General features: G+C 45.1%; 50 protein-coding genes (2 of these 50 running past the window's edge). 31 read left to right on the forward strand and 19 right to left on the reverse strand.

Annotated elements, in window-relative coordinates:
* The 9 genes from JO154_RS04805 to JO154_RS04845 form a co-directional block, all read left to right on the forward strand.
* On the forward strand, positions 1-710 hold the 3' portion of the coding sequence (locus JO154_RS04805) for a FecR family protein (RefSeq protein ID WP_291942432.1). It extends 445 nt beyond the left edge of the window; 710 of the gene's 1,155 nt are visible here — the last part of the coding sequence; its start codon lies beyond the left edge, outside the window; it ends in the stop codon at positions 708-710.
* Positions 711-935: 225 nt separating this feature from the next.
* On the forward strand, positions 936-4,298 hold the full coding sequence (locus JO154_RS04810) for a SusC/RagA family TonB-linked outer membrane protein (protein WP_291942434.1): 3,363 nt from the start codon (positions 936-938) through the stop codon (positions 4,296-4,298).
* Positions 4,299-4,309: 11 nt separating this feature from the next.
* Positions 4,310-5,806, forward strand: coding sequence for a RagB/SusD family nutrient uptake outer membrane protein (locus tag JO154_RS04815; protein WP_291942437.1), 1,497 nt, complete (start codon positions 4,310-4,312; stop codon positions 5,804-5,806).
* 73 nt (positions 5,807-5,879) lie between these two features.
* Positions 5,880-6,563: a hypothetical protein gene (locus tag JO154_RS04820; protein ID WP_291942439.1), complete on the forward strand. Its 684-nt coding sequence runs from the start codon at positions 5,880-5,882 to the stop codon at positions 6,561-6,563.
* Between the two features lie 21 nt (positions 6,564-6,584).
* The gene (locus JO154_RS04825; RefSeq protein WP_291942440.1) at positions 6,585-7,511 is read left to right on the forward strand and encodes an ABC transporter ATP-binding protein; all 927 of its coding nucleotides are present in this window, start codon (positions 6,585-6,587) and stop codon (positions 7,509-7,511) included.
* Between the two features lie 9 nt (positions 7,512-7,520).
* A complete protein-coding gene (locus tag JO154_RS04830; protein WP_291942442.1) occupies positions 7,521-9,848 on the forward strand; it encodes a Gldg family protein in 2,328 nt (775 codons plus the stop codon).
* A 2-nt stretch (positions 9,849-9,850) separates the two neighbouring features.
* Complete coding sequence (locus JO154_RS04835; protein ID WP_291942444.1) at positions 9,851-11,158, forward strand: DNA mismatch repair protein; 1,308 nt, start codon at positions 9,851-9,853, stop codon at positions 11,156-11,158.
* 10 nt (positions 11,159-11,168) lie between these two features.
* Positions 11,169-12,485: a DNA mismatch repair protein gene (locus tag JO154_RS04840; protein ID WP_291942446.1), complete on the forward strand. Its 1,317-nt coding sequence runs from the start codon at positions 11,169-11,171 to the stop codon at positions 12,483-12,485.
* Between the two features lie 30 nt (positions 12,486-12,515).
* Positions 12,516-13,997 (forward strand): S41 family peptidase, encoded by a 1,482-nt coding sequence (locus tag JO154_RS04845; RefSeq protein ID WP_291942447.1) that lies wholly within the window; start codon positions 12,516-12,518, stop codon positions 13,995-13,997.
* An 86-nt stretch (positions 13,998-14,083) separates the two neighbouring features.
* Here JO154_RS04845 and JO154_RS04850 read toward each other — a convergent pair whose 3' ends face one another.
* Positions 14,084-14,467, reverse strand: a complete 384-nt coding sequence (locus JO154_RS04850) for a hypothetical protein (RefSeq protein ID WP_291942448.1) — start codon at positions 14,465-14,467, stop codon at positions 14,084-14,086.
* 170 nt (positions 14,468-14,637) lie between these two features.
* On the opposite strand from JO154_RS04850, the gene JO154_RS04855 reads away from it, so the two are divergent.
* Entirely contained in the window at positions 14,638-14,976 is a 339-nt protein-coding gene (locus JO154_RS04855; RefSeq protein WP_291942449.1) for a hypothetical protein, read from the forward strand.
* 35 nt (positions 14,977-15,011) lie between these two features.
* On the opposite strand, the gene JO154_RS04860 is transcribed toward JO154_RS04855, so the two are convergent.
* From JO154_RS04860 to JO154_RS04870, 3 genes are read right to left on the reverse strand one after another with little or no spacing between them, the layout of a single operon-like run.
* Positions 15,012-15,887, reverse strand: coding sequence for an alpha/beta hydrolase (locus JO154_RS04860; protein WP_291942450.1), 876 nt, complete (start codon positions 15,885-15,887; stop codon positions 15,012-15,014).
* A gap of 10 nt (positions 15,888-15,897) precedes the next feature.
* On the reverse strand, positions 15,898-16,377 hold the full coding sequence (locus tag JO154_RS04865) for an SRPBCC domain-containing protein (protein ID WP_291942451.1): 480 nt from the start codon (positions 16,375-16,377) through the stop codon (positions 15,898-15,900).
* Positions 16,378-16,381: 4 nt separating this feature from the next.
* The gene (locus tag JO154_RS04870; RefSeq protein ID WP_291942452.1) at positions 16,382-16,747 is read right to left on the reverse strand and encodes a metalloregulator ArsR/SmtB family transcription factor; all 366 of its coding nucleotides are present in this window, start codon (positions 16,745-16,747) and stop codon (positions 16,382-16,384) included.
* 189 nt (positions 16,748-16,936) lie between these two features.
* On the opposite strand from JO154_RS04870, the gene JO154_RS04875 reads away from it, so the two are divergent.
* The 7 genes from JO154_RS04875 (at position 16,937) to JO154_RS04905 (ending at position 22,243) form a co-directional block, all read left to right on the forward strand.
* Positions 16,937-18,223, forward strand: a complete 1,287-nt coding sequence (locus tag JO154_RS04875; RefSeq protein ID WP_291942453.1) for a M24 family metallopeptidase — start codon at positions 16,937-16,939, stop codon at positions 18,221-18,223.
* A 12-nt stretch (positions 18,224-18,235) separates the two neighbouring features.
* Positions 18,236-18,799: a hypothetical protein gene (locus tag JO154_RS04880; protein WP_291942454.1), complete on the forward strand. Its 564-nt coding sequence runs from the start codon at positions 18,236-18,238 to the stop codon at positions 18,797-18,799.
* A 129-nt stretch (positions 18,800-18,928) separates the two neighbouring features.
* The gene (locus tag JO154_RS04885; RefSeq protein ID WP_291942455.1) at positions 18,929-19,099 is read left to right on the forward strand and encodes a class I lanthipeptide; all 171 of its coding nucleotides are present in this window, start codon (positions 18,929-18,931) and stop codon (positions 19,097-19,099) included.
* A 260-nt stretch (positions 19,100-19,359) separates the two neighbouring features.
* Positions 19,360-19,773 (forward strand): cupin domain-containing protein, encoded by a 414-nt coding sequence (locus JO154_RS04890; RefSeq protein WP_291942456.1) that lies wholly within the window; start codon positions 19,360-19,362, stop codon positions 19,771-19,773.
* A 118-nt stretch (positions 19,774-19,891) separates the two neighbouring features.
* Positions 19,892-20,239, forward strand: a complete 348-nt coding sequence (locus JO154_RS04895) for a hypothetical protein (RefSeq protein WP_291942457.1) — start codon at positions 19,892-19,894, stop codon at positions 20,237-20,239.
* Positions 20,240-20,321: 82 nt separating this feature from the next.
* The gene (locus JO154_RS04900) at positions 20,322-21,266 is read left to right on the forward strand and encodes an SDR family NAD(P)-dependent oxidoreductase (RefSeq protein WP_291942458.1); all 945 of its coding nucleotides are present in this window, start codon (positions 20,322-20,324) and stop codon (positions 21,264-21,266) included.
* 155 nt (positions 21,267-21,421) lie between these two features.
* Complete coding sequence (locus JO154_RS04905) at positions 21,422-22,243, forward strand: alpha/beta hydrolase (RefSeq protein WP_291942459.1); 822 nt, start codon at positions 21,422-21,424, stop codon at positions 22,241-22,243.
* Positions 22,244-22,342: 99 nt separating this feature from the next.
* On the opposite strand, the gene JO154_RS04910 is transcribed toward JO154_RS04905, so the two are convergent.
* The 7 genes from JO154_RS04910 to JO154_RS04940 all read right to left on the reverse strand — a co-directional run bounded on the left by JO154_RS04910 (position 22,343) and on the right by JO154_RS04940 (position 30,989).
* A complete protein-coding gene (locus tag JO154_RS04910; RefSeq protein WP_291942461.1) occupies positions 22,343-23,776 on the reverse strand; it encodes an RtcB family protein in 1,434 nt (477 codons plus the stop codon).
* A gap of 10 nt (positions 23,777-23,786) precedes the next feature.
* A complete protein-coding gene (locus JO154_RS04915) occupies positions 23,787-25,997 on the reverse strand; it encodes a hypothetical protein (RefSeq protein ID WP_291942463.1) in 2,211 nt (736 codons plus the stop codon).
* Positions 25,998-26,647: 650 nt separating this feature from the next.
* Positions 26,648-27,487 carry an alpha/beta hydrolase gene (locus JO154_RS04920; RefSeq protein ID WP_291942464.1) on the reverse strand — a complete coding sequence of 280 codons (840 nt, stop codon included), beginning with the start codon at positions 27,485-27,487 and terminating at the stop codon, positions 26,648-26,650.
* A 56-nt stretch (positions 27,488-27,543) separates the two neighbouring features.
* Positions 27,544-27,879 carry an MGMT family protein gene (locus tag JO154_RS04925; RefSeq protein WP_291942465.1) on the reverse strand — a complete coding sequence of 112 codons (336 nt, stop codon included), beginning with the start codon at positions 27,877-27,879 and terminating at the stop codon, positions 27,544-27,546.
* A gap of 99 nt (positions 27,880-27,978) precedes the next feature.
* Complete coding sequence (locus JO154_RS04930) at positions 27,979-29,433, reverse strand: S41 family peptidase (RefSeq protein ID WP_291942466.1); 1,455 nt, start codon at positions 29,431-29,433, stop codon at positions 27,979-27,981.
* 98 nt (positions 29,434-29,531) lie between these two features.
* Positions 29,532-30,095: a DUF417 family protein gene (locus JO154_RS04935; protein WP_291942467.1), complete on the reverse strand. Its 564-nt coding sequence runs from the start codon at positions 30,093-30,095 to the stop codon at positions 29,532-29,534.
* Positions 30,096-30,158: 63 nt separating this feature from the next.
* Complete coding sequence (locus tag JO154_RS04940; protein ID WP_291942468.1) at positions 30,159-30,989, reverse strand: AraC family transcriptional regulator; 831 nt, start codon at positions 30,987-30,989, stop codon at positions 30,159-30,161.
* 173 nt (positions 30,990-31,162) lie between these two features.
* On the opposite strand from JO154_RS04940, the gene JO154_RS04945 reads away from it, so the two are divergent.
* The gene (locus tag JO154_RS04945; RefSeq protein WP_291942469.1) at positions 31,163-31,666 is read left to right on the forward strand and encodes a hypothetical protein; all 504 of its coding nucleotides are present in this window, start codon (positions 31,163-31,165) and stop codon (positions 31,664-31,666) included.
* Between the two features lie 45 nt (positions 31,667-31,711).
* Here the strand turns inward: JO154_RS04945 and JO154_RS04950 are convergent, their stop codons facing one another.
* Both JO154_RS04950 and JO154_RS04955 read right to left on the reverse strand, forming a co-directional pair.
* Positions 31,712-32,806: a hypothetical protein gene (locus tag JO154_RS04950; protein ID WP_291942470.1), complete on the reverse strand. Its 1,095-nt coding sequence runs from the start codon at positions 32,804-32,806 to the stop codon at positions 31,712-31,714.
* 2 nt (positions 32,807-32,808) lie between these two features.
* On the reverse strand, positions 32,809-33,381 hold the full coding sequence (locus JO154_RS04955) for a suppressor of fused domain protein (RefSeq protein WP_291942471.1): 573 nt from the start codon (positions 33,379-33,381) through the stop codon (positions 32,809-32,811).
* Between the two features lie 234 nt (positions 33,382-33,615).
* On the opposite strand from JO154_RS04955, the gene JO154_RS04960 reads away from it, so the two are divergent.
* On the forward strand, positions 33,616-34,539 hold the full coding sequence (locus JO154_RS04960) for a hypothetical protein (RefSeq protein WP_291942473.1): 924 nt from the start codon (positions 33,616-33,618) through the stop codon (positions 34,537-34,539).
* Between the two features lie 32 nt (positions 34,540-34,571).
* Entirely contained in the window at positions 34,572-36,149 is a 1,578-nt protein-coding gene (locus JO154_RS04965) for a hypothetical protein (RefSeq protein WP_291942474.1), read from the forward strand.
* A 104-nt stretch (positions 36,150-36,253) separates the two neighbouring features.
* On the opposite strand, the gene JO154_RS04970 is transcribed toward JO154_RS04965, so the two are convergent.
* Positions 36,254-36,811 carry a thioredoxin family protein gene (locus JO154_RS04970; RefSeq protein ID WP_291942476.1) on the reverse strand — a complete coding sequence of 186 codons (558 nt, stop codon included), beginning with the start codon at positions 36,809-36,811 and terminating at the stop codon, positions 36,254-36,256.
* Between the two features lie 11 nt (positions 36,812-36,822).
* Entirely contained in the window at positions 36,823-37,995 is a 1,173-nt protein-coding gene (locus tag JO154_RS04975) for a DUF3427 domain-containing protein (RefSeq protein WP_291942478.1), read from the reverse strand.
* Between the two features lie 190 nt (positions 37,996-38,185).
* Between JO154_RS04975 and JO154_RS04980 the strand changes: the two genes are divergently transcribed.
* Entirely contained in the window at positions 38,186-38,599 is a 414-nt protein-coding gene (locus tag JO154_RS04980) for a carboxymuconolactone decarboxylase family protein (RefSeq protein ID WP_291942480.1), read from the forward strand.
* Here JO154_RS04980 and JO154_RS04985 read toward each other — a convergent pair.
* Together JO154_RS04985 and JO154_RS04990 are read right to left on the reverse strand one after the other, a co-directional pair.
* Positions 38,593-38,967, reverse strand: a complete 375-nt coding sequence (locus JO154_RS04985) for a VOC family protein (RefSeq protein ID WP_291942481.1) — start codon at positions 38,965-38,967, stop codon at positions 38,593-38,595. The two genes, JO154_RS04980 and JO154_RS04985, sit on opposite strands and share 7 nt — an antisense overlap.
* Positions 38,968-39,089: 122 nt before the next feature.
* On the reverse strand, positions 39,090-39,875 hold the full coding sequence (locus JO154_RS04990) for a DeoR/GlpR family DNA-binding transcription regulator (protein WP_291942482.1): 786 nt from the start codon (positions 39,873-39,875) through the stop codon (positions 39,090-39,092).
* A gap of 337 nt (positions 39,876-40,212) precedes the next feature.
* On the opposite strand from JO154_RS04990, the gene JO154_RS04995 reads away from it, so the two are divergent.
* The 8 genes from JO154_RS04995 (at position 40,213) to JO154_RS05030 (ending at position 52,057) form a co-directional block, all read left to right on the forward strand.
* Entirely contained in the window at positions 40,213-43,377 is a 3,165-nt protein-coding gene (locus JO154_RS04995; protein ID WP_291942484.1) for a SusC/RagA family TonB-linked outer membrane protein, read from the forward strand.
* Positions 43,378-43,398: 21 nt separating this feature from the next.
* On the forward strand, positions 43,399-44,958 hold the full coding sequence (locus JO154_RS05000; protein WP_291942485.1) for a SusD/RagB family nutrient-binding outer membrane lipoprotein: 1,560 nt from the start codon (positions 43,399-43,401) through the stop codon (positions 44,956-44,958).
* A 2-nt stretch (positions 44,959-44,960) separates the two neighbouring features.
* Positions 44,961-47,222: a family 20 glycosylhydrolase gene (locus tag JO154_RS05005; RefSeq protein ID WP_291942487.1), complete on the forward strand. Its 2,262-nt coding sequence runs from the start codon at positions 44,961-44,963 to the stop codon at positions 47,220-47,222.
* A gap of 11 nt (positions 47,223-47,233) precedes the next feature.
* Positions 47,234-48,535, forward strand: coding sequence for a gluconate:H+ symporter (locus tag JO154_RS05010; protein ID WP_291942488.1), 1,302 nt, complete (start codon positions 47,234-47,236; stop codon positions 48,533-48,535).
* Between the two features lie 41 nt (positions 48,536-48,576).
* Positions 48,577-49,047 (forward strand): RidA family protein, encoded by a 471-nt coding sequence (locus tag JO154_RS05015; protein WP_111594437.1) that lies wholly within the window; start codon positions 48,577-48,579, stop codon positions 49,045-49,047.
* Between the two features lie 109 nt (positions 49,048-49,156).
* A complete protein-coding gene (locus JO154_RS05020) occupies positions 49,157-50,194 on the forward strand; it encodes a sugar kinase (protein WP_291942494.1) in 1,038 nt (345 codons plus the stop codon).
* Between the two features lie 15 nt (positions 50,195-50,209).
* Complete coding sequence (locus JO154_RS05025; protein WP_291942496.1) at positions 50,210-51,280, forward strand: membrane dipeptidase; 1,071 nt, start codon at positions 50,210-50,212, stop codon at positions 51,278-51,280.
* A 228-nt stretch (positions 51,281-51,508) separates the two neighbouring features.
* Positions 51,509-52,057, forward strand: a complete 549-nt coding sequence (locus JO154_RS05030; protein WP_291942497.1) for a PepSY-like domain-containing protein — start codon at positions 51,509-51,511, stop codon at positions 52,055-52,057.
* A gap of 88 nt (positions 52,058-52,145) precedes the next feature.
* On the opposite strand, the gene JO154_RS05035 is transcribed toward JO154_RS05030, so the two are convergent.
* Entirely contained in the window at positions 52,146-52,598 is a 453-nt protein-coding gene (locus JO154_RS05035) for a hypothetical protein (RefSeq protein WP_291942498.1), read from the reverse strand.
* A 114-nt stretch (positions 52,599-52,712) separates the two neighbouring features.
* Between JO154_RS05035 and JO154_RS05040 the strand changes: the two genes are divergently transcribed.
* Both JO154_RS05040 and JO154_RS05045 read left to right on the forward strand, forming a co-directional pair.
* Positions 52,713-53,282 carry a hypothetical protein gene (locus tag JO154_RS05040; RefSeq protein WP_291942501.1) on the forward strand — a complete coding sequence of 190 codons (570 nt, stop codon included), beginning with the start codon at positions 52,713-52,715 and terminating at the stop codon, positions 53,280-53,282.
* A 159-nt stretch (positions 53,283-53,441) separates the two neighbouring features.
* A complete protein-coding gene (locus JO154_RS05045; protein WP_291942502.1) occupies positions 53,442-56,609 on the forward strand; it encodes a carboxypeptidase regulatory-like domain-containing protein in 3,168 nt (1,055 codons plus the stop codon).
* Positions 56,610-56,700: 91 nt separating this feature from the next.
* Here the strand turns inward: JO154_RS05045 and JO154_RS05050 are convergent, their stop codons facing one another.
* Positions 56,701-57,671, reverse strand: the 3' portion of a protein-coding gene (locus JO154_RS05050) for a VWA domain-containing protein (protein WP_291942504.1). Its footprint extends 160 nt past the window's final position; the window shows 971 of its 1,131 coding nt (coding positions 161-1,131); its start codon lies off the right edge, out of view; its stop codon occupies positions 56,701-56,703.

A 57,671-nucleotide genomic window follows, 5' to 3' on the forward strand; every position in this document is an offset into this window, starting at 1 on the left:
ATATTGTGCAGCATCAAGGCCTGGAAGTAGATAATAATAAAGGTGAACTGGACTATAAAGGGAAAGCAGGAAATGTAGAACTGCATACCTTATCAACACCTAAAGGCGGCCAATACAGATTGATGCTGCCAGATGGTACTGCGGTATGGCTGAACGCCGAATCCAGTATCACTTTCCCGACGGCCTTCAATGGGAAATTCAGAGAGGTGAAAATGACCGGTGAAGTTTACTTTGATGTGAAACAGGCCGCCAACCATCCATTTATGGTCACCATCAATGATAAAACCACCGTGGAAGTACTAGGTACAGCCTTTAACGTGAATGCATATACGGACGAACCAACTATTCGTACCACATTAATACAAGGGAGTGTCAGGATGATCCATGACAAAGCTTCCAACGTGCTGCAGCCCGGACAACAGGGCGTTATCAGCCATGATCAATTGAATGTGAACAGTAATGTAGATATAGAAATGGTGGTTGCCTGGAAAGAAGGTTTGTTCCGCTTTGATCGTACGCCTGTAGATATCGTACTCCGGCAGCTTTCTCGCTGGTACGACGTAGATGTGGTGTATGAAAAGAATGTACCAAGTATCCTTTTCAGTGGCGAAATTAAACGAGACCTTGACCTGAACCAAGCCCTGACAGTGCTGAGCACCATGGGGGTTCATTACAAAATCGACGGTAGGAAACTGGTTATTATGCCATAACCGTTCATGCTATAAACCAACTAAACTTGAATTTTTGGACATATGGAAAATGTCCGGTAGAAAAGCTGTGAAGCACATGGCGGAGCCATGCTAAAAAAGATCATAACAGGGGCTATACCTGCTATTCCAATCATCTGATTACAAGCGATTCGGATAAAAGCTGTGAAGCTATTGGGAAAGCTATACCCATACTGAAACCAATTATTTTAATCAACCAGAATTATTATGATTCCAACATCAAGTATTCGCAAACGGTCCACTGAACAGCGTAACCTATTCCGCAGGTTGACCGTTGTGCTGCTGATGGTAGGCTGTCTCTCTATTTCCCTGGCGACAGCGGCACAAACTATCACCTACAGCAGTAAAAAAGCTACGCTGCAACAGGTGTTTACAGAAATCAAAAAGCAGGTCAACTATGTCGTGATATTCAATCCGGATTTAATTGATGTATCTGTATCCGTTTCAGTAAATGCCAAAAACCAGCCATTAGAAGCTTTCCTGAAGACTATCTTCTCGGGAATGCCGGTGAAGTACAATATCGTGGGTACCACGATTGTGCTGTTCCGGAAATCGGATAGTCCGCAGAAGGCTATGCCCGAAGACAACGCGCCCACGCGCGAAGTCTCGGGTGTAGTATCTGACGAAAAAAATGGTACCCCATTAATTGGTGTGAATGTGGTGGTATCAGGTACTAACAAAGGAACACAAACCAATGAGAAGGGATTATTTACCCTGAAGAATGTGGAGGAAAACGATATCCTGACTTTCTCTTCCATCGGTTTCCAGAAGGTATCTGTACTTGTATCTCGATTGAGAGCACAGTTCGTTGTGAAACTCCCGCCGGCTACCAGCGAACTGGATCAGACGGTGGTACAGGCCTATGGCGTCACCAGCAAGCGTTTGGCTACCGGTAATATCACAAAGGTTACTGCCAAGGATATCGAGAGACAGCCAGTGCTCAACCCACTACTGGCGCTCCAAGGGCGGGCTCCAGGACTCCTGATTACACAAACCAGCGGTTATGCCAATGCCCCTGTAAAAGTGGAAATCAGAGGCCGTAATTCATTGGGCAAAGACTTCCTGGGCGATCCCCTCTATGTGATAGATGGCGTACCTATGACGGTGTTGGATCTTCCTGGCTCTTGGCGCAATAATGGTATTTCCTCCGGATTCGTACAAGGCGGCTTTTCTGCTACTGGCGGCCAAAGCCCACTGTTTAGTATGAACCCTCGCGATATTGAGAGTATTGAAGTGTTGAAAGATGCGGATGCTACGGCTATCTACGGCTCCCGCGCTGCGAATGGCGTGATCCTGATCACTACTAAAAAAGGTAAACCAGGTAAAACCAATTTCTCCCTGGATATCAATCAGGGTTATATCGATGTACCACATCGCCCGCGCATGCTGAATACACAGGAATACCTGCAAATGCGCCGGGAAGCATTTAAGAACGATGGTATTACCCCAAGTCTGGCTACTGCTCCTGATCTCGTGCTCTGGGATTCTACCCGGTATACCGATTGGCAGAAGGAGGTACTGGGAACTGGTAAGCAAACGGTTATCAATACAAGTTTATCTGGTGGGGATGCACATAATACTTTCCGCATCAGTGGTAACTATGGCAAGCAGATGGATGTATTGACCAAAACGGGCGCGAGTCAGCAGGCTACCCTGGGCGCTAACATCGGCCATCGTAGTTTAAACCAGAAACTAATGGTGAACCTGGGAACCATGTTTTCCTATACCCATGTGGATGCCATCAATTCAATGCCCAGTATTTTCCTATTGCCACCAAATGCGCCACCTATCTATAACAGCAAAGGCGAGTTGAACTGGGAGGGATGGAATTACAGCGCAAGCGGAAATGACTTTCCTTTCGGTTACCTGTTGAGGAATAATATTATGGAAACGAATCAATTCAGCAGTAACCTTGCTATTAGCTATGAGCTGCTGAAAGGGCTGACAGTATCTACCTCTGCCGGCTATACGAGTATGAATGGTTCCAGTAATTTGTTCATACCTATCGCTTCCCAGAATCCACTGACTAATCCGATGGGATCCGCCACTTTCGGGAATACGAAAAATACGAACTGGATCATAGAACCACAGATCGCGTATAGTCGATATATCGGAAAAGGAGATCTGAAAGTGCAATTCGGCGGTTCGCTGCAATCCACTATCACAGATGGCATAAACACCTTCGGTTTAGGCTATTCAGATGATAATCTGCTCAGTAGCATTAACAATGCATTGATCCAACAAACGACAGAAAGCTATGCCCGTTATAAATATGCCGGTCTGTTCGGACGTATCAATTATAACTGGAACAATAAATATATCATTAACCTGAATGCCAGAAGAGACGGATCTTCCCGCTTTGCTGCCGGCAGTCAGTATGGCAACTTCGGTTCTGTGGGTATGGCATGGAATGCCTCCGAAGAACCTTGGATGAAAAGCCTGTTACCTAAATGGGTGAGCTTCATGAAACTCCGTACCAGCTATGGTATTACGGGCAGCGATGGTTCTATTGGCGATTATCAATATTTGTCGCAGTGGTCTACCAAGCTTTCCGGTAACCCATTGAATCAGTATGATGGCTTACAGCCAGTGGTACCTATACACGCCGTAAACCAGCAATATCACTGGGAATCGAATAAGAAGTATGAAGCGGCACTCAGCATCAGCTTACTGCAAGATCGTATCAACCTGGAAGGTGCTTACTACATGAACCGCTCCGGCGATCAGGTAACGGGTATCCCTACACCGAGATATACCGGCTTTCCCTCCATCGTGGGTAACTGGAATGCAGTGATAGAGAATGCCGGTTGGGAAGGAGATATACGCGCCACGCTGCTGGAGAAAAAAGATTTCAGATGGACGATGACTTTCAATATCTCCGCCAACAGGAATCGCCTCGTATCCTATCCGGGAATTGAAGAATCGCCGTACTATACTACCTATAGAGTAGGGCAGTCGCTTAGCGCTGTGTACCTGTTGCATTACCTGGGTATAGACCCGCAAACAGGTAGGTACAGCTTTGTAGACCATAATAAAGACGGGCAGATTATCTACAATACGAATGTACCTGCCGGTACAGGAAATGATGACCGTTATATCATTAAAGACCTGAATCCTAAATATTATGGCGGTGTGGGTACTTCTCTGACCTATAAAGGATGGAACCTGGATCTGTTCTTCGATTACAAACGTCAGTTGGGAGAAAATCCATACATGATCATACCGGGTGCGTTAAGTAACCTGCCTGTAGCAGCGCTGCACGACCATTGGCAGAAGCCAGGCGATATTGCGTCGTACCCAGGTTATTCCACCAATACTGGTACCTCCGTCAGTTTTTCCGATGCGGAGTATATCAATGCTTCTTATCTGCGACTGCGCACGCTGGCCTTAAGTTATGGCCTGCCAGAAAGTTTACTGAAGAAAATGCATATGACCGCCTGTCGCGCTTTCATCAGGGCACAGAATATTTTCACGATCACCAACTATCCAGGTATGGACCCGGAAATACAGGACCTCTCTAGTGTTCCGCCTTCCAGAACTATTACCGGTGGCTTATCCTTTAACTTCTAAATCCAATGGCTATGCAGAGACTTCAGCGAAATATTGTAATCACTTCCAGCTTAGTACTGCTGGGAATGTTGTGCGCCTGCAAGAAGCTGGTGACAATACCGGATCCGATCAATACTATTTCCACCGGTCAGGTATTCAGTAGTGAAAAACAGGCCAATAGCGCCATGGCAGGTGTTTATAGTAAACTGATCAATGGCTCCGATTTCTTATCAGTTAGCACCATAGGAGAGCGTAGCTTTGCTGCCGGCCTTTCCACCATCTTGGGAGGATTGTCTTCCGATGAATTGTATAACTACCGCGGTACGGCAGAACAATCTTACTACGGCGTAAATACCAATAACCTAACGATCCTTAACAGTGGCCACCCTTGGGAGATATGGTATTCCGCTTATGATGCTATTTATGGCACGAATTCTATCATTGAGGGTATTGCGGCTTCTAAGGCTACCGCGCTAAAAGATAGTGTGCGCAAGGCATTGACAGGAGAAGCAAAGTTCGTACGTGCGTTTAGTTATTTCTACCTGGTGAACTTTTTTGGAGATGTACCACTGGCATTATCGATTGATTTTAACCAGACATCTCGCTTGCCGCGCGCACCACAGGATCAAGTGTACCAGCAGATGCTACAGGATCTGAAAGATGCGGCTGCATCCATGCCAGCCTCTTATCCTACTTCTACAGGAGAGCGCACCAGGCCGAATAAATATGCCGCACTCGCTATGTTGGCCAGGGTATACCTGTATATGGGAGATTATACCAATGCAGCGGCGACGGCTACACAGGTAATAAATAACGGTGCCGACTATACGCTGGAGAGCGATTTAAATAACGTATTCCGCAAAAGTAGTAGGGAAGCCATCTGGCAATTACAGCAGACACTCACGGATTTCTCCATCAAAGATGCCACCCCGGAAGGTTTTATCATGCAGCCGAATATACTGAAAACGGGCATCGCGTCATTTTGCCTCACGCCTGGCTTATTGGCCACCTTCGAGCCCGGGGACCAGCGTCTCCCCAACTGGACAGACAGCACGGACAATTCCGCTGGTACGGGTACTTCACCAGGAATGACCTATTATCCTGGAAAATACAAAATCGGTAAAGCTAACGGCACTCCAGGTATGCCACCGCAAGCCTATTACCTGGTACTGCGTTTGGCAGAAATGTATCTCATTCGCGCGGAAGCTGCGGCCAATGGCGCTGCTGGAGGTATTGGGACGGCTATTGCTGATCTCAATATGATCCGCAACAGGGCAGGATTACCGGCATTGTCGGCTGGACTTAACAAAGAACAAGCACTGGCAGCGGTTGCTAAAGAACGAAGAACGGAACTATTCGGAGAATGGGGGCATCGCTGGTTTGATTTGAAACGTACAAAACAAATGCATGCCGTATTGTCCGTACTGCCACTGAAACAGCCATGGCAGGGAGATTATCAGGCCGTATATCCATTACCGGTACCTGAAATTTCCGCCAACCATTATCTCATCCAAAATACTGGTTACTAAGATGAAAAAACAATATTTCATATATACATGCCTGTTAGCCATCCTACTGATGTCTTGTGGAAAATCGACAGTAATGCCTAAGGATGCTGCTTCGCTGAACATAATGAATGCGATGGTAGGCAGTGAGTTGCTGGCCCCGAATTTCAAGGGTGGTACACCTTACGATTATTACCGTATCCTATACCTGCAATACGCTGATATCAACATGCCGACGCGTCATTATAGCTCCTATAGCGGTGAACAGCCATTGTGGATCTATAATTACCCAGATACGACAGCTAAAGATCAACCCTTGTTGAAATTGAACCTGTCATTGCCGGCAGGTTCCATACATACCCTGTACCTCACTGGTACAGTGACACAACCAGATACGATGTTCGTAGAAGAACATTTGCCGTATCATCCGCTGGGCGACAGTACCACCACTATTCGGTTCATTAACCTGTCGCCGGGCAGCCAGCCGGTGAAAGTAGTGCTGAAAGGTAAGAGCACCCCGGAAGCTGCCAGTATAGCCTATAAGACAATGTCCAACTTCATAACCTATCCTGTGAATGCCTCCAATGATGACTATGTGTTTGAGTTTAGAGATGCTGCCTCGGATGCGGTGATAACTACTTTTACGGCTACAGGAATACACTACCCCGGACCGTCTGTGGTACCGCATCCTTGGTTATCTCGGAGCAAAGCTCTGGTACTGATAGGTACACCAGGAGGTACAGGATCGCAACAGCAGCAAGTGAGGGTGGTAACATATTAACAGAACATTTGAACAATAGTCATGAGTACTATACTGAAAATTGAAAAGCTCTCGCATCGCTATAGCAGTGCATGGGCAATACGGGATATTAACCTGGAAATTACAGAAACAGGGGTAGTAGGCTTGCTGGGCTCTAATGGAGCCGGCAAGTCCACCACCATGAATATCCTCTGCGGAGTACTGAACCAGACGGAGGGGAATGTAATTATCAACGGTATCAGTATGCGGGATCAGCCGGAAGAGGCCAAAAAAGAAATCGGCTTTCTACCGCAGAACCCTCCGGTATACACAGATCTCACGGTGGATGAATACCTCACCTATTGCGCGCAACTACGCAAAATGGAAAAGGGTGTCATTAAAAAAGCGGTGGAAGAAGCCAAAGAACGCTGTGGTATCGGGCATTTCAGCTCCAGACTTATCCGAAACCTCTCTGGTGGTTACCGGCAGCGTGTAGGCATTGCACAGGCGATTATCCATAAGCCCCGCCTCGTTGTAATGGACGAACCTACCAACGGTCTGGATCCTAACCAATTGATAGAGGCGAGGAAACTTATCCGCGAAATAGGCCAGGATCATACCGTACTGTTGTCTTCCCATATACTCAACGAAGTACATCTCTTATGCCGGGAAGTGGTGATGATTGAGGGCGGCAGGGTAATCTTTTCAGATACCATGGATGCCTTTAATAACTACGTACAGCCACACAGTGTGCTGGTGCGTATGGAAAATCCGCCTTCCGTCACAGAACTGATGAAGATTCCAGGCGCCACAAAAGTGGAGTTCCTCAGCGACCGACAGATTCGTATCTACTTCGATGGCGATCAAGATATCACCGAAAGAATCATTACAGCCAGTGTACAGCAAGGATGGAGGCTGCGGGAGATTAACCTCGACAAAGGCCTGCTGGACGATATTTTCAAGCAACTATCTATTCAATCTCTCCAATAATATTCCTACATGAAGATGATATTCAAAATCGCGAGAACAGAATTGCGCAACCTCTTCTATTCTCCGGTAGCATGGTTTCTAACGATTGCCTTTATGGTGCAATGTGGGGTGTACTATACGTCCGCATTATATCCTGTAGCCAAATGGCAGGAAGTGCTGATACAAAATACGCCTAAGTTCAAAGACTTCGGCATGGCCATGACCGCAAGTATTTTCCTGGCGCCAGATGGCATTTTTATGAATGTGCTCCAGAACCTTTACCTGTTCGTACCCTTGCTCACCATGGGTTTAATCAGTCGGGAGATCAACAATGGCACCATCAAATTGCTCTATTCATCGCCGGTGAAAATACGGGAGATCGTATTGGGGAAATACCTGGCAGTGATGATTTATAACATGCTGTTGGTGGGTATTGTGGGCGTTTTCATTGTAACGGGAATGCTCAATATTCGTCATGCGGACCATGGGGTACTACTGTCTGCGCTATTGGGCTTTTATCTCCTCGTATGTGCCTATACCGCCATCGGGTTGTTTATGTCCAGTCTGACTACCTACCAAATCGTATCTGCCATTGGTAGCTTCATCATCATCTTTGTGCTGAGCCGCATTGGTGGCTTATGGCAGAAGTATGACCTGGTAAGGGACTTGACTTATTTCTTGTCGCTCTCCGGCCGTACCTCCAAGATGCTACGCGGGCTCATCACTACCAAAGACCTGATCTATTTCATCCTGATCGTGTATATGTTCGTAGGCTTTACCTTGATCAAACTGAAGGCTGGCCGCGAATCCAAGCCTTGGTATGTGAAAGCCGGCAGATATATACTCGTAGGCGCTTCCGTTTTGGTATTAGGCTATTTCAGCTCTCAGCCAGGATATATCGGCTATTGGGATACTACCGCTACCAACAAGAATACCTTGCATCCTAATACCCAGCAAGTGATCAAAGAAATGAAGGACGCACCGCTGGAAATAACTTTGTATTGCAATCTCTTTGGAGCCGGCGTAGCACGCGGACTCCCAGAAAATCGTAACGATTATCTCTGGAATCTTTGGGAGCCATACCTCCGATTTAAGTCAGATATCAAATTTAATTACGTTTACTATTACGACGTACCAGACCATGATAGCACGCTGTTTATTAACTGGGGCAGAAAGAGTTATAAGGAAATAGCAGAAAAGATGTGTGAAGGGTATGAGATCCGTCCTACTCTCTTTCAACCGGGCCCTGAAGTGCGCAAGCTGATTGATTTGAGTCCGGAAAACTACCGACTGGTCATGCAGTTGAAATACAAGGGTAAAACCACTTTCCTCCGCACATTCGATGATGCTACTTTCTGGCCAGAAGAACAACAAGTGGCTGCAGCTTTCAAACGCGTGCTGCAACCTGTGATGCCGAAGGAATTCTTCCTGACAGGCAACCTGGAACGTGATATCTACAAGAAAGGGGAGAGAGAATACAACTATCACTCTTTGTCGAAAGATAACCGCTATTCCCTGATCAACATAGGATTTGATGCGGATACATTGGGCACATCGCAGGATATCCCGGAAGATGTAGCCACCTTGGTGCTGGCGGATCCTAAGACCGCATTGAGTGATACCACTATGGCTAAGTTAAAGCGTTATATCGATAAGGGCGGTAACCTATTAATCCTGGGAGAGCCTGGCAAACAACAGATCTTGAATCCTTTGCTGTCGCAATTAGGCGTAAAGATGATGGATGGTACACTGATAGAATTGTCCAAAGATGAGATGCCGCATATGGTGAAACCATTTCTCACCAGACAGGCTACTGATTTATCCGGAGAACCGGTGCTGTTATTGCTGAAAGAAGGATTTAAAAAAGGGGAGGATAGCTTGCCTGTGCTGATGCCTGGCGTAACCGGATTGGAATGGGATAACGGTGGCGAATATACGGTAGCGCCGATATTACAAACAGGTACAGATATGGCTTGGTTGAAAGCAGGCACACTAGTTACTGACTCTGTGCCGCCAGTATTCAATCCGGCTGAAGGAGATACTAAAATTCCACGTTATACTACCGCTGTTGCCCTTTCTAGGAAACATCAACAGCATGAGCAACGCATCATTATCAGTGCGGATGCAGATTTCATGAGTAACCTGCGCCAGGGAGGTTCTTTCCTTAGCCAGACCTATTATTCCTGGCTCGACTACGGCAAATTCCCCATCTATACGCCGAAGATCAAACCGGAGGATACATTGTTGACAATCGGTACTACTGGCGCTGGTTTACTCAAAATCGTATATGTGTGGGTGTTACCAGGACTGGTATTACTGCTGGGAACCGTATTGCTGATTAGAAGAAAAAGGAAATAATTATGATTTTACATACAGATGACCAGACTATCGAAGATCTGAGGATCTTCGGAAAGCGCGATACGCAGGGCATCTACGACCTGTATAACCATACCAGAACCCGTGGTGGTGAGGCCATACTGAGCGAGATGTTCCGTCAACCATTGTCGGATAGGGAAGAGATCAACAGAAGAAGTAGCATCATTGCCCACTTCGCACAAAATAAAGTGAGCTTTCCTTTCAATGCCTCTTTGTTTGATATGGCAGAAAAATACCTTGCCAACGGAGACGCACAAACGAAAAATGCTACCCGTAACGCCGCCCTTAGTGAAAAGGATATTAACAATGGTGTAGCAGCAGTGATAGAACTGATACAGCAGGTAAATACTTTTATTAACACGGATGCCGTAAAACGCATCGCTGCTTTTGAATCAGAGAGAACTGCCATCAGCACCTTGTTATACGATGCGGCATTTGATCCAGTACACCAAGAGCAAAACAAAGCAAAGCTATCTTTTGCCGCTGTAACCGCCTATGACTTGCTGTTTCGGACACGTGAACGCAGTCGGATAGCCCTGTTGATGCGCCATGTATATCATCTCGACGTATACATCTCCGTGGCCAATGTGGCGCTTGAACAGCAATTTGTATTTCCTAAAGCCTTAGAGAAAGGAGGGGATCTGTTGTTGCTGGAAGGTGTATATCATCCAGGGTTAAAAAATGCCAAAGGAAATAATGTACGCCTGCATGCCCAAGAGCATGTCATCTTCCTGACAGGCGCTAATATGGCTGGTAAATCCACCTTTTTACGTTCCCTTAGCACCGCGGTATACCTGGCGCATATGGGATTTCCGGTGGCTGCCAAGCGAATGGAATTTGTGGTGTTGGATGGTATCTACACCACCATCAACCTGCCAGATAATTTGGGAATGGGCGCCAGTCACTTCTATGCAGAAGTATTGCGGGTGAAAAAGATTGCAGCAGAACTGCATGCCGGGAAATCGTTATTAGTCATCTTTGATGAGCTGTTTCGCGGTACCAATGTGAAAGATGCCCATGAAGCCACCGTGGCCATTACTGGGGCTTTTGCGGAAAAGAAAAACAGTTTGTTTGTCATTTCCTCCCATATCGTGGAAGCAGGGGAAGACCTGAAACAATATCCCGGTACAGGATTCCTTTATCTGCCTACCCGCATGAATGGACATACTCCTGAATATACGTATACCCTTGAACGTGGTATTACGGACGATCGTCATGGCATGATCATCATACGTAATGAAGGAATACTGGATATCCTGAAGAATGGGCGTAAACGTGCGCTGGAACAATAAAAGAACAGTTATGAGTTTCAATATAGATAAACAGACAGCCGATGAACTGAACCTAATGGGTAAATACCGCAACGGTTCTATATTTCATCTGTTCAACCAGGTCAAAACGGCTGGTGGACAACAAGTGCTGGATGAAATATTTCGTAGTCCGCTGGAAGATGCTGCTGCCATCAATGAAAGGGCGGCTGTTTTTCAGGCTTTCCAACAGGCGAATCAAGCCTTTCCATTCGATGTATCTCAGCTCAGTATGATGCGCGAATACCTGGATGGCGCAATAGTAGGCAATACCGCAATCACGTTAATAGATACACTGATTAAAAAAGGACTTTCTTCCCTCACGCGCGATGAGCGCTATCGGAAGAAGGTACAAGGTTTACAGGCGACTATTGTAACACTGAAACGCTGTTACCTGTTCCTGCAAACCCTGACGCCGCCTACAGATCAGTATGCTGCTAAAGTAGCTGCTATCAAAAATATATTGTCAGATAAGGAGGTAGATAAACTGATGAACATAGATATCTACCAGCCATTATCTGTGAAAACCCTCGCATTCTATGACCACTTGTTGAAAGGCCCCTTGCAGGACGCTATGGAACAGGTAATGGCATTTATCTACGAACTAGATATGTACGTTGCCGTTAGTGATGTAGCCAGAATTAAAGGCTTCTCCTATGCACAGGCCTTGCCTAAAGGGAAAAATGTGCTGACCGTGAAGGGGCTTCGTCATCCATGCCTGCAAGGCGCCATCGGCAATGATCTGCACATGCAAGAGGGCAGTAATGTATTGTTCCTAACTGGGGCTAATATGGCCGGTAAATCCACTTTGATGAAGTCGGTCGGCATTTGCATGTACCTGGCACATATGGGTTTTCCTATAGCTGCTGATTCCATGGTCTTTTCTGCGAGAGAAGGGATTTGTTCCTCCATCAACGTAGCGGATAATATCCACTTGGGCTATAGTCACTTCTATGCAGAGGTAGTACGCGTGAAACAGGCTGCACAAGCGGCTGCCAGCGGTAAACGATTGTTGTTGATGTTTGATGAATTGTTTAAGGGGACAAACGTAAAAGATGCCTATGATGGTACACTGGCAGTGACGGCGGCTTTTGCGGAATACCAAGATTGTCTGTTCATCGTGTCTACACATATCATTGAAGTAGGAGAAGCATTACGGGGCAACAGTAATATCCGATTTGCGTTTCTGCCTACTGTTATGGAGGGTGGGCGCCCACGTTATACCTACCGTTTGCAGGAAGGCATCACAGAAGATAGACAGGGGATGATGATCATCCGTAATGAAGGCATCTTGGAACTGATACGTTCTTGATGCAGTAATAAAATTTCAAAAACAGACCATATGAAGAGATGGATAATTTCCAGCACCGCGCTGCTGCTGGCGCTTTGTAGTACGCAGGTGCGGGCTCAGGAGAAAAAACTAGCGAACCTGACGAAGGAAGATTTTATCGCCGACTTCAAACTGGCGGTAGAGATATTAAAGCAACAACACCCGAATCCTTATAAATGGATGGATTCTGTGAGCTTTCAGCGCAAGGCGGATTCCTTGATGGCAAAGGCGGCGAGTGCGCCGGATGTGGTGTCCTGCTTGCAATATTCTCCGATTTACCTGGTGAGAGACGTACATACGAACCTCAGTGTAAGCAATGATAATGCGAAGGAACTATATAGTTTGATCCACCTTTTTCCATTTCCGGTAGTGATAGAGAAAGGGAAGATATTTGTCAACATAAAAGGAGGAGCTATACCATTTGGTGCGGAAGTAACCAGCATCAATAGTATGCCGGTAAAAGATATTTTACAGGCATTGTCGGCCCCGGCATACAGCGATGGCTACATCACCAGTGGCATGGACCGCCTGTATCCTAATTTCCAGGTGATGTACAGCCTGCTGTCGCCAAATGAAACCAGTTTCCAGGTGAATTATATGGCGCCAGGTAGTACGGAAGTAAAGAAAGCGACACTGCCACATGCTGCTGCTACGCAGGCTTTCCACGACAGCCGGATGGCTGTCTTGCCCATCAATCAGTTGCAACGTTCTTATGTCATCTATAATGATTACTATGATGATGCAAAAACCGGGGTGCTGACCGTAAATACATTCGGGATTAATGAGTCGGATGCCTATAAAGAGTTTAGCGAATTCTTCCGGGAGTTGAATAAACGTAAGTATAAGCAGGTAATCATTGATGTGCGTAGTAATGGGGGCGGTAATCCAGCTATTTCTGCACTCCTGTATTCCTTCCTGACAGATAAGCCTTTCCGTAATGTGTATAATTACCGTACGCGTACTATCGGTATCGCCTATCCGGAGTATGCAGTGGCGGATAATGGTAGAAGATTGTCGGACGAAGATATTCAGACCCAAAAGAATTTCCTCTATCAACGCTTTGATAAAGATAGTAATGGTATTTATATCGGCAATGCGCGCCTGAGAGATGGCCTATTGGAGAATTTTCCGCCGGATAAAGATGCCTTTCATGGAAAGGTATATGTGTTGACTGGTGGCGGAACCGTATCTGCAGCTACTTATTTTGCTTCACTGGTGCAGCAGAATAAGCGAGGTATGATTGTAGGCCATGAAACGGGTAGTGGAGAAGCAGCCACTACAGCAGCTTGGTTTATGAAATACTTATTGCCGCGTACGAAGAGTGTATTATCGGTACCGATGTCTGAGTTGTATTTCTTCAATGCCACTACAGATAAGGGTCATGGGGTAATGCCAGATACGCAAGTGCCTATTAATAAATTTACTTCGTATATCCAGGCAGGTAAGGATCCGGAGATGAGTTATACCATGGAGCTGATCAGCAACGAAAAATAATGTTAGTGGTCCCGTTTAGTTTGGTAGGCCATGCAGTTATCTGCATGGCCTTTTTTTATTACCCATCATTTATGCAAGAAAGTTCCTCAGTTGGAACAATATAGCATCATGTAAATATTATTGGAAGTGAAAATGCCGTCTGGCTGGTAGTAATAGGACCATGTTCTACAGCCTATTTGGCATCCAGGATCAATATTTGTAATGAGCCAATTGTTTCGGCATTCTATGGAGCCGGCGAGGATAGATCCTTGGCCAACGCCGCCCAGTACAGCCGTTCCGGCAGGTTTGTTAAGTATATATCCAGTTAGAAAGAAACCTGCATCTGCGGGATCGGCAGGGGTGGAGTTCCTAGTACTGGGATAATATGTGTAAGTGGTGAATGTAGGAGTTGCCGGTTGTATTTTGTTGTTAACATCGGTTCCATAAGTGGCTACAGCAAGAAAGGCAACCATCAATAGTTTACTTAGCATCAGGTAGGGTTTTAAGTCATGAGTTGCTAAAATAAATTGTATGACTGCAACAATAAGAGCAGTAATGATTTAAATATTCCCCTGTGATATTATTGCTGAGTAGATAGTTATATTGTTGGGAGACAACAGGTCATCTGCCTGTAACATTTAACCCAAAAATCGCTTTACTTATGAAAAAGATCCTCGTACTGCTGCTCTTTATGGTAGCCGCTATTGGTGTAAAAGCTCAATCCCAATACTTTTGCAGAACTACCGTACAAACATCCATTGATTCCTGGAATTACAAAGTATTTAAAGATCCTAGTTGGACGGCCCCTGGCGCTATTCAGATCAACATTACACAATACACTTATGGTGGCGGTTCTACCACTACTGGATGGCAGGGATTTGTCAATGGGCAAAATGCTGGTGGTGTTGGTAATGCAGGTTATACCGTCATTGATATCAGGGTGGTGAATTTCCTGACAGGCGCCGTGTTGTACCAGTTTCAGGTGACGAATGCTTGTTGATTTTGCCACAAGATAAAACCTGTGTGGCACAGGTTTTATCTTGTTTTGTTGAGGAAGCTTTCAATCATGGGAATCACATAGTCCGCTTGTTTGCCATCGGATTGTGGTGTCATAATGATACCGAGGTACTCACCGTGTCCGCCTGGGATGATAGCTACTTCTGAATTTTTGATGAGTCGTTGCATTTCGATCGCATGTTCCGGTGTGATCAAATCTTTATCACCGATGATGATTAACGTAGGTGCGGTGATAGATTTGATTTGTTCATCTGGGATGTCTTTGAAATGCACCATTCTGTGGGCATCTTTGTCGTGCATGGTTTGCAGGGCCTTTGGATCTGGATTCACTTTCAGGAAGGCTGTTTTCAGCTCTTGCGGCATATTGTCGATCGTAGCATGTTCCATAAATCCCCAGAATTGGGCAGGGACGCCACTTCGTTTGCAGAGTGCTGATCCTAGAATTATCTTATTGACAATTTCCGGATAACGAATAGCAATCTGCATGGTAGTAGTTCCGCCATTGCTGAAGCCAAAGAAATCGGCCTTATCGATTTTTAGGTTTTTTAGGAGTCCTGCCACATCGTCTGCATCTTGTTCAAAGGTTTCCTCTTGGGCTCTGTCGCTGGTTCTGCCATGGGCTTGTAGTTCCACTGCAATCACCTTTCGGGTTTTTGAAAGCAGGGGAATTACTTTTTCGAAAGTAGATTGAATGGTAGAACCGCCGCCGTGTATGAGCACAATGGGTGCGCCTTGGCCGTATATTTCATAGTACATGTTGATACCATTGACTTTCGAATAGCCGTGTTGCATTGTAATGGTATCAGTAGAGGAAGGTGTTGCAGCAGAGATAGTTTGCTGGCAGCAGGTGCAGATCATAAATGTTACGATTAAATGGATGATTGAATATTTCATGTGAATGATTTTAAAGGGTGTTGCGCATTTTTTCCAACATTTGCAACCAGCTTGGGTATGCGCCTGTTTTCTTCGCTAATGCTTGGGACACTGTTTGTCGGAGTTGCAATTTCGTTTTCCCATTTTCAGCTTTAAAGGTTACGGTTACAACCGTTGCTGCTGGCCAGTCTGGGTCGAATCCAATAGAGGCGGGATCGATGGGCTGGCCGTTTTCATCGGCGTTCATGAGTGTAAAAACGATTTTCTGGAGGGGTAGTATCTCCCGATATTCCCCGATCGTCCAGCAATCACCCACTTTCTCATTAGAAATGCAGGTGTGGAAAGTGCCACCGGGTCTGATATCCATATGTTTGAAACGGAAGGTGCATCCTTCTGGCGCATACCATTTCATGAGTTTTTCTGGATCTGTCCAGGCACTGAAAACCTTTTCCACGCTGGCGTTGAAGGTTTCTTCTATGAATACTTCCTGGGTACTTACTTGGTTTCCCATATCGTTATTTTTTGGATTTATGATTTGGTTTGTTTTTCTTTTTGCTGGTGGGTTGTAATTCCACTTGCTCTACAAATTGTTTGAGTGCTGCTAATCTTCCTGTCCATAGTTTATGGTATTGTGCAACCCATTCATGCACTTCATTTAATTTATCCAATCGGGCTTCGCAGTAGCGTTCTCTTCCTTGTTGTTGAATGTTTAGGAGTCCGCATTCAGCGAGGATTTTCAGGTGTAGGGAAATAGCTTGTCGACTCACATCAAATTTTTCCGCGATGGTGTTCACGTTCACTGGCTGTTGCGCTATCATGCCTATGATGGCTCTCCTGGTGGGGTCGGCTATGGCCTGAAATACATCTCTGCGTGCTTCCATATTATGCAATCATTTACTTGCAAATATATACGCAAGTATTTGCTTGCGCAAATTTATTTTTGAAAGCAAGAGAGATAGGAGTATCTACTAATAATCATTTCTTCATTTGTTTTTCATCTAACTATCCTAAATTCGGTGATTGAATTCCTGTTGCTATATAATTGGCGCAGATAAAAAAAATCATACATCATGTATTTTACAAAAGAAGATATAGATCACAGAAGGCAGCGACTTTCCACCAAGTGGAATGAAGTATTAAGTAAGGGAGAAGCGGTGTTGGTATACGCCGGCGGGCCTATTCAGAAGCCTGGAGGATTGGACAATACTTATACCTATTTACCCCATCCGTCTTACTATTGGCTAACGGGTAGGCGTAGGGAAGAAGAGGTGATTTTATATAGTGTGGATACTGGTTGGGTGGAGTTTCAGAAGGTATTAGGTAAGGAAACTGCTTTCTGGGAAGGAGAGAAACATGATGTATTGGTATCGGTTCCGGGAAAGTCCCTGGAAGAGTTGGAAGCATTTCTGAAGAAATATACAACCGTCTATAAGTTAGGCCAGACGCCGGAATACATTAAAGAAGGTAAGGCTTTTACATTAAATACTTTGTTGGATCAGACGCGTCGGGTAAAAGATAATGCGGAGATCAAACTGATTCGTGAAATCGCAGATATTGCGGTACATGGTTATAAGAAAATTGCGGAAGTCTTGCGTCCGGGTATAACAGAGCGGGAAATTCAAATTGCTTACGAAGCGGAAATTTTCAGGAATGGCGCTCAGACTACGCCTTATGATTCTATTGTGGGTTCGGGTCCTAATTCTGCCATTTTACATTTTGCACCATCTAAGCGAGTGGTGGGTGAAAAGGAATTGGTATTGGTAGATGCTGGTGCAGATATTTATGATTATTGCGTAGATATTACCAGAACGTTTATTTCTTCTGGTGAGATAGAAGGCCGGCAGAAGGCTTTGTACCAACTGGTGAAGTTAGTACAGGACTATTGCACGAAGTTGACTAAACCCGGCGCATACTGGAGAGATATTCACAATAAAGCGGCTGCGCTGTTTACAGAAGGGTTATTAAATCTGGGCATCTTAAAAGGAAACCTCAGTGACCTGATTGCACAAGAAGTGGTGTCTATGTTCTTCCCGCATGGCCTGGGCCATTTGGTAGGGCTGCGCGTACGTGATACCGGGCAGGAAGAGAACTTGCACCCTAAAACTTATTTCGGTGCTCGTCTGCGGGTGGATATCCAATTGGAGCCTGGCCATCTGATTACCATGGAGCCAGGAATGTATTTTATCAAACCGCTCTTGGAAGACGCAGATAATAAAAAGAAATTCAAAGATTGTATCAACTGGCAGGAATTGGAACACTGGATGAACATTGGAGGAGTGCGCATTGAAGATAATCTCCTGCTCACTGACACTGGCAATGATAACCTGACTTCCCGTATTCCTAAACTCAGTGTATAACGTTTATCTCGCATGAAAGAAAAATTGGAGGAGTTTGCCGGGATTTTGAATGGCTACAATGAAAAGTTGAAGGCCGCTACAGATGCAGACGAGGTGTATAAAAAAGAAAAATTTGTAGCAGAGAAGATTAAGAAAGACCTGGAATGGAATCGGTTAAGTGATGATCAAAAGCAGCAATTCCGACTACAGAAAGTCATGCATATGCTGAACTGGATGGAGAAGGAGGGAGAAGACCTGGACAAAATCAAACACGAACAGTTACTGTGCATTTGGGATGAACAACTGTATGCAACCATCCAGGCACTGGAAGCACTTATGGAAGAAGAAACAGATCGGGCGGAGCAGGAGTTGTTATTCCGATTACACGCCATGTTCCTGGCAGAAAAGCATTTGCTCAATTCAGAAAGGGAATTTGTATTAAAGCCAGTGCACAATGATTACTATGTCATGATGCGGGTCATGACCGATTTTTCAAAAAATAAATACGCAGTGCAATTAGGCGTGGCTAACCTGAAGCAATTATTTCATGATATGTACCGGCATTGGGAAAGACGCCCTTACCGGGAAATAGTATAGGAGAAAGAGGATAGAGGGGAAGAGGGTAAGTAAACTGCTTATAAATCCCATTTTTACGGGATATTCAGCACCTGCATTTAATTGTAATTTCATGGGGATATTGATTTTTAAACTTTCAACAGAGCAACTATGAAAAAGAAAATTCAATTACCTAGACTGGTGCTGAACAAGAAAATTGTGGCACGTCTTACAGCAGCTCCTTCCCTTATGCAAGGAGGTAAATTCATTACAGATCCAACAACAGAAAATCCTTGTGATCCTATTTCAGTCATGATGCCATCATGCCGTAAAATTTGTTAAGTTAAAAAAGGAAGCCTTAAATTTTAATATTTTAAGGCTTCCTTTTCTCTTTTACCTTATTAATGTTACAGTCCCTGATCGTTGTATAGTTTTCCCTTCTCTGTTGACAGCCTCCGCCATCCAGATATAAGTAGCCCAACGGCCGTATCAATCCCTTGAAACGATATGAATTTTTAGATATATGTAAAGAGGATATACTGTGGACAAAACTTTAAGCAGTGCATTGCTGTTTATAGTATAGCAATAAAAAAATTATATCAATGACCACAGTGAATCCAATTTCTATCTACACCAAAGGTGAAAAATTAAGCAATGACTACTTCACCGGAAACGCCTTCCTGACAACCCTTATACCAAGGGATAAGAATAACGATTTTGCAATGGGTAGCGTCACTTTCGAGCCCAAGGCAAGAACGAATTGGCATACCCATCCCAAAGGACAGATATTGGTGGTGATTGAAGGAGAAGGGTTCTACCAGGAGAGAGGCCAACCAGCCCGACCCATCAAAAAAGGAGACATTGTCAGTATTCCGGAAAAAGTAGAGCATTGGCACGGTGCTTCTGCCTACAACAAAATGATACATATTGCTATCACCAACTATCAAGGTGATCAGAATGTAGTATGGCTAGACCCCGTATCAGACGCGGATTATAACGCAGCAAATCAAAAATAATATCATAGGGAGACACGATTCAAAGAGAAGGCCGTGCCTACACCAGGGTACGGCCTGATTTGTTTACATTCGTGTCATATTTGGTCCCATGAAGTTGATAAATTATATTGCTAAACATATGGGATCATATAATACCTTACACACCGCCATTACCTGCCCGGATTGCAAACAACACCACGATGCAGCCATTCAATTTAAATACGGATTAACCTGGCAACTGCACTACCACTTAGGAGATTCCATCCGATGGCGTGGCATATATGATATTGGAAATCCCACTTTTAGAAAAGTGAAAGTCTACGGCATTATTGAATCAACTACTTGTCCTGCTTGCGGTATGGAGAATATCCCCGAAGATTATGATATCCTTGTAACGGATAATGTAATGATGGACGTTGCTCCAATACCAAATGCACTTGAGTATGTTAGCGATTTAAGCGATGGCCGTTTCATTCACATGGAATAAATCAAGGAATTCGTATAGCTATAATGGTTACCCACCATCGTATTTTTTCATTTAGGTAGACATATGTTACCTTTACGGACATATGAAAACTATGCAAACCCCCATTCCCTCCCCATTCAATGCCCAAAGTACCGCCACCGCAATCGCCGCAGGACATGATCTACACGGAAAAGTAGTGATTGTAACCGGTGGGAATTCCGGTATCGGATTCGAAACCGTGAAAACATTAGCGGATATCGGAGCTACGGTGGTAGTAGGCGCGAGGGATCTCTCAAAGGTGGAAGATCATCTCACCGCACTGTCGAATGTATCCTTCATTCCACTTGACCTCGCAGATCCAGCATCAGTGGATAGTTTCGCGCAGCAATTCCTCCAAGAACATGATACCTTACATCTGCTGTTCAATAACGCCGGCGTATTCCGCCCTCCTCATTTTACGACGGATAAACGCGGCTACGAAATGCAGTTTGGAGTGAATCACCTGGGGCATTTCCAACTCACTGGCCTACTATGGCCTGCTTTGAAAAAAGCAGGAGGGGCAAGGGTGATTGTATTGACTTCCGTAGGACATCGCCGGTCGGAGGTGCAGTTCGATGATTTGAATTTCGAGAGACAGCCGTTCGATACGATGAAAGCCTACGGCCAATCCAAGACTGCGAATATCCTCTTTGCCGTAGAACTAAACAAACGCGGTAATCCCTTTGGTGTCAGTAGCTTTGCCGTACATCCTGGGGCTATCAAAACAGATATCTTCCGCTATATGTCGGAAGAAGAAATCAAAAAATGGTCCGACCAGGTACGCGAGTTTAAAACAACGCAACAAGGCGCTGCTACTTCGGTTTGGTGCGCCCTCAGCGAACAACTAGCGGATATCGGTGGGGTATACTGTGAAGACTGTAACATCGCGGAACTCATGCTCAATGACGCTCCTACTCCTCGCGGCGTACGCGCCTTTGCTTTAGACCCGGAATCCGCTGCTAGGCTCTGGAAACTAAGTGAAAACATTACAGGCATCCAGTGGCCTTAAATAGGGCATCATGGGGTACGGCTGTACCTCCTTTTCCCAATTTCCCAGTACAACGAACAAGATAAAGGGATCATGTGTTAGAATGAACCCTAGGTAGTCATACTGCAGTCTGGCCCGCCTAATGGCATTTATCTTCACACCTAAATCACTTGAAAATGAGTACACTCAAATTAAAGGATGGTACCGAAATTTATTATAAAGATTGGGGTACCGGTAAACCGTTATTCTTTCATCATGGCTGGCCGCTATCCAGCGATGACTGGGATGCACAAATGTCATTCTTCCTCCAACAAGGGTATAGAGTTATCGCCCACGATAGAAGAGGGCATGGCAGATCCAGTCAAACTGCGACAGGAAATGATATGGATACCTACGCAGCAGATGTAGCAGAACTGACAAAGGCCCTGGATCTGAAGGATGCGGTGCATATTGGTCACTCTACAGGTGGAGGAGAGGTGATCCGTTATGTGGCGAAACATGGAAAAGGCCGGGTGGCTAAAGCGGTACTCATTAGTGCGGTAACGCCTATTATGGTTCAGAGTCCTGCAAATCCGGACGGCGTACCCATGGCTATCTTTGACGAAATCCGTAAAGGTACTGGCTACAACAGATCTCAGTATTTCCAGGATTTTACGATTCCCTTTTATGGCTATAATCGCGAAGGTGCGAAAGTATCGCAGGGGGTAAGAGATAATTGGTGGCGACAAGGAATGATGGGGGCTGTGAAGGCACATTATGACTGCATCAAAGCATTCTCTGAAACCGACTTCACCCAAGATCTACAAAGTGTAGACATTCCTGTATTGGTCATGCATGGAGAAGATGACCAAATCGTTCCATTCCATATTACCGCGCAAAAAGCAATAAAGCTGCTGAAGAAGGGGAAATTAATTTCCTATCCTGGTTTCCCTCATGGCATGCCTACTACTGAAGAAGAAACGATTAACAAGGATTTACTGGCATTTATACAATCCTAATCGATCCGAAGTGAAACGATTGTAATCGGTGCAGTAGTCATCTCCCGAAAAATATATAAACCAACAAGCCACTTGAAATATTTCAAGTGGCTTGTTGGTTTAATCTTCTTTACTTCCATCATCCGCCATCCGCACCATTTTCGGTGAAAACTGCGCAACGATGTCTACCAGGTCGGTCTGTGCCTTCATCACGGTGAAAATATCTTTATAAGCGATAGGCGCTTCATCCAGTCCTCCACCCAACAAGGTAACCCCAGCTTTATCCAATAGCGTCTGCATTCCAGTTGCGTTAATGGATTTGGTGGCCAGTGTTCTACTCATCTGTCTACCTGCACCGTGAGAAGCAGAGTTGATAGCTGCGGTAGCGCCATTACCTCGTACTAAGAACCCGGCGGCAGTCATAGATCCTGGGATAATCCCCATGACGCCTTTACTAGCAGGAGTAGCCCCTTTACGGTGTACAATCACTTCTTCGCCATTCAGTTGCTCTTTCCAAGCGAAGTTATGGTGATTCTCCACCCGTGCCAGTACTTGCGCGCCTAAGGCCGCAGTGATTTTCTGGTGAATCACTTCATGACAAGCAGAGGCATAGTCGCCCGCCAAATTCATGGCCAACCAGTAGTCATTCCCTTCTGGCGTATCCAGGTCCAAGTAAGCCAGGTTTCTGGCTTCATATGGCAGTTTACAGATCTCTTTGGCCAACTGCGTATAGTGACCGGCGATAGTGGCCCCCATTCCACGGGAACCGGAGTGCGTCAACAAGGCGAGGTAAGTTCCTTTTGAAATACCCAGCGGCGCATCATCTTCGGCGAATGTTAATACCCCAAATTCCACAAAGTGATTTCCACCTCCAGAGCTTCCCAACTGATGCCATGCTTTATCTTTCAGATTCGCAATGAAGGCATTCTCTTGGAATAATTTATTTTCCAGCACCGCATGGTCCACTCTATCCCACAATCTGAACCCAGCGCCTGCGCCAAATACAGAGTTGGACATAATAACGTTTTTATATAATTCGGTGTTGTTTTCAAAGTGCGTCACTGGAATATCATACACCGTCAAGGCCATTCTACAACCAATATCCACACCCACACCATAAGGAATCACCGCGTTTTTTGTTGCTAATACCCCACCAATAGGCAGTCCATACCCCTGATGCGCATCTGGCATCAACGCCCCCGCAACGGTCACTGGGAGCTGCATGGCCAAGTTCATCTGCTTGATAGCTCCTGCTTCAATATGGTCTTTTCCATATATGGCGTAAGGTTCCACTGTTTCCTTTAATGGAATGGTATTATTCAACGCTGCATTTTCTGCATCTTCTATCAGCGCTTTCGCTAGTTTACCGAAGACCTTATGTTCCAGGTAAGCAGTAGGTTCTTTTAACACGGCCGCATAGAAGGTCATCATATCGTTACGGTTGATACCATGACGTTTTTCGTTTATCTTCAAGGCTACACCTAAAGCCGGGCTAGGAACATATCCTATAGCCAGGAGGTCGTCGCCATTTATTCTCATTACTTTTGTTTCCATTTTTTTGAAGTTAGTCAATTAACAATTGGGTTACTTTGGCTGTGTCCATGGCCCATTGACGGGTGTAGGATTCATCAGCGGTGGTTGGGTCGTCTGTTAGGGTTAGTTGTTGTGCTTGTGCTTTCAGGGCTAGCAAACTACCAATACTGATTTTTGCATCCAGTTTTGCGACGAGTCTTTCTACCCCTTTCCGATCCAACGAAGTGGCCGTTTGACCACCGAAAGACATCTCCAGCCAAATAATTTCACGTGCCGCCACATCCAGTACGCCAAACAATAATCCTTTGCTTAAGTTCTGTGTAATACGCACTTGGTGCTGTACACAAGAGGGATCATATGCGACACCTTTTCTTTGGTCTACCCGCATTTTATATTGGCTATTCATCCATCCTAATACAAGATTAGGGGTGATGGCGCCATTGGAGTAAGCGTTGCAGGTAAAGGTGACATAACGAGCGCCTGCATCGGTCAGTTGAGTCAGATCCAGTTCAATATATTCTGCAGTACCTATTTTATTCGGTATGGATCGGATATCACCGCTATGTTTAGCACCGGTGGCAGTCAGTTGGAAATAGCTACAGAATTGTGTGGCGTTATCGTATACAATCTGTGCGCTCAAATCCATATCCAGGTGTTGTTGTGGTAATCCAACGCCCCACTGCATGAAGAGGCGTACTTTATCTCCGTCCACAGGGAAACGTGTTCCCATCAGGGCGGCAGGCAGGTCTTGTATGGACTCCGCTCTGTCGCCTATTGGCAGCGGCATGGTGTATAAAGACGGATCTATGAAAATAGTTTTATGCTCATTTTTCCTCTTCGCAAAGCGTTCCAACATGATATCCAGGCAGCAGTTAGTGGCTGCGTCGGCCATTGATTTCAACTGTTCCGCATCATACAATGAAAGATATTTATTCGCACCTATCACTTTACTCACACCTCCCAGCGGCTTCACGATGCGATCGTTTTCAGGATTGAAATAATTTTCTGCATAGCTGGCGAGTGTTAATAGGAGTCGCGCTGGCACCTGATCCGCAATTTCTTTAAACTGCATCAGCGTAATATCCGGGCCAAACCATACCATATTGGCAAACAAGGAACGGGCAAAAAGTCCCGGACGCTGTTGCAATAAGGCAAAGGTTTTATCTGCATCGAATTTCAATCTCGACTGTTCTAACTGTGCCGCATATACGGTATATTGTTCGTTATAGAAGACATCCAGTAATCTGGCCAATGGCTCCATTCCAGGCTTATGGCTATACTCTGGCAGTCGGAGGGCACGTATAAAGCGTACCCACATACCGCGTTTAGGGTGCATCCATTCGGCCGCTGCTTCGGCAGACATCGGCAGATTATTCATCCAAGTGGCAATCATTTTAGAAGTACTTCTGCTGTATTTCAGCTTCAGCGATTCTCTAGACAGTCGGGCCATGGCGGATGATTGATCCAATACCGATACCAGGTGTCGGTGATTCTTGGTATGTCTTTTAATTAATATCGCAGGGGAAATAATTTGCAGGAACCCAGTATGTTTATACCAGAGGTAACGCATGATGTCTACAGGGGTAGTCATCAAACCGCCTGCTATCGCTGCTTTTCCGGTGTCTACAAGGGTATCTGTTACCAACATTTGCGTCTCTTTCATGGCAATAGATACCGCCGGCAGATCGAAGTGTTGCAGTAAAGTTTTGAGTGTATCTACCTGTGTAGCATCCAGTGCTGTTTTAGACTGTAACAGATTGCTGAAAAGTTCCAGCATATGCTCATTGGTCCATAAGGATAATTCCTTCTTTTTAGAACCTTGTCCGGTAAGGATTTCATCGCTGGTGATAAATGCCGTTCCACAGAATGGACAACCATTATATCTTTTCAGATGAAAGGTTTTGTAGGGAATAGCATGCCCACAAGGCAGCATAGTACCTTCTTCCGCACCAAAAAAGTAATTGATCCGGCTATCCTGATCTTCCCAGTTGTTGATGAGGGGAGCCCAGTTATTTTTTACTTGTAATACTTCCGCAAAAGCATCGTAGATCGCCTGAACTGTATAGTCAGACATGGTGTTCAACTGATGTAATAAATCCTCATTTACCACATATCCCAGTTGACTTATATTTTTAATGAAATTAGCAGATACAGGTGTCATTTCCTTTGCAGGGAATGCAGTAGCTTCTGGTAAGTAAATAGCGTTGAAGCGGATGCCGATTTTCTGTAATGCTGTAAACATATATTTAAAATTTAAGCAGATAATTTTACCACTAGTCCAAGTGATGAGAAGTAAGTGATAATTGACCTGCTAGTTATTTACCGATAATCTTGCAAGAAAGTCATTAAAGATGAAGTGAAGTATCTAACAATTGACCGGTAATAATTTTTATTTAAAGATCGTGTTCGTCGTTGTTGACATTACAAAGATGGCTAGGTAACTGCGCAGTCTTTTTGCGCAGTTAAAAAAGATTTTTAAAATTTTTTATAAATAATTGGTTATTAATATTTTACGGGAGACACGATCTACTCCTAACGGCGATGGCTATATTAATAAGCCGAACTGCGCATGTAGTTATTTGGATGGTTGGATCATTAAGTTTGCAAAATCGCCTCCTGAATTATTGCCTGTCCAGACAGCTAGTTTGCCTTTCTTTTGTTTACTAAGTTGGCGTACCTCCAGGCAAGGCTTTGGGTTGTTATTGACGTATACTTTTACCATTGGGTATTTTACTACTATGCGTACATGGAAATAGGCATTGGGATCGGGCGCGGGGGAAATGGCATGTTAAGCGTAAAGGACTTTTGCTGTGAGATGGCTTGTCCGCCGGCCAACAGTAACATCATCATCAAGGAAAAACTAACACGCATGCATGGTTTCATATGAAATATTTAATTGTTTATCATAAATGGTAGAATGACTGCCGTCAGGTATTCCGGTCTTAATACAAGGCCGATATGTCCACAATGAGGGATGATAGCCAGTTGGGAGTTAGGAATAATTTCGTGGGCCTCCAAAAAGCCGGATACCTTGAAATAATCATCACTATCGCCACCCACAATCATCACCGGACATTTAATGGCCTTGGCTTTTGCAGTGGGAATATAGACTTCTTGAAACCAGGTAGCTTTCAGTCTTTCAATTAGTTCGCCATATTTTTCCGGCGCGGGCATAATCGCTTTCCTGGCGGCTACTACATCGGGCAGTTGTTTCTCTGCTATAGTAGCATTCATTGCTTTCAGCTCTTTCAGGGCTTCCGGTTTGTAGGCCTTAATATTTAAGGCCCCTCCCAGCACCACTGCTTTAGTGACCAATCCCGGATAATAGGCGGCCAGGTAATAAGCGGTAACCGCGCCAGCGCTGAAACCCATCACGATAGCGCTATCGGCGGTTTCTTGGCGCAAAATGGCGGCGGCATCCTCCGCGAATAGTTGATAAGAAAAAGGCAGGTTCCCTAACTCCGATTTACCATGACCGCGCATGCCTACCGCAATCACCTTGAAATGTTGACTCAGGATAGGAATATATTGGGAGAATTCTTCAATGTAGCCATAGGTATCGCCGTGAAGTAGTAGCAGCGGCCTCCCTGTTCCATAAGTTTCATAATATAGCTTGGCACCTTTGTGGGTCAGGTATTTCCCAGCAGCGGGGTTATTGCCATAAGGTATATCCTGACTCCAAGCGCTTAGGAGGGTGAGTAGCAGGCAGGATAGGAGGAATGCTTTTTTCATATATACTTCGGTGGAATCATGATAACTATTAACATCTTCTCACATTCCTTTAACAGTTACAGTTCAATTTCATTTACGGGGTCCCAGAAGACTTTTTTAAAATCCACGATCTTACCATTTTTTACCTGTATGCCCTCCGCTTCCAGTTTCTTTTGACGGGTACCATTATCGCCACTTAAATGTCCGGAGCTATTGACTACCCGCTGTACTGGAACAGGAGGCTTTTCTCCACCTACAAATCCCATCGCACGGCCTACCATGCGAGCGCCGGATTTCAAGCCCATGGCCTTCGCTACTGCGCCGTAGGTAGACACACGACCCTTTGGGATGCATCTCACGATATCAAAAATTCCTTTGTATATGGCGGTGGTGTCTGTGAATTGCTGCTTCATAGAATATAAAAATTGACCTCCATAAAGTTAATGGATTATCAAAACAAAAACGCCGCAATCTGTAAAGACAGGTTGCGGCGTTTAAATATCATCTTAACTTTAATCATTCAATATCGTATTCACAAAATTCACCCATTCATACGGAGGAATACTTTTGTCGATATAATAATCAGGTTGTAGCCCTTTGGAATCGATGGTGAAGTCGGGTATACGTAAGCTGCGCGTCAAGGAATATCCCAGTTCTATGTCTTTGCAAGGAGACTCCTGCTGGTACATATTCGAAATATCCAGCACTCCAAAGGTAGTAACACCGTAGAGTTTCACCTTCTTACTTTGCTTAGCCTCCAACAGGAACTGTTCTGCGGTACTACCATTGGCTTCATTGATGATAATGGCTACATTCTGCGGATAGGGGTAAACGTTAGGTAGGGTATCGATGCCCACCGCCCGCTCTTGCAGATTAATAAATTCGCCTAAATGCTGTTCCAGTTTGTCGTATGAGGTTTTAGCCCAGGCTTTCTCCTTTGCATTGAAATTATATTCCTCCTTATTAATGAAATCCAGCATGCGTTGATTGTTCAATTTGGTAGAATAGTATTCTACCCCCACACCACGGATAGGATTGGTATAGAGGAAAGGAATAATGGGACTGTACGTGGCATCGCTGCCGCCTCCATTGTTACGAATATCAATGATTAGGTTCTTGGTTTTAAGGAGTGCCGCTTTGTTGGCGGTCAATAAACTATCAATGATATCGCGGTATGCCTGGTTAAAAGAAGGTACGCGTAGATAGAAAGTATTTTCATTGCGTTTTACCAGGTAGGGTTGTTCGGCAGACATACTCGTGTAGTATTCATTGATATTAGGATCATCTTGCAGATTGTCGGGATAGATTCTTTTCAGGATGGTATTGCCCAGTTGGAGATGATTATGCCCTGTCATGATCACTTTGTTGGAGCCCACCGAAGAGAAATTACGCATGTAGAATACGGACTTCGTGGTGTCCTTGCCGGGAATGATACGGAATTTCACCATACCTGGCTTCCATGCGGGTGCACTTGCTTCCACAATGACGCCCACATATTGTTCTCCCTTTTTAGTAACAGCCATCGTGTATGGTGGAGAAGACCAGATACCTTCATACCCAGGATCTTTTTTAGCCGCCACCTGCTGTTTAAACTTATCCAGTTGAATGGAAACCGTCTCCCAATTGGCAGGAGCAGGCGTTTCAGTAGGAGTGGTAGTGGTGGTATTGTTATTGGTGATACTGCGCACGTATGCATGGCCTGCCCTAAAGAACTTTATCCAATCGGATAATATCGCCACACATTCTTCTTTGGTCTTTGCCTCCTTTATACGGGCGAGAATCTTCTGATTATGGGCTTCATAAGCATCCCTGCCTTTATTATTGATGACATACTTGAAGCCAGCATCATTTTCTTCAAACGTTTTTTTCATCCATTGGAAATTGCTTTCACAAGTGCAGGATTGGGCATAGATGGGGTTTATAGCTGCTATCAGCAGGAGAATAAGCAAATAGATGTTGGATTTCATTTATTGGGATTTTTAGTCGACCAATAAATATAATACTTATTCAGAAAGCGGATCGTATTTTCCGCGGGAATGTTGCCCGTAACATGCCCGCGAATGGACTATTGACGCTTTAATAGTCTGCTGGCACAATCAGATGCAGCCACGAGTCCTCCGGCCATCATGATCACATCTTTCAATACCAATCTACCTGCTCCGCTGAGGTAAGGGAAGCCATAGTTAGGCGTAAGTCCATCGCCGCCCAGATTAGGTACATAGACTTCCGGCGTGGTGATCAAAAAGGACAGTGTGACCAATGCCATGCCAGCGGTCAGTAATCCGCCTATCAGTCCTAGTTTTGGAAACCAGATACCGGATAATATCAGTACCCCGATTAATACAATAACAGTTCCCAGCGCATATGCAAAAGGATAAGTGCCATTAGAAGCATGCCACTCTTGATTTTTCTTTACTTCCTTGCCTTCAGGGTTCATATACTGCTTGTATTCTGGCGCAGGATGATGATAGAAGAAGCTCATCAGTGGACTGTTGGCGACAAAAGGGACAATGCCGTCTGCCTCATAATGGGCGACTTTCAATCCGCCAATCCAGGCCATTACCACAAATATGGATATTCTGAGAAAATGGATAAAGTAATCCTGTACGTTTGCCAATAACTTTAACATAGGAAATTGTTTTCAGCAAAATTACCAGGCATTCGCCCACAGGACCATAGACGATTAGGGTATTTACATGGATATTTGTGCCACAATGGATATGCCCACTGTTTCCCGGAATTTAGAAGGAGATACGCCAGTGTATTTTTTGAAATAGCGGCTGAAATAGTGTTCATCTTCAAAGTGGAGCGTGGCGGCTATCTCCTTCATACTTTTATAGGTGAGATGAATTAACTTCTTGGCTTCCAATATCACTCTTTCTTGGATGAGATCGGAAGGGGATTTCAGGAAATATTCCTTTACTTTTTTGGAAAAATTATTGGGCGTCATACCCAATTGTTCTGCATAGAACGAAGGCGCCCTATTAGCCAGGAAATGCGCTTCCAGCAAATCTCGGAATTGTAATATAGGGTGATGCGCCTGTACCGCATTATCTGCGGGTATATCCTGCACCATCACGCGGGTACAGCGTGCCAGCATCAATTGCAGGTAGCTGCGGGCTACAGCTTGACTGTAATTATCTTCATGAGGAAGCTCTGCGGCTAGTTGATCTGCGATTTGCAGGAGTGCATTTTGCTGCGCGATATCCGGGAATATGAACGGCGGATGGTAAATATTATTGAAAAGTATCCCATTACAGGCTACTTCCTTTTTATGATGTTCTATGCAATAATAATCGGCATGAAACCAGATGGTTTTGAGGGTTCCTGTCGCATCTTCACTGAAATGGATTTCTTGCCAGGGTGTGGTGAAGAGGATCACATTGCCGGAAAAGGCGCCGTTAAATAAATCGATAGAAAAACTGCCGCTACCCTGGCAGAAAGTAATACCGTAATTCTCTTGGGTGCTGTATTTCCGGTTAGCTGCAATGTTGGTCGAGGTAATGCGACAAGTCCGTTCCATTATACAAATGTAATGCGCCTATTGCAGGAACCCAAATAGCGATACCCGGCGAAGGGAATGATACATCAGGTTTTTTTTACGGAAATTAAGATAACCAATTTTTAATATCCCATATGCTCCGATGAATTAGCATATATTCGTGTCCGTATCCTAACATGAAAAAAAGCGTGAAGATGGATTTTACAAAGTTTAAGATCATTCCGAATTATAACACCAACAGCACGGATTTATTTCTTTCTTCTACAGCGGCTATTGCACAACTGGAGCAGGCATTCCAAATAAACGTAGATCAGGATTATAAAGATTATGTAACCCGCTATGGATGCGGTATTTTAGGTGGCACCTATGTACGGGTGTATTTGCCAGAAACTATACAGGCATTGCAATCGGAATGGAAGGAGCGTATTACACAATATTGGTTTTGGGAAGAGGGGGCAGCCGTCCTTACCAAAGAGCAGGCATTAGCGTCAGTGATAATGGGCGATACCTTTGATGGAGATGAAATTATCCTGTATAATCAGCAATATTATATCCTTCCTCGTCATGAAGAAATGATTTATCATACTGGTAATACTTTAGGAGGAACTATTGAATGGCTTTGTACTGCTGGCATCCTTACAGAAGCTTTTGTAGAGCGGGATTTCGAGCCGTTTAATCCTGAAGAATATCTAAAATAATACTAAGAAGGATGGTTGCTAAAGTAGCCATCCTTCTTGGATTTGCTACTGCAATGTGCGATTAATCACCAATAACGTATTGTTCTTTTCTGTTTTGCCCACTCTCGGATAACAGATAACCGCATATCCATACGCAGTGGTTTTATTGAGTCCGGAGAGAATCGTGTCTCCATAAGGTAATGGAATAAGCTCCCCGGTAATTAAATTTTTATATCCCTGATTACCTTTACTGTAATAGATTTCCAACAGTTTATCTTCTCGGGTAATTATCCAGCCGTTTCCTGCGCCCGTGTTGAACCGCGTAACATAAGTATCCGCATTGATGGCTACAGGCGTCCAGGTGTTGTATAAATCATCTTGTAGGTCGAATACTTGATTGCGTGAATGTTGGCCATCAGGGGTCAGGGTAATGATTTCCAGCATGCCTTTACTGTTGGTGAGCAGATAGGACGTTTGTGTGGGCGAGAGGAATAATATCTCTCGCACATAATTATTTTCCGCTGCGATGCTTCTACTGAAGGAAATATTTCCTTTGGCGTCTATCTGCCGATGGAGCCATGTTTTGCCCTCTCTTGCTAGCAAATGCATTTGCCCAGCGTGAATGAACACCTTGTTTTGCGCCGGAGCTGGAATTTTAATATTTGTTTTTTTGTAGACTTGGTTATTTCGAAAAGTAACCGCCATCATTTTATCCGGCTTGTTAGGCGTAAAAGCATCTTTATCGTAAAAGATGGCAGCCTCTGGAACCGTTCCTATGAAATGGCCTGTAAACGGCCTGTTTCCTTTTGGCAGCGGTACTTCCTCCCGATGGAATAAGGGTACACTGATTTCCATTTCCTTATCTGGATGATAGGGAATGATGGAAACAAATGGATTACCTTCTGGATTGTAAAAGAGTGTTGGTAAAATGCCGTCGGGTTCTTGCCAGACGCCATCAACAGTACCATCCGGATGGGTACGTATATACGTGAGTTTATAGGGAGAAAATTGATAAACGTAGGTGGCACAAATCGTCTCTCCGTTGATGCACACATTCCCATGATGAGTGACCTCTCCTGTTGACTGCAATTGCGTAATGGTAGCGGTTTTTGTGCGGGTTATTTCAATTTGAAATGGCTGTACGGGTAAGACATTTTCCATGGTTATGCAACAATGATTTTTGTTCTCTTTACATTAAAGATATCATTTTCAGGATGTTTCCAAAAATGTTCTAATCCAATAGTCTGGAAGGTACTCAATTCAACATGATACATAGGATATAGCGCTGAAATATGGATGGGGTACGGCATGCCAATGTCCAACTGGCTGTACTCCGCACGCTCCAGGATGGCGGGTGCAAAAATATAGAATGCATCCATATCGGAATCCGGGCTTATTTTCTCTCCAAACCGAATGGTTTCACCGTATGTAAACGGACATTTACCTCTAAGTTTATTAGCCACAAATCCTAATGCATGTGCCCATTCCATTTGTTCGGACTCCACTGTAATACAAAGTTCCGGGTGGCCGTACTTCCAGGATGGATGCGCTGCCAGGGAGAGGCCGTAGGTAAAAGCAGTAATAAAGCCCTTTTCAGGAATATCCTTGTATACGATGGTGGTAACGCCAGGCAATCCGGGGATCAGGCTCTCATTTTTATAGAAAAGCGGTTCCTGTCCGAAAATTTGATCCAGGTGTTGAATGTATCTTTCTGCGGGTGTAGCTGCGGTATTCATAAGATGGTGACTGATAGCGTGAAGGTAGGAAAATTACGCGGGGCATGTATGGAATTCTACCGTATTACGCTATAATTCCTCACTTGATAGGTTCATGAGAAAAAGTTCGTGTATAGTACCAACATGACCCAACCTTTCGTCGAAAGAGCCCGTTTATTTTAATACGTTGGTCGTGTTTGCCAATGAAAGCTAGCCCCCATTGGTGAGCCATTGTTGATGTATAAATCTGACCCTATGTACTTCGTGAAGATGGGAAGATATGCTTGTATGGCTATTCTTCTACCAATGATGATATTCCTGTTCTGTCAATGTGGTAAAGACCATGTTGTTTCTCCCGGTGGTGGGTCTAACCAGGATAGGCCGCCATTGCCCGATCCAGGCCAATATTTGGTCACGTATATCAGTGTGAATAATATAGGTAAAGATAGCATGGTATATAACGATAAGAAGCAGGTAGCGCGAAAATGGGAGTTTGTCCCATTCTACAGGCGCTTTATGAATTATGTAGATTATACTTATGATGCCGAGGGATATGTATCTACCGCTGTTTATTACAATTACATTGGCGGGTATACGGTGCTGACCCGCAGAGATACTATCGAGTGGGTTCCCGGTAAAGTGAACATTTATTCCACGCTGTATAGTGGCCAGACGGGCGCTGTATCAGGAAAGGACACCTGGCGTTATAAACTTGATAATAATTATCAACTGACCATTGAAGGATCGAAAGATACGTTTCCGAGTTTCAATGAAGGAAGAATGGTACATTATATTGCATCCAACAGGGAAAAGGAAGATATTATTTGGCATAAATACGTGTTGTATGTAGAATCTAACCACTTGCCCGATGTGGCTAATTCACGGGAGTATACGATGCAATATGGTATTGAACTCAATCCGCTCTATCCGATGATCGCTGGAAATCCTTTGTTAGCACGAGCTATATTGAGTGATGTTTTTCCCGATCCAATGGATAAGACATATCCCTGGCTCTTATCCAAGCATTATGTGACGGGCATGCAATATATAGAAGATGACAAGCCAGTGATGACTTCTACGGTAAGTTATACCTTAATGAACAATACGCGGGTAGCAACAAAACAAGTATTTCCAGGCATACAACTTGAATTAAATTATAGGTATATTAAGATGCGTTAAGTGAATATTAAGCGCGAAAATATCATTAGGAATTGAACAGATCCATTCAAAGGATCGTAGTAGCTTTGGGGATACCAGCTATTGACTGGCTTCCTGTTATGAAAAATATCTTCGCAAAAAATTTACTGCGCAGTTGCTGCGTGGCCATTCTACTGCCTTTAGCCAGTCATGCCCAGCAATGGGTATCACTGGATGCTAAAGGGAAATTACAGTATGATTATTCCTCCCGTGGGGATCGTATCCTTGATTTCTCCTACGCCGGTTATAAAGGCGGGGGAGTATCCATCCCTAATATTCCTGCTACCATCACCCTGCAACCGGTTCCTGGGGATAATGCCGCAGGGATACAGGCCGCTATTGATAAGGTGTCGGCCTTGCCATTGAAAAACGGTTTCCGAGGTATGGTGCTGCTATCTCCTGGTAATTATGAATGTCAACAAACCATCCAGATACAAGCCAGTGGCGTAGTATTGGCAGGTAGTGGCAGTGGAGAGAATGGGACTATCCTGCAATTAAGCGGTGCGCCACATATGGGCGTCGTGATAAAAGGAAAACCCGTGTATTCTAAATCCGGCGCCCGTGAAACGGTGACAGATACCTATGTGCCTGCCGGCGCAATGCAATTGCAAGTAGGCAATGGTAAAAGTTTTAAATTGGGAGACACGGTTCGTATAACCAAACCCGTTACTCCCCAATGGGTGAAATTCATGGGCATGGACGACCTGGTAAGGGACGGCAAACCCCAAACCTGGATCAATGGGGAACTGACCACCGACAGGATCATCACCACCATTAAAGGCAATACCCTCCAATTTGATGTACCCTTGACAGACAACTACGATGCTGCCTATACGTCGCCAGAAGGCACCGTGGTAGAGAAAATCAGCACCACAGGGGAATTGACTAATTGCGGCATCATGAACTTTCGCATGGTATCCCCCTCTCAAACAGGTACGATCAATGATCGCCACCATCAGGCGTTTTTTATAGGTGGTATCACCGATGCATGGGCATCTAATATCCAGATCTTTAATACCATCAATAGTATCACCATCACTGGTCGTAGAATTACCCTCGATAGCATCTCCATCTTCCACGACGATGTAACCATTGGCGCTGCCAAACCAGCAGATATCAGCACCAACGGCCCACAGCAATTAGTAAAGAATTGTTATATCAAAGGAGCGAACGTCTTCTATATCGCTACGGGTGCTAAAGTAACCGGGCCTATCGTGATCATGGATTGTGTATTTGAAGGCGGTGGCTGGATACAGCCACATCAACGTTGGGCAACGGGATTATTGGTCGATAACTGCAAAGTGCCCGGCGGTGGAATCGATTTTATGAACAGGGGAGAAATGGGCTCCGGCCATGGTTGGGCCATCGGATGGGCAGTAGCCTGGAATAGCAGCGCTACATCATTCTTAAATCAACAACCGCCCGGTGCTATGAACTGGATGATAGGTTGTAGCGGTGCACAACGCCAGGAGGCCCGCCCTTTTGATAAATCGCCCTTATTGCCATCTGGGATTTATGTATCACAGGATCATCCCGTGCAGCCTCAGAGCTTATATAAGCAGCAATTACAAGAACGATTGGGAAAAAGATAAAACAAAAATCTCCTGTATGTCGCGCCTACCCACTGGGCAGGCGCGACATAAAAGAAGAGAGGCGTGACGTCACGCCTCTCTTCTTTTATAGAAAATTTCTTCTTTTATAATGCAAGTAACAGTGGTAATAATTCCGCCTGGAAACTTTTCCCTTTATCATCATTGTACCATTGTTGCAGCGCAATTTTCTGCTGCTCAAAATCTACATTGTCTTTCTTCAACTGATTGTACAATTTTTGAGATTCCACTGGTCTGGGCCCCCATACTGCTAGGTCTTTGCCTGTGGCATCGCGGAGGATGAGCTTCGGAATAGATTTCGTGCCATTGGTGAGGTATTGGTCTATCAGGTTAGGAGCACTATCCCTCAACTGATAATCCGTTGTAATCAAAGGATTTAAATTGGCAATCATTTGAATGAAGGGGATGATATGCGCTGCATCTCCACACCAAGGCTCTGTGATAATAATCCATTGTTGTGGCGCTTGAATCGCTTTCACGGCCGTTTTGATCTCTTCACTGAGTACGCCCACTTTGAGCCAGCGTTGGTGCCTGGACCAGTTTAATTTCGTGTAGTTATAGTAATTCGGATTGTCGTATGGTGCTGCAGGATTGGGATCGTGCAGGATGTCAAAGAATTCGTGCTCGTAAGATTTGATGTCCATGTTCCGCTGTTTTATTTTAAAAATTCTTGCCACCTATTTTTTAATCCAATCATATATAAAGATCGGCCGTCTTTTCTAGGGGCAATTTGTATGTGTTCTAACTGTTGATATTCCGTATTTCGTAATGCCTCTTTAATATGTATTTTCCTCGTTTCAGGATGTATACCGATGAGGTTTTTATCCCATAGGGCATGGATATCGAGGCGTAGTAATAAACCATTGATAGAATGATTAAAGCCTCGAACTGCATGGGGCTCTATATGGCAAGCATGTAATGCCGCTTTCACATTGCATTTGGTGATACAGCACTGCCCGCCATATATGCTTAAGAGTTTGTCCTTGAATTTGTTTTGACCTGCTCTGGACCTACGGTTGGAAGGGGTGGTGCCTTCATCATTTTGCGCTTCTGTCAGCGTTGGTGTGGAGGGCACTAGCTCTTCATCGAATAAAATATGTTCCGCATGCTCATCCCAGTCGAGATAAGGTAATAACCAAACGATGGCTGCTAATGTTGTTAATGGCACCTGAAATCCTGCTTCCCGAATTGGTATATGCAACCCCGTATTTAAGTACTGGATAAATTCCGCAAAGAGTCTTTTATGCAGTAGGATAGGAGTAGCGTCGGTAGATTGCAGCTCCACGGCCGTATTGGATATTGCCGTTATCCAATATTCTTTTTCCGTAAACGGGCAAAAAAGGCTTTCCTGTTGTTGTTGCGCATCTTGGGCATTGTGCATCAGGAGCTGCCAAGCGGTGGCAGTATGAATGCGGATAGCTGGTCGGAGATGATTAATAGGATTGGCAATGCTCCAGGTGATTTGTATAGGTGAAACATCCACGTAGGTTTTGGCTTGAATAATACCTATGTATTTAAATGCATCTCTGTCGTGTTCCCGCGTAAAAAGATGTACAGGGCATTCATGTTCCAGCATCTCCCGAATCAAGGGTTGATCTTTATGGGAATTTGTTTTGCCATACCATACTAAATCTTCGTTTTCCCAATGGTTGTCATAATCATGTCCGGATCTACCAGGAACGCCAATATTGACAAACAAATAGATATTATGCTCATATTTCGTATAGCCGGTGTTCCAAGACCCTTTTTGTTTTGCGGAAGGTACTTGGAGCAAGCGATAGATATCAGCTTTCGTATAAAGTTGTTGGGTGATAAACGCTGGAGTCATTATAATTGAATTAATCGACAATCAAATGGTGCATTTCTCAATGTTGCAAATGTACCACTGTTTTGGTTATACTGATATAACATAAATCATAACGATCGACTATCGTCCCCGAAATTATCCTGATTATTCACCAAAACCTTCCATTTTTATATGGGGGCTGAGGCGGACCTTTGCGGGTAAATAAAGTCATATGGATTATAAAGCAATATCACCGGAAGCAATAGGCTATTTGTATAAGGCGCATCAGCAGTTTAGAAAGAATATAGGAGAGGAGCGTTTATTGGTATTGGCAGAGTTACGGGTATCGCAGTTAAATGGTTGTGCATTTTGTTGTGGGTACCATGCTGCGGAAATGCGACAGTTAGGCGTTTCCCAGGAGTTGTTGGATGAATTACCAGGATGGAAATTATCCGGACGATTTACCGCAAAAGAAAAGTTGGTATTGCAATGGGCGGAAGAAGTAACGGCAATAGGGACAGCGTCTCCTGCTACCTTGCAGCAACTGGAGCAATACTTTAGTCAGCAGGAAGTAGTTGATATTACAGCGGGGATCGCCTTGATGAATGCCTTAAACCGCATTCGTATTACCCTGGGAGATCATTGATCTATCACTGAAGTAATCCACCAGGTATTGCCATAGGGGTCTTGAACACCGCCAGATCGGCCATAGGACTGGTCGGCAATGGGCATGATCGCTTTGCAGCCATAGTCCACCGCAGTCTGAAAGGTTTTATCTGCATCTTCTACATAAATAAAAAGGCCGGCTGGTTGATATCCCCAGTCGGTATTTCCTCCTCCGAACATGATGGTACAATCCCCAATTTGGATTTCTCCATGTTTGAAAACGTCTTGCTCGAAGACGCGCATTTTTTCAGTAGCACCGAACACTTTGCGGGTGAAATCAAAAAATCCTTCTGCATGTTTAAGTATAAGGTATGGCATCACGCGTTGATACCCTTCTGGTAATTTCATAAAATAGGTTTTTTTGAAGATACTGAAAAAATACAGCATTGCCATCATGGTACAGCACTATAAAGCAACAGCCCAGGATGAATGCATCCTGGGCTGTTGCTTTATGATAGATTGACCAATTGCTAAAGTATGGTGAGATCTTTGGCTTTATAGGCCTGTAGTTCTTTACTGTCTGCCGGCAGTTCCGTGATGAGATAATGAATATCGGAGAGGTCTGCGATTTTCATTTTCATGGACGAGTTCAATTTCTCAGAAATTGCAAGAATTGCAACTTTGTCTGCGGCTTTTATCATCGCTTTTTTCACCTGGATGGTTTCCCAGTCGGCGTCCGTGAGGCCATTTACTGGATCAATGGCATTGGTACCGATGATACAGAGGTCAGCTTTGATATTGGAGAGGTATTCAAATACTTCACCACTGACGGTCATTTGGCTGTAGGCCGATATCTGTCCGCCGATGACGATCGTCTTTATCATAGGCTTATCCAGCAGTTCCACGGCGGAAAGTACATTCACCGTAATGAAAGTGGCTTTGAGGGTAGTGGGTATCTTTTTGATAAATTCCCGGATGGTAGTACCGCCCCCGATCAGCACGATCATATCATCCCGCAATAATTGCAAGGTTTTATCGGCGATCACCCCTTTATTTTGCTGGGCATAGGTTTCTGACTCATGGCCGTAATGGTAGGCGATAGACATAGCGCCGCCTTTGATTTTCACTACTTCTCCATCCTCCGCCAGTTCATTCACATCCCGGCGGATGGTATCTTCTGATACATTAATCAGGTGGACCAGTTCCGTATAAGTTATGCGGGTATGGATGTTCACCTGTTGAATAATAAGCTGCTTCCTGGCTTTTTTTGTCAGGGTTACAGGAGGCAACTGGTCCTGGGTATTTGCACTATCCATGGCTTGATTTCGGCTATTCAAATTTTAGATGAAAGTATTATTGCCCTCCCAGTTTGGGGGTATAAGATTTAGATCTAATATAATACTTACCACAAAAATAATTCTTACAGAATGATTTTTTGCATTTTTATTAAGATAAATAATTTTCCTGCAATAATTGAAATTAATTTAATTATTAAGTATCAATTATTTAACAATAAATACTGATTGGTTAGATAATTTTATGCGATTATATTGCAGGAATATTTGCAAATAATTTGCAGTTTTCCCCAGAATGACTATTTTTAGTCCTGTATTTCCGCATTATTTGAAAAGCATTATCAACCAAACCACGAAAATGAAAAATGTCATAAACCTGGCAAGTTTTCCGAAACTATTCTTATCCTTAGTCTGTCTCCTATGCACGCTGGCCAGCTTCTCGCAATCAAAACCAGCCCAAATCAATGGTACCGTAGCTGGGCCCGACGGACAAAAAATCATTGGCGCTAATGTGACCCTCCTCAATGCCAAAGGAGTAGGCGCTACCACCGACATGGAAGGAAAATTTACTTTTAAAATTCCTGCAAATTATCCTGCAGCCAATATTACCTTATTGGTAACGTTCATCGGTTATGATAAAAAGGAAATAACAGTACCAGCCGGACAATCATCCATCGATGTGCAATTGGAACTCTCCTCCAAAGCACTCAATGAACTAGTGGTCACCGCACTCGGTATCAAAAAAGAGAAAAAAGCAACGGCATACGCGATCACGGAAGTGAAAGGCAGCGACTTCACCAAAGCCCGCGCTGCAAACCTCGGCGATGCCCTCGCCGGTAAAGTAGCTGGCGTCAACGCTTCATCTCTCTCCGGCGGCCCAGGCGCTTCTAGTCGCGTGATCATCCGCGGTACAGGCTCCCTTGCCGGCGACAACCAACCGCTCTACGTAATCAATGGTATGCCTATCGATAATACTACACAAGGCGCTCCTGCCTCCGGTAACGGCGCGATCGGTCTTAACCAGGACCGTGGCGATGGTATCGGCGGTATCAACCCAGATGATATTGAATCGGTAACCGTTCTGAAAGGCGGCCCCGCAGCAGCCCTCTACGGTTCTCGTGCAGCCAACGGCGTTATCCTCATCACTACTAAAAAAGGAGTGAAACAAAAAGGAATTGGGGTCGACTATAACGGCACTTTCACCATGGAAACACCCTCTGTAAAACCAGATTGGCAATATGAATACGGCTCCGGTATCAACGGTAATAAACCCACTACCCAACAAGAAGCGATCAGCGCTGGCCGCCTTTCCTGGGGCCCTAAAATGGACGGAACCCCCGTTGTGCAGTTCGATGGCATAGCCAGACCTTATTCTCCACAAAAGAATAATATCAAAAACTTCTATAACACCGGTACTACCTTTACCAACAGTGTTGGGTTCTCCGGCGGAAATGAGAATGCTACCTACCGCGCTTCCCTCTCCGATATGAATAACCGCGGCCTCGTTCCTAACCAGCATCTCAACAAAAAAATATTTACCCTCGGCGCAAATGCTAACCTGAGCAAAAAAGTAAGCATGGAAGGCTTTGCCCAATACAACGTGGAAAAATCTGAAAACAGAACAGGCGTTTCCGATGCGCCAGGTAACGTGAACTGGGGTACCTATATGCTGGCAAATACTGTCGATATCCGTAACCTCCATCCTGGCTACGATGCCAACGGTAACGAGATTAAATGGAACCCTTCTGAATTCGCTACCAACCCGTATTTCGGACTGAACAAATTCCAAAACCACGATAACCGCAACCGCTTTATCGGTAACATCGGTATCAAATATAATATCCTGGATAATTTCTTCGTTCGCGGCCGCGTAACGCACGACTATACCGCTACTAGCTATGTAGGTATCGTGCCTTCGGGTACTGCGTATATGCCTGACGGTTATTACCAAGGCATCAATACTACTATTGCGGAAACCAACGCGGAACTGACCTTTAACTACCAGGGTAAATTGAGTCGCGATCTGCAACTCACCGCTATGGCGGGTGGTAACAAGCGCAAAAACAGCACAGATATCACTACCCTGGCTGGTAAAGGCTTCTTCCAACCTGGATTCTACGATCCATCTAACGTACTGAGTCTCCTCCCAGCAGTGTCTAATCAACACCTGGCTACCAACTCTGTTTTTGGTTCGATAGACCTCAGCTTTAAAGATCTCTTGTTCATTACTGCTACTGGTCGTAATGATTGGTTCTCTACATTGTCTCCAAAAAACAACAGCATTTTCTATCCATCTGTGGGCGCTAGCTTCCTCTTATCTGAAGCGGTTTCCATGCCAGCATGGGTGAATTTTGCGAAAGTGAGAACCTCTTGGGCACAAGTAGGCGGTGGTGCTCCATTGCCTTATGCGCTGAACCAGACCTATAGCATGGTACCTGGCGGCGGTCACCTCAATCAGCCGCTGCAAACGCCTACGCAAACCGGCAACGGTACCACTTCTGGTCAGTTGATGGCGCCTAATCCTAACCTGAAACCATATACGTCTACTACTGCGGAAATTGGTGTGGAAGGTCGCTTCCTCAACAATCGCCTGGGTATTGACCTGACTTACTACAGCCGCAAAACGACCAATGATATCATGCAAGTAGCGGTATCTCCAGGCTCCGGCTATAACTCTGCTTACCTCAACGTAGGCCAGATGAGCAACAAAGGGGTGGAACTCATGATCAACGGTACGCCTTACAAAGGAAAATCCTTCAGTTGGGATGTAAGCTACAATATGGCGTATAACCGTAACCGTGTGGAATCTCTCAACGGCCTGGACAACCTCACACTGGATGCGAGCGTAAACAACTATGCTTTCCTGTATGCGGAAGTAGGCAAACCTTACAGTATCATCATGGGTAACCGCGTAAAACATGATGCACAAGGCAACACGATCTACGACAAATCCACTGGCTATGAAAAAACAGAAATGGCGGAACTGGGTACCGGTATCTCCCCACTCACCATGGGTATTACGAACAGCTTCCACTACAAACGTTTTGATCTGAGCGTATTGGTAGATGGTAAGTTCGGTGGACACGTATACTCTGCTACAAACCTGTATGCTACCCGCTTCGGTCTTTCTAAAATTACCCTGCCGGGTAGAACAGACGGCCTGACCGTAACTGGCGTGGATACCGATGGTAAACCGTTTACCAAAACATTTACCTATGCGAATGGTATTCAACAGTACTACGATAACTTCAAGAATATCTCTGAGAAATTTGTATACGATGCCAGCTTCATAAAATTGCGCCAGGTGGTGTTGACTTACAACATTCCTACACAGTTGCTGTCATTCGCTAAAGTACAGGGAGCCAGCGTTTCTTTCGTGGCAAGGAACCTGTTCATTCTCTATAAAAACACGCCTAATATCGACCCTGAATCTACTTTCAGCAATGCCAGTGCGCAGGGCTTTGAAATGTTCGGTGTACCTCCTACCAGGAGCTACGGTCTTAACCTGAATGTTAAATTCTAGTCATCTTAAAAAATTACTCGCATGCAACTTTTTGCTAAGTATAAATACATCTTCCTGTTGGGTACTGCTATGGGCCTCGCTTCCTGTGATAAAGGATTCGACGACCTGAACAAGAACCCTAACGCTTCTACCACTCCTAATGTGAATTACCTCTTTTCCCAAAGCTTGCTGAAAGGAAACTTGGTATACGACAGGGCTTATTATTACACCTCTTACCTACACTGCGGTACCTATGTGCAACACTTCAGTGTGGCCAAGGAAATTGGTGGTTCCGGATGTGGTGATAAATATGCGGTGAACGATCAATACCAAGGGTTTTACTACCGTTACGTATATCCGAATTCTATTCTCACCGTGCAAGATATTATCAATGCCTGCAAGGACCCTAAAGTAGCGGCTACTTCTGTCAATAAACTCGCTGCTGCACGTATCTGGAAAGTGCTGCTGATGCAGCGTATTACGGATCTCTACGGCGATGTGCCGTATTCAGATGCGTCCAAAGCAAGGGAGGGTAACTTCCTGCCTAAATACGATGCACAGGCGGATATCTACGTGGATATGCTGAAAGAACTGGATGCGGCGATCAATGCTTTTGATCCTGCCCAGCCTACCTTTGGCTCGGCTGATTTCTTCTTCAATGGAGATGTCAACAAATGGAAAAAATTCGGTTATTCCCTGATGTTGCGTGTGGCGATGCGTTGTACCAAAGTTTCAGATGGTAAAATTGTGGTGAAAGACTGGGTACAGAAGGCGGTGAACGGCGGCGTGATTCTGAATGCAACGGATAATGCGGTGATTAACTATGCTGCTGGTCCGCAAACCTATAACCAAAATCCAGTGGCGCTGGAGCTGATCGGACAAGACTATACCACTGCTTCTAAAGGTGCGAACAATATCGAGTGGAGCAAGTTCAGCAAAACGTTCATCGATTATCTGCAAACTAACAATGATCCCCGTTTGCCGGTATTGTCTGTCGTTTGGACCAGTGGCGCACCTGATACCACCGCTGCTAACCAAAAGGGAATGGCGAATGGTACAGATTCTAAGCCAAAAGACTTCGTTACTTTCTCTGAGCCTAATCCAAATACCATTTTGAAATACGCGGCTCCTTTGTTAATATTAACAAATGCTGAAACGAACCTCCTGATGAGTGAAGCAGTTGCTCGCGGCTGGATCAGCGGCGATGCGGCGCAATATTACAGGAATGGCGTAACGGCTGCCATGCGTAACCTAGCGTTGTTTGGCGCTGGCGGCGTGATCCCTCAGAATAGTATCGATGCATACCTGACGGCGCATCCTTTCAATGCGGCGGGTACTTTCGATCAACAAATGCAACAAATTCACAGCCAATTCTGGGTGGCCATGCTGCTGGATGAACAAGAAGCATATGCCAACTGGCGTCGTACAGGATATCCTGCACTTACGCCTGTTAACTATCCTAGCAATGCTACCAACGGCACTATTCCACGTCGCCTGCCATACTCTGCTGCGGAACAGTTGATCAATGCGGTGAACTACAAGGCTGCTGTTACCCGCCAAGGTCCAGATCTTTTAACAACCAGAATGTGGTGGGATAAATAAAAATGAAGAAACTAATTATAAGCTTTTTACTGGCCGGTATGGGATTCCATGCCGGCGCCCAAAGGAATCAGGCCGGTACACCGGGCCTGATTCCTTTGCCTGTACAAATTGAGTGGAGAGCAGACTCTTTCCTCCTGGATAAGCACACGGCCCTTATTGCGGATGCGGCACTCGCTGATCTGTTAAATACCAGTATCAAAGAGGAGTTGGGATATACATTGCCCTCCACCGGCAATAAACGCATCGTCTTCACCGTGGATACGCTGGCTGCACTCCCTCCAGAAGGCTATCGCCTCCACATCGACCAAAACGGCGTACAACTCACTGCGTACAGTACTGACGGTATTGTACACGGTATGGCTACGCTACAACAGTTGTGGCATAAAGGAAATGGTAACTTTCTGGTATTGAAAGGCGCTGATATTACGGACTATCCCCGTTTCGCTTATAGGGGTATGCACCTGGATGTAGGCCGACACTTCTTTTCGGTGGAGTACCTCAAAAAACTCATCGATCAACTAGCACTATACAAGATCAATAATTTCCACTGGCACCTGACAGACGATCAGGGCTGGCGAATAGAGATAAAGAAATATCCTAAACTCCAATCTATCTCAGCTTGGCGTGACCAAACCATGATCGGCCACAAAAAAGAACTACCGCATCGGTTCGATGGCAAGCCATATGGAGGCTTCTATACGCAGGAACAAGTGAAAGAAGTGGTAGCCTATGCGGCAGCCCGACATATCAACGTCATTCCTGAAATAGAAATGCCTGGTCACGCGCTGGCTGCGCTCGCGGCTTATCCGGAACTAGGTTGCACGAAAGGACCCTATAAAACAGCGCAGTTCTGGGGCGTATTTGATGATGTATTTTGCGCTGGAAACGATAGTACGTTCACTTTCCTGCAAGACGTATTGGATGAAGTGATCGCGCTCTTCCCATCTTCGTATATCCATTTGGGTGGGGATGAATGCCCGAAAGTGCGCTGGCAGGAATGCCCTGCTTGTCAGCAACGCATGCGATCCATGCACCTGAAAAATGAAAATGAACTACAAAGCTATTTTGTAAAACGTATCAGTCAATATATCCAATCTAAAGGTCGGAAGGTGATTGGTTGGGATGAAATCCTGGAAGGTGGCCTTGCACCAGGTGCTACAGTGATGAGCTGGAGAGGAGTGGAGGGCGCTATTGAAGCGGCCAAACAGCAGCAGTACGTGATTATGACACCAGAAGACGAACTGTATTTTGATCACTACCAATCACTCTACCCAGCGGAACCAGTGGCCGCTGGCGGATATACGCCTTTAAGTGAAGTCTATAATTACGATCCTTTACATGCGGCTGGAGATACAGCCCTGCTGCCATATATCCGCGGTATACAGGGGCAGATGTGGAGCGAATACCTGCCTACTACTGCGCAAGCGGATTACATGATTTTCCCACGCTTGCTAGCATTGGCAGAAAGGGCATGGTCGCCGCAAACTACGCGCGATTACCCCCATTTCTTGCAACGTTTACAACAACAATTGCCATTGCTACAAAAACATCAGATTACCCCCAGCAATGTCTATAATGAAATTACTTACCAGCAAGAGCACCTGGAGCATGGCGCGATGACTATCTCCTTGCATACTGATGCCACTAACGCTGTGATGCGCTATACTGTGGATGGTTCAGCACCCGGACCTAACAGTAACGTATATACTGACCCAATCCGCATCTCCCGAAATACTACTCTCAGAGCTGCTATCTTCAACGGACCAACTAAAAAGTACCGAGAATTTCAGCAGTCATTCCTGGTTAATAAGGCTACGGGCGCGGATATCCGGCTGAAAGAATCCCCTAATACCAAGTATAACGGTGACGCCAGTACGCTGGTAAATGGTATCACCGGTACTCATCGCTTTAATGATGGACAGTGGCTAGGTTTCAGCAAACGCGACCTGGATGCGGTGATCGATTTGGGTACGGCACAATCGCTGAAAATGGTGGCCACAAATGTGCTGAATTACCACTGGCAACGCATGTGGGCGCCCGCTATCCTGGAGTTTCAGTATTCCTTGGATGGCGTTCATTTCTTGCCGCTGGCAAAAACAAAAACTTTTATCATCAATGGTATCAATCCTGTGCGGATACAGGTGAAGCCTGTCAAAGCGCGCTATGTAAGGGTGATAGCTAAAAACGCTGGTGTGATTCCCGCTAAGGAATATGGCGCTGGCGGCAATAGTATGCTTTTGTTAGACGAAATTATTATTAACTGAGTTCAGCGCCTATGTCGTTCTTGATTGTTGCCGGCTGTTTGTTGGTATTGATTTTACTGGTGACCTGGGGAAAAATGAATGCGTTCATTTCCTTCCTCCTAGTGTCCATATTGGCGGGTATTTTGTTAGGAATCCCGGCAGATAAAATTCCTGCGAGTTTGCAGAAAGGGATAGGGGATACCATCGGTGGACTGCTATCTATCATTATGCTAGGCGCTATGCTGGGTAAGCTGGTGGCTGAAAGCGGGGCAGCGCAACAAATCGCTAACTCGCTGATGAAGCTTTTCGGTACCCGTTATATCCAATGGGCTTTGCTGGTGGCTGGTTTTATCATTGGCATCCCACTGTATTACGGTGTTGGCTTCGTATTGATGGTACCACTGATTTTCTCTGTGGTATACCAGTATAAACTACCAGCGGTATATATTGGCTTGCCTACATTGGCGGCACTTTCTATCACGCATGGTTTCCTGCCGCCGCATCCTTCGCCGGCTGCGCTGGTAACGCAGTTTCATGCGGATATGGGACTTACTTTGCTGTATGGCATGGTAGTGGCCATTCCTGCGCTGATCCTGGCAGGTCCAATATTTTCCAGGTTCCTGGTGAAAATGCCGTCTGCTCCCAATGCTTTATTTCAACAGGAAGCAGTTAGGGAGACACGATTGCCTGGACGCTTCAATAGCTTCATCACGGCATTGTTGCCAGTACTCTTGTTGGTATTTACCACTGCGCTAAATCATCTCTCCGGTAAAAACGCGTGGCTGGTATTTGCGGGCGATGCGCCCATCGTTATGCTGTTCTGTATTGTGGTGGCCACTTTCACACTAGGCATCTGCCAAGGCCGCACCATGAAGGAAGTGACCCGTTTCTATGGCGAAGCAGTCAACGATGTGGCCATGATTGTACTAATCATTGCAGGATCAGGCGCTTTGAAACAAGTGTTGTCCGACAGTGGCGTGAGCGCACAGATTGCCGCTGCGATGCAAAACTGGCATATCCCTGTATTGATATTGGGCTGGCTAACGGCAGCGATTATACGTGCTTGTATAGGATCGGCTACCATAGCAGGACTGACCGCTGCGAGCATGATAGAGCCCCTCATGGTACAAGCGCATGCCAATCCTAACCTGATGGTACTATCCGTTGGGGCAGGCAGCTTAATGTTCTCTCATGTGAACGATGCCGGCTTCTGGATGTTTAAAGAATATTTCAATATGAGTATTAAAAATACCTTGCTCTCTTGGTCGGTGATGGAAACGATTGTGGGTGTGGCCGGATTATTGGGAGTACTCTTGCTAAATGCATTTATCTAAGCGTATTAACTAAAACAACATAAAAGCTAAAAGTGAATTCTATGGAAAACAATCATGCAGAAGAGCGGTTCGCAGCACTGGGATTGAGTTTACCTCCGGCGCCAGCACCGCTGGGCGTATATAAGCCCTGCCTGGTAGATGGAAAATACCTGTACCTCTCTGGCCATGGCCCTGTACAGGATGATAAATCCCTGATCATCGGTCGTATCGGTGCGGCCCTGGATATGGAGCAAGGAAAGCTGGCAGCAAGACAAGTAGGTTTAACCATGTTGTCTACCATCAAAACGCATATTGGTAGTTTGGACAAAGTGAAACGCGTCATCAAGGTATTGGGTATGGTGAACTGTACACCTGATTTCGAGCGTCATCCATATATCATTAATGGTTGCAGCGAACTGTTTGCCGCCGTTTGGGGCGAAGAAAACGGTATCGGTGTAAGAAGTGCAGTGGGATTCGGTTCCCTGCCGGATAATATCCCGGTGGAAATTGAAGCACTGTTTGAATTATACTAGCTGTTTGATGATTTGTTTACCTTGATATGCTGCCTGGAAATTATCTTTATGGTGCATTTCCTCACGGGAAGGCGTATATCAGGGTAAACAGATATCAAAATAATATACGATGCAACTGCCGTATGGTGACAAAGCCCCTAGGGTAACAGGTTTCGGGGAGTTCTTACTACGCTTGCACAGTAGTAGTGGCACGCGCTTTCAACAAGCAACGAATTATATTCCCTACTATGCTGGCGCAGAAGCCAATGTATGCGTACTGCTGGCCAAATTGGGAATGCAGGCGGATTACGTCAGCCGGATTCCTGAAAATGAATTGGCCAAAACAGGCGTACAACAGTTGCGCGCTCACGGCGTCAATACGGAACATTTGACCTGGGGAGGTGAAAGACTCGGTCTTTATTTTACAGAAGCTGGCAATCAAATCAGACCAACGACTGTCATATACGACCGGCATGCATCTAGCTTTGCTACCACTGCTCCGGGAGATTTCAACTGGCAGCACATCTTGCAGCAAAGTACTTGCTTTCATTGGTCTGGAGTGGCCGCAGCGGTCTCTGAAAGTGCCGCGGCTGTTTGTCGCGAAGCTTTAGAAACCGCTGCCAGCAAAGGACTTCGTGTCTCCTCAGATTTTAATTATCGCTCCCGACTATGGCAATATGGTAAACATCCTGCGGAAGTAATGCCCGATTTACTTCGTTTCAGCCACATTGCTGTGGCCGACCTGGATGCTGCCAATACCTATTACGGTATTACGACAGATTCCAATGCCTCGTTTGAAACACAGTTCCAGCAATGCTTTGAAGCCTTGAAGGAACATATGCCCCGGCTGGAAGCACTCGGTATGACCTTCCGTCACCAACACCAAAATCAGTTGTATTATACCGGCGCACTCGCCTATAACAATGCATTTTATTTCTCCCGTAGCTACCATCTGCATAACATCACAGATCAAATAGGTACGGGAGATGCTTTTACAGCAGGACTACTATACGGTTTGCTGCAAAAGTTGCCACCACAACAGGTAGTAGATTTTGCCACCGCTTGCGGTGTCATCAAACAGAGTATTCCCGGCGATTGGGCATTAGTAAACCGGGAGGAAGTAGCATTGCTGATGCAGCAAGGTCCTTCCGGAAGAATTTCACGTTAATAACACGTCATAACTATGTTTACGATAGACGCACACCTCGACCTCAGCATGAATGCGTTGGAATGGAATCGCGACCTGCAACAGCCGGTACATGCCATCCGTCAGCGAGAGGAAGGGCTGAATGATAAACCAGATAGGACAAAAGGGGTAGTGGCATTGCCCGAATTGCGTAAAGGAAATATAGGATTGGTGGTAGCTACCCAGATTGGTCGTTTTGTGGCGGCCGACAATCCGCTTCCTGGCTGGCATTCGCCGCATCAAGCATGGGCGCAGACGCAAGGCCAACTGGCCTGGTATAAGGCCATGGAAGATGCCGGAGAGATGCGCATGATCAAAGACCTCGCAGGCCTGGAAGCGCATCTGCAACTATGGAACGATGGTACCCCAACCGATACTAAACCTATCGGCTATATCCTGAGCCTGGAAGGAGCTGATTCTATTATTGATTTGTCATACTTGGAAAAGGCCTGGGAAAACGGATTGAGAGCGGTAGGTCCTGCACACTACGGCCCCGGCAGATATGCCAATGGTACGGATGCAACCGGCCATTTGAATGATATAGGGAGACAACTGATACGCCGCATGGAGGAGCTCAACATCATATTGGATGCAACGCACCTTTGTGATGATGCCTTCTGGGATGCAATGGAGATCTATAATGGCCCGGTATGGGCTAGTCATAATAACTGTCGCGCCCTAGTGGATCATAACCGTCAGTTCAGCGATGATATGATTCGTACCCTCATCCAAAAAGATGCGGTCATTGGCGGCGCACTGGATGCCTGGATGATGGTGCCTAATTGGGTGCGTGGTGAGTCCACGCCTGAGTCGATGGACTGTAATCTCGCTAAAATGATCGATCACATCGATCATATATGCCAGTTGGCCGGCAACAGTTTGCATGTAGGTATCGGTACAGATCTGGATGGCGCATTCGGTAAAGAACAATGTCCATACGATCTTGAAACCATCGCGGATCTGCAAAAATTACCTGCTATGTTTGCAGCTCGCGGATATGCTGCTGCTGATATTGAAAACATCATGCATGGCAATTGGCTGCGTTTACTTCGCAAAGCCTGGAAATAGATAATAAGACAAGTGAACAGCATATAAAGCTTGCACACACTGCTGTGCAGGCTTTTTTATTAACGAAAGTTTATCACTCCAAACAGCCCCTGCGAGCAACCTTCGAGTAACCGTAATTGTTATCATTTATTGTAAATACGTACATCGGCTGACCTTGCCCATTTTAGCAGGTGTATAATAAGTTTCTGTGTTATAATGGGATATTCATTCACCCTAAATTTCAGTCATATGAACCTATTGAAAAAAGGATTGTTACTGATGATGCTTAGCGGTGGTATCACTATGGCCGCATACGCTCAGGATGAAGGAACTGACGTAGTACTCAAAGCGGAACGTATCAAGAAAGAACAACTTCCGCCAGAGGTATTGGAAGCCTTCCAAAAACAGTTTCCAACAGCCAACCTCCGCGATGTGATGAAAATACCAATGGATTTATATCGGAAAGACTTCCTCATTGACGAATCTAATCCTCTCGGTAATGACCAGTATTACACAATGACCATGACTGGTACCAAAATGGATGTGGAAGCAGTGTATGATAAAGACGGCAATCTCATCCGCGCCAATGAAATCGCCAAGGATGTAGAATTGCCCACTAATATAACTACCTATATTGTTAACACCTATCCATCGTATACCATAAAAAAGGATAAGGTGAAAAGAGTGATTGAACCTAACAAAACGAAAGTGATCTGGGAAGTGACGATCGTTCAGTCTAAAGGAGTAGAAAAACGCCTGCTGTTTGACAAAGACGGCAACTTTATGAAGGCGAGATAATGCAGTCAAACCATGATCGTTTTGTTTTACCCTTACGGCTATACGTAAATGTTTATATCGAATGAATGTTTATGAGAACCCTATTTTTTTAATTTGCCACCGCACTGCAATAAACCCATAGTATAAACAATATTTGCAGCGGTACCCGGAACCATAAATAACGTAACCCATTGCCACCAGTGGTCCCCTTCTGGTAGTCGATCGACTGCATTGCTGCGTAGATATTCGCAGGTAATACCGCTACGAAGAAAATAATCAAGCAAATACCGGCCATATGTCGTAATGATGGAATTAATAATCCAATGCCCCCCAAGATCTCTAGAATACCCGTTAATGCTACCATGAACTTTTTGTAAGGGATAGAGGGCGGCATCATCATTTCCATACCTTTTGAAAACGCAAAATGTGCACTGGCGGTGAAAAATAGCATAATAGCCATGGCTATGCGGCCGGCAAAGGCCCATTCATAACTGTGATGTAATAGTAACAGCACTAACAGCGCTAACACAAAACTACCAATCAATACAATAAGTGGTTTCATATCTAAGGGTTTCTATGGTGCTCAAAGATAACTGATTTGTACCTGCAGTGATAAATCGTAACTTAAAAACAATAGGCTTGTACTGGCGATCAGCACCATTATTAAACCCCAACTATGCCATTTTCCAGATTGGAGCGCACCATCCGCGGGCTGCAACAACTGGCATCCAGGAAACGGGGAGTCAATTTCCTGGAAGTAAGACCAGAAGCAGTCATTATTAAACCTCCCTGTGATTCCAGAACTTTCGTACTGGTGTCCTGGTTAGTACTGTGTCTAATACCTTTATCCTATTTGGTATACATATCAGCTTATGGATTTGATAGTTGGGGAGCGCCTGTATTATTATTGTTGATTTGCTTGTTTATCTGGAGAGATCTATTGCTACTCACAGAAGGACAACAACATGTGACGATCAATTTCCAAGCACGACAGTTCGAGTTCTACAGAATGCACACTTTTGCTGGTGGAAGACCCCGTTACTATAATATTGATTTTAATGAAGTACAGGAAGTAATCCTTACAGCAGCTCCCGTGACGGGAAATGCACGACTACAGCGGATTGTTTTAATAGGTAAAGCAGGGCAGGAGCTGGCGTTTTTTGATCTGAGGAAAGATCAGTTTAGTAACTATACCGCGGGCAAACTTCGTTTACTCTTCTCCGTTATCATATATACATATCATTGAATGAAATCCTTCCAAAAAATAGGTGCATTGCATATACAAGCAAGCATTATTTTTCTACTTTCAGTACTATATGAATTTTACGTTATGATTGACCCGTGAGCATGCTTTTCTTTTCAACCTGAATTATTTTCGCTCTCTCGCAAACAAATATTAGCCTATATGAAAACAGTTTGTAGCCTTTTGCTATCCATGTTACTATGCTGCTTCGTTTCTATTAACGTGTACGCTCAAACGACGCAAGCTGCTATTGCCGGTACCGTATCAGATAATGCCAAACAATTGATTCCTGGCGCATCTGTGCTGATTCGGAATGAATCCACCGGTTTTACCACCAGAACAATCACCAATGCCAAAGGCGAATTTAACTTTAAAGAATTACCATTAGGAGGCCCTTATACCATCACTATTTCTTCTGTAGGGTATGGCGCTGAAAAATTAACCGGATATAGCCTCAATCAGGGTGATCTGGTGCGCGTTAGCGTTGTGCTGCAATCTTCATCTGTAAACATGAGTGAAGTAAAAGTAACGGCCTCCGGATTGAAAAATAAAACGGAAAACTTTGGCGCCGCTACTACTGTTACCAGTCGCGATATTGCTAGGCTACCCGTAAACGGACGTAACTTTTCTTCCTTGGTAGATTTATCACCACTGAGCAGTGGATCTAACTTGGCTGGTCAATTGGGGTCTTCTACCAATATCACCATCGATGGTACTTCCGCTAAGAACCCTACTTCCAGCAGTGGCACCAACGCCAGGATTGGCGGACCTTACGCGTTATCGATGGAGGCTATCCGCGAATTCAAAGTGGTGACCAACCAATACGATGTTACTTACGGTCGTAGTGGTGGCGGTACCATCAGCGCGGTAACAAAAGCAGGTACTAACGAATTTGGCGGTAGCGTGTTTACGTATATGCGTAACGATTGGTTGTCCAGTCGATTTGATATCCGCGGTGTACCACGTGTAAACGACTTCTCTACTTATCAATATGGCGCCACTTTATCTGGCCCTATCATCAAAGATAAATTGCATTTCTTCGTAGCTTGGGATCATCAGTCAGATGCACGCCCATTGCAGATTGCAGATATTCAGTCCGATGCAGACATCAAGCGACTCAATGTAACGCCGTCTACCTTAAATTCATTTCTGGATATTGCCCGCGCAAAATACGGTGTGAGCAATGGACCTCAATTCGGTTCCTTTAACAAGAAAAGAGCCACCGACGCCGCTTTTGCACGTATCGATTGGCAGATCAATGAAAAGAACCTCTTGACAATCCGCGACAACTACATCAATGATCGCGCGCCACTAGGCCGTGATGATAATACTTCCATCAACTTGTACGAAGTATACGCGGATGCCCATGCAGTGAACAATAGTATCCTGGCCACGCTGCGGACGGTTGTCTCTCCAAAATTTACCAATGAACTTAAATTCCAACACCTGTATACCTTCGAGAAAAGCTCGCCTGGTAGCCAGTTGCCGGCTGCTAATATTCCCCGCGCAATTGTGGAAAGAGTGGAATCTAAAGTAGATAACAATTCTCTCTATACAAATATTCAACTCGGAGGACAACGTTATTCCCCAGAACACTTTTACAACAATGTTTTTCAACTGGTAGATAACGTGTACTACAGTACGAATAAAGCCAACTTCACTTTCGGTACGGATATCATGTACAGTCATATGAATTCGCTGTACGGTAGTGAAATGAATGGCCGCTTCTACTTCACCGGTATGGATAACTTCAATAACCTGACGCCTTATCGTTATGCCCGCGAAGTAGCGCTGGCCGACGATCCAAGCGTTAACCAGAATATTGTGAGTGCAGCATTATATGCGCAGATGCAAACCAAACTGGCCAAAGGTTTTGAAATGATCGCTGGGCTGCGTGCTGATTATACCACCTATCTCAATAAACCTAATTTCAATCAAACCGTTTACGATGCGCTTGGACTGCGTACAGATCGTGGTTTGAATACCTTCCAGTTGCAACCACGACTCCAATTCAACTGGGATATCCAGGAGAAACATACGGATTACCTGCGCTTCGGTGCTGCCATCTTTGGGTCAGACATCAACAACTATGCAATGATCAACAACATGTTGTTTGATGGTACCAAAGTGTTGACCGTGGACGTACAAGGCGCCGCAGTACCTAAACCTGACTTCGTGTCTTACAGACAAAACCCCGCTTCCGCTCCAGGCAAAGAAATGTTTGAGAAGTATGGCCTGCCAAAACTCGGTACCATCAATTTGAATGGTAAAGACGCGAGAATTCCGGTAGTCTACAAAGCCAATATTTCCTATAGTCACTTCTTTACAGAACGCCTGAAAGCTGGCCTGACCTTCTTTACCACCATCGCGCGTCATAACTACATGTACGTAGATCGTAACATGGTGGACCAGCCGTTCTTTACACTGCCGAACGAAGCCAATAGAGGCGTGTATGTTCCGATCAATACCATCAACGAAAAGAATGGTGCTACGGATTGGATGCAGGGGCGTAAATCAGATAAAGTGAGTCGCGTACTGGAGCTGAACAGTGAAGGTAAAGTGAACCAATTTGCAGTAGTGGCAGATGCTACCTACCGTTATTTCAGAGATGGGGAAGTATCCTTCAGCTATACCTGGAATGATGCGAAAGATAACACCTCTTACAATGGTGACGTCGCCAATACCGCTACCTTATCACTGATGGTAAAAGATGATCCTCGTGATCTGAGTAAAATGACTTACAGCGATAACCAATTCCGTCATAAAGTGGTATTTTACGGTACTGCACCTAGTTTCCTCGGCATAAATATTGGCGTAAGATATTCCGGTATAGGCGGTACACGTTATTCCTTGGCAGTGAGCGGCAACGTGAACGGCGACTTCGTCAACTCTAACGACCTCGCCTATATTTTTGATGTGAACAATCCGAATGTACCCGATAAAATCCGTCAAGGAATTCAGTCTATCCTGAATAATCCGTTGGTAGATTCCCGTTATAAGGACTATATCCGCAAAAGCATGGGTACTATTGCGGAGAGAAACGGTGGTGTGAATGGCTTCTACGGCTTCTGGGATGTACGTATTACCAAGAAGTTCAACTTCACACCAAAACAACGCTTGGAAATATCCTGCGATCTATTCAACGTGGCGAACCTCTTCAAGAAAGACTGGGGCACCAGCAAGAACTTAGGTAAACAGAACATTTACTCCTTGGGAGGTTTCGACAAAGCCAATACGTCTTATTTATACAACGTGAACGTGAACAGTGGAATCGTAACGCCAGGCGGAAACCCTTGGCAGATACAGTTGGGAGCGAGATACGAGTTTTAATTCTTCTAGCTGTTGTGCCTGCCGAGCGAGGCAGGCATGAATAAAAAAGGAAAAGATCGTGACGTTGCAGACGTCACGATCTTTTCCTTTTTTATTCAGCAATATTGGCAGAAGCCCACTGTTGTATATCCTGTTTACTGAGTGCAGCCGCCATCAGGTCAGGGAATTTATCCGGGCTACAGGCAAATACCGGCACGCCGAGGTCCGCCAGGAATTGCGCGTTTTCATGATCGTAGGAAGGCTTGCCATCATCGTTGAGGGCGAGTAGTACGATCAGTTGTACGCCAGCCGCCACCAATTCTGCCGCGCGTTTACGCATGTTTTCTGGATGGCCGCCTTCATAGAGGTCTGTGACCAATACCATTACCGTATCCGCCGGGCGACTGATTAATTGTTGACAGTAAGACAAGGCCAATTGAATATCCGTACCACCACCGAGCTGCACGCCAAACAGCAGGTCCACAGGGTCTTGTAGCTGTTCTGTCAGATCCGCAACCGCAGTATCGAATACTACCATTTTCGTTTGTAAGGCTGGCAAAGAGGCCATAACCGCTCCGAAGATCCCGGAATACACCACAGAGGTACCCATAGAGCCACTCTGATCCAGGCACAACACCACATCTTTCAACGCACTACGCTTACGCCCATACCCAATGCGGGTTTCAGGAATAATGGTTTTATATTCCGCCTGATAATGTTTCAAGTTTCTGCGTATAGTCAGCGGCCAGTTGATTTCATTATGTCGAGGGCGAAGGTTTCTTGCACTTCTGTTCAGCGCGCCGGTAACGGCTTGCTGCATGGGCTGCGACAGTTTCCGCATCAATTCATCCACTACTTTCTGCACCACCATTCTCGCCGTAGCTTTGGTTTTTTCAGGAATCACCCTGCTCAGCGACAGGAGCGTAGCTACCAGGTGCACATCTGCTTCCGCATTTTCCAGCATCTCCTTTTCCATTAACAGTTGTGTCAGGTTCAGTCTTTTCAGTGCATCCTGTTGCATCACCTTCACCACAGAAGAAGGGAAGAAGGTACGAATATCTCCTAGCCAGCGGTTTACATTGG

The organism is Chitinophaga sp., assembly GCF_019236475.1.
Lineage (GTDB): Bacteria > Bacteroidota > Bacteroidia > Chitinophagales > Chitinophagaceae > Chitinophaga.

Coding starts and splice junctions, on each gene's coding strand:
- JO154_RS05020 (WP_291942494.1), top strand. CDS start 49,157: ATGCAACTGCCGTATGGTGACAAAGCCCCTAGGGTAACAGGTTTCGGG.
- JO154_RS04875 (WP_291942453.1), top strand. CDS start 16,937: ATGTATTTTACAAAAGAAGATATAGATCACAGAAGGCAGCGACTTTCC.
- JO154_RS04905 (WP_291942459.1), top strand. CDS start 21,422: ATGAGTACACTCAAATTAAAGGATGGTACCGAAATTTATTATAAAGAT.
- JO154_RS04815 (WP_291942437.1), top strand. CDS start 4,310: ATGCAGAGACTTCAGCGAAATATTGTAATCACTTCCAGCTTAGTACTG.
- JO154_RS04920 (WP_291942464.1), bottom strand. CDS start 27,487: ATGAAAAAAGCATTCCTCCTATCCTGCCTGCTACTCACCCTCCTAAGC.
- JO154_RS04825 (WP_291942440.1), top strand. CDS start 6,585: ATGAGTACTATACTGAAAATTGAAAAGCTCTCGCATCGCTATAGCAGT.
- JO154_RS04955 (WP_291942471.1), bottom strand. CDS start 33,381: ATGAATACCGCAGCTACACCCGCAGAAAGATACATTCAACACCTGGAT.
- JO154_RS04950 (WP_291942470.1), bottom strand. CDS start 32,806: ATGGAAAATGTCTTACCCGTACAGCCATTTCAAATTGAAATAACCCGC.
- JO154_RS05030 (WP_291942497.1), top strand. CDS start 51,509: ATGAACCTATTGAAAAAAGGATTGTTACTGATGATGCTTAGCGGTGGT.
- JO154_RS05005 (WP_291942487.1), top strand. CDS start 44,961: ATGAAGAAACTAATTATAAGCTTTTTACTGGCCGGTATGGGATTCCAT.
- JO154_RS04915 (WP_291942463.1), bottom strand. CDS start 25,997: ATGTTTACAGCATTACAGAAAATCGGCATCCGCTTCAACGCTATTTAC.
- JO154_RS05040 (WP_291942501.1), top strand. CDS start 52,713: ATGCCATTTTCCAGATTGGAGCGCACCATCCGCGGGCTGCAACAACTG.
- JO154_RS04970 (WP_291942476.1), bottom strand. CDS start 36,811: ATGGACATCAAATCTTACGAGCACGAATTCTTTGACATCCTGCACGAT.
- JO154_RS04925 (WP_291942465.1), bottom strand. CDS start 27,879: ATGAAGCAGCAATTCACAGACACCACCGCCATATACAAAGGAATTTTT.
- JO154_RS04975 (WP_291942478.1), bottom strand. CDS start 37,995: ATGACTCCAGCGTTTATCACCCAACAACTTTATACGAAAGCTGATATC.
- JO154_RS04830 (WP_291942442.1), top strand. CDS start 7,521: ATGAAGATGATATTCAAAATCGCGAGAACAGAATTGCGCAACCTCTTC.
- JO154_RS04860 (WP_291942450.1), bottom strand. CDS start 15,887: ATGAAATATTCAATCATCCATTTAATCGTAACATTTATGATCTGCACC.
- JO154_RS04850 (WP_291942448.1), bottom strand. CDS start 14,467: ATGCTAAGTAAACTATTGATGGTTGCCTTTCTTGCTGTAGCCACTTAT.
- JO154_RS04810 (WP_291942434.1), top strand. CDS start 936: ATGATTCCAACATCAAGTATTCGCAAACGGTCCACTGAACAGCGTAAC.
- JO154_RS04835 (WP_291942444.1), top strand. CDS start 9,851: ATGATTTTACATACAGATGACCAGACTATCGAAGATCTGAGGATCTTC.
- JO154_RS04945 (WP_291942469.1), top strand. CDS start 31,163: ATGGATTTTACAAAGTTTAAGATCATTCCGAATTATAACACCAACAGC.
- JO154_RS04930 (WP_291942466.1), bottom strand. CDS start 29,433: ATGAAATCCAACATCTATTTGCTTATTCTCCTGCTGATAGCAGCTATA.
- JO154_RS04900 (WP_291942458.1), top strand. CDS start 20,322: ATGAAAACTATGCAAACCCCCATTCCCTCCCCATTCAATGCCCAAAGT.
- JO154_RS04985 (WP_291942481.1), bottom strand. CDS start 38,967: ATGAAATTACCAGAAGGGTATCAACGCGTGATGCCATACCTTATACTT.
- JO154_RS04890 (WP_291942456.1), top strand. CDS start 19,360: ATGACCACAGTGAATCCAATTTCTATCTACACCAAAGGTGAAAAATTA.
- JO154_RS04940 (WP_291942468.1), bottom strand. CDS start 30,989: ATGGAACGGACTTGTCGCATTACCTCGACCAACATTGCAGCTAACCGG.
- JO154_RS04895 (WP_291942457.1), top strand. CDS start 19,892: ATGGGATCATATAATACCTTACACACCGCCATTACCTGCCCGGATTGC.
- JO154_RS04855 (WP_291942449.1), top strand. CDS start 14,638: ATGAAAAAGATCCTCGTACTGCTGCTCTTTATGGTAGCCGCTATTGGT.
- JO154_RS05015 (WP_111594437.1), top strand. CDS start 48,577: ATGGAAAACAATCATGCAGAAGAGCGGTTCGCAGCACTGGGATTGAGT.
- JO154_RS04990 (WP_291942482.1), bottom strand. CDS start 39,875: ATGGATAGTGCAAATACCCAGGACCAGTTGCCTCCTGTAACCCTGACA.
- JO154_RS04910 (WP_291942461.1), bottom strand. CDS start 23,776: ATGGAAACAAAAGTAATGAGAATAAATGGCGACGACCTCCTGGCTATA.
- JO154_RS04840 (WP_291942446.1), top strand. CDS start 11,169: ATGAGTTTCAATATAGATAAACAGACAGCCGATGAACTGAACCTAATG.
- JO154_RS04885 (WP_291942455.1), top strand. CDS start 18,929: ATGAAAAAGAAAATTCAATTACCTAGACTGGTGCTGAACAAGAAAATT.
- JO154_RS04845 (WP_291942447.1), top strand. CDS start 12,516: ATGAAGAGATGGATAATTTCCAGCACCGCGCTGCTGCTGGCGCTTTGT.
- JO154_RS04880 (WP_291942454.1), top strand. CDS start 18,236: ATGAAAGAAAAATTGGAGGAGTTTGCCGGGATTTTGAATGGCTACAAT.
- JO154_RS04995 (WP_291942484.1), top strand. CDS start 40,213: ATGAAAAATGTCATAAACCTGGCAAGTTTTCCGAAACTATTCTTATCC.
- JO154_RS05000 (WP_291942485.1), top strand. CDS start 43,399: ATGCAACTTTTTGCTAAGTATAAATACATCTTCCTGTTGGGTACTGCT.
- JO154_RS04870 (WP_291942452.1), bottom strand. CDS start 16,747: ATGGAAGCACGCAGAGATGTATTTCAGGCCATAGCCGACCCCACCAGG.
- JO154_RS04820 (WP_291942439.1), top strand. CDS start 5,880: ATGCCTAAGGATGCTGCTTCGCTGAACATAATGAATGCGATGGTAGGC.
- JO154_RS04865 (WP_291942451.1), bottom strand. CDS start 16,377: ATGGGAAACCAAGTAAGTACCCAGGAAGTATTCATAGAAGAAACCTTC.
- JO154_RS04960 (WP_291942473.1), top strand. CDS start 33,616: ATGTACTTCGTGAAGATGGGAAGATATGCTTGTATGGCTATTCTTCTA.
- JO154_RS05010 (WP_291942488.1), top strand. CDS start 47,234: ATGTCGTTCTTGATTGTTGCCGGCTGTTTGTTGGTATTGATTTTACTG.
- JO154_RS04980 (WP_291942480.1), top strand. CDS start 38,186: ATGGATTATAAAGCAATATCACCGGAAGCAATAGGCTATTTGTATAAG.
- JO154_RS04935 (WP_291942467.1), bottom strand. CDS start 30,095: ATGTTAAAGTTATTGGCAAACGTACAGGATTACTTTATCCATTTTCTC.
- JO154_RS05035 (WP_291942498.1), bottom strand. CDS start 52,598: ATGAAACCACTTATTGTATTGATTGGTAGTTTTGTGTTAGCGCTGTTA.
- JO154_RS05025 (WP_291942496.1), top strand. CDS start 50,210: ATGTTTACGATAGACGCACACCTCGACCTCAGCATGAATGCGTTGGAA.
- JO154_RS05045 (WP_291942502.1), top strand. CDS start 53,442: ATGAAAACAGTTTGTAGCCTTTTGCTATCCATGTTACTATGCTGCTTC.